This window comes from Thermodesulfobacteriota bacterium, assembly GCA_040753795.1.
Classification (GTDB): domain Bacteria; phylum Desulfobacterota; class Desulfobacteria; order Desulfobacterales; family Desulfosudaceae; genus JBFMDX01.
Genome location: JBFMDX010000025.1, coordinates 1 through 53,595, shown reverse-complemented (window position 1 = coordinate 53,595; position 53,595 = coordinate 1). Strand labels below are relative to the sequence as shown.

General features: G+C 57.4%; 51 protein-coding genes, 1 pseudogene and 1 riboswitch. Of the genes and pseudogenes, 30 read left to right on the top strand and 22 right to left on the bottom strand.

Annotated elements, in window-relative coordinates; all coding sequences use genetic code 11:
* Positions 1-144: 144 nt before the first annotated feature.
* A complete protein-coding gene (locus tag AB1724_18935; GenBank protein MEW6079890.1) occupies positions 145-1,533 on the bottom strand; it encodes an acyl-CoA dehydrogenase family protein in 1,389 nt (462 codons plus the stop codon).
* A 339-nt stretch (positions 1,534-1,872) separates the two neighbouring features.
* On the opposite strand from AB1724_18935, the gene AB1724_18930 reads away from it, so the two are divergent.
* On the top strand, positions 1,873-2,874 hold the full coding sequence (locus AB1724_18930) for a potassium channel protein (GenBank protein MEW6079889.1): 1,002 nt from the start codon (positions 1,873-1,875) through the stop codon (positions 2,872-2,874).
* Between the two features lie 42 nt (positions 2,875-2,916).
* Here the strand turns inward: AB1724_18930 and AB1724_18925 are convergent, their stop codons facing one another.
* The gene (locus AB1724_18925; GenBank protein MEW6079888.1) at positions 2,917-3,510 is read right to left on the bottom strand and encodes a DUF2284 domain-containing protein; all 594 of its coding nucleotides are present in this window, start codon (positions 3,508-3,510) and stop codon (positions 2,917-2,919) included.
* A 771-nt stretch (positions 3,511-4,281) separates the two neighbouring features.
* Here AB1724_18925 and mscL point away from each other — a divergent pair.
* From mscL to typA, 3 genes are all read left to right on the top strand, one after another.
* Entirely contained in the window at positions 4,282-4,695 is a 414-nt protein-coding gene (mscL, locus tag AB1724_18920; protein MEW6079887.1) for a large-conductance mechanosensitive channel protein MscL, read from the top strand.
* A gap of 66 nt (positions 4,696-4,761) precedes the next feature.
* Entirely contained in the window at positions 4,762-6,468 is a 1,707-nt protein-coding gene (locus AB1724_18915) for an acyl-CoA dehydrogenase family protein (GenBank protein MEW6079886.1), read from the top strand.
* 248 nt (positions 6,469-6,716) lie between these two features.
* Positions 6,717-8,555, top strand: coding sequence for a translational GTPase TypA (gene typA / locus AB1724_18910; protein MEW6079885.1), 1,839 nt, complete (start codon positions 6,717-6,719; stop codon positions 8,553-8,555).
* A gap of 31 nt (positions 8,556-8,586) precedes the next feature.
* Here typA and AB1724_18905 read toward each other — a convergent pair whose 3' ends face one another.
* Positions 8,587-9,450 (bottom strand): 4Fe-4S dicluster domain-containing protein, encoded by an 864-nt coding sequence (locus AB1724_18905; protein ID MEW6079884.1) that lies wholly within the window; start codon positions 9,448-9,450, stop codon positions 8,587-8,589.
* Positions 9,451-9,665: 215 nt separating this feature from the next.
* On the opposite strand from AB1724_18905, the gene AB1724_18900 reads away from it, so the two are divergent.
* The 5 genes from AB1724_18900 to AB1724_18880 all read left to right on the top strand — a co-directional run bounded on the left by AB1724_18900 (position 9,666) and on the right by AB1724_18880 (position 13,028).
* Positions 9,666-10,400: a DUF502 domain-containing protein gene (locus AB1724_18900; GenBank protein ID MEW6079883.1), complete on the top strand. Its 735-nt coding sequence runs from the start codon at positions 9,666-9,668 to the stop codon at positions 10,398-10,400.
* 77 nt (positions 10,401-10,477) lie between these two features.
* Positions 10,478-10,861 carry a YajD family HNH nuclease gene (locus tag AB1724_18895; GenBank protein MEW6079882.1) on the top strand — a complete coding sequence of 128 codons (384 nt, stop codon included), beginning with the start codon at positions 10,478-10,480 and terminating at the stop codon, positions 10,859-10,861.
* Positions 10,862-10,904: 43 nt separating this feature from the next.
* A complete protein-coding gene (locus AB1724_18890; protein MEW6079881.1) occupies positions 10,905-11,258 on the top strand; it encodes a hypothetical protein in 354 nt (117 codons plus the stop codon).
* Between the two features lie 24 nt (positions 11,259-11,282).
* Positions 11,283-12,098, top strand: a complete 816-nt coding sequence (locus tag AB1724_18885) for an EFR1 family ferrodoxin (GenBank protein MEW6079880.1) — start codon at positions 11,283-11,285, stop codon at positions 12,096-12,098.
* 3 nt (positions 12,099-12,101) lie between these two features.
* Positions 12,102-13,028: an SDR family NAD(P)-dependent oxidoreductase gene (locus AB1724_18880; protein MEW6079879.1), complete on the top strand. Its 927-nt coding sequence runs from the start codon at positions 12,102-12,104 to the stop codon at positions 13,026-13,028.
* 23 nt (positions 13,029-13,051) lie between these two features.
* Here AB1724_18880 and AB1724_18875 read toward each other — a convergent pair whose 3' ends face one another.
* The 11 genes from AB1724_18875 to AB1724_18825 form a co-directional block, all read right to left on the bottom strand.
* Positions 13,052-13,945, bottom strand: a complete 894-nt coding sequence (locus tag AB1724_18875) for an alpha/beta fold hydrolase (GenBank protein MEW6079878.1) — start codon at positions 13,943-13,945, stop codon at positions 13,052-13,054.
* A gap of 139 nt (positions 13,946-14,084) precedes the next feature.
* Positions 14,085-14,225: a hypothetical protein gene (locus AB1724_18870; GenBank protein ID MEW6079877.1), complete on the bottom strand. Its 141-nt coding sequence runs from the start codon at positions 14,223-14,225 to the stop codon at positions 14,085-14,087.
* A gap of 12 nt (positions 14,226-14,237) precedes the next feature.
* Positions 14,238-15,011 (bottom strand): SDR family NAD(P)-dependent oxidoreductase, encoded by a 774-nt coding sequence (locus AB1724_18865; GenBank protein ID MEW6079876.1) that lies wholly within the window; start codon positions 15,009-15,011, stop codon positions 14,238-14,240.
* A gap of 35 nt (positions 15,012-15,046) precedes the next feature.
* Complete coding sequence (locus AB1724_18860; protein MEW6079875.1) at positions 15,047-15,709, bottom strand: TetR/AcrR family transcriptional regulator; 663 nt, start codon at positions 15,707-15,709, stop codon at positions 15,047-15,049.
* A gap of 56 nt (positions 15,710-15,765) precedes the next feature.
* On the bottom strand, positions 15,766-16,707 hold the full coding sequence (locus tag AB1724_18855) for a DUF2284 domain-containing protein (GenBank protein ID MEW6079874.1): 942 nt from the start codon (positions 16,705-16,707) through the stop codon (positions 15,766-15,768).
* A gap of 26 nt (positions 16,708-16,733) precedes the next feature.
* Positions 16,734-17,315 carry a DUF2284 domain-containing protein gene (locus AB1724_18850; protein MEW6079873.1) on the bottom strand — a complete coding sequence of 194 codons (582 nt, stop codon included), beginning with the start codon at positions 17,313-17,315 and terminating at the stop codon, positions 16,734-16,736.
* Positions 17,316-17,333: 18 nt separating this feature from the next.
* Entirely contained in the window at positions 17,334-17,996 is a 663-nt protein-coding gene (locus AB1724_18845; protein MEW6079872.1) for a hypothetical protein, read from the bottom strand.
* Between the two features lie 316 nt (positions 17,997-18,312).
* Positions 18,313-18,738 carry a hypothetical protein gene (locus tag AB1724_18840; protein ID MEW6079871.1) on the bottom strand — a complete coding sequence of 142 codons (426 nt, stop codon included), beginning with the start codon at positions 18,736-18,738 and terminating at the stop codon, positions 18,313-18,315.
* Between the two features lie 10 nt (positions 18,739-18,748).
* Positions 18,749-19,312: a hypothetical protein gene (locus AB1724_18835; protein ID MEW6079870.1), complete on the bottom strand. Its 564-nt coding sequence runs from the start codon at positions 19,310-19,312 to the stop codon at positions 18,749-18,751.
* A gap of 77 nt (positions 19,313-19,389) precedes the next feature.
* Entirely contained in the window at positions 19,390-20,910 is a 1,521-nt protein-coding gene (locus AB1724_18830; protein ID MEW6079869.1) for a hypothetical protein, read from the bottom strand.
* Between the two features lie 134 nt (positions 20,911-21,044).
* A complete protein-coding gene (locus AB1724_18825; GenBank protein ID MEW6079868.1) occupies positions 21,045-22,748 on the bottom strand; it encodes an alkaline phosphatase family protein in 1,704 nt (567 codons plus the stop codon).
* Positions 22,749-23,037: 289 nt separating this feature from the next.
* Between AB1724_18825 and AB1724_18820 the strand changes: the two genes are divergently transcribed.
* The 6 genes from AB1724_18820 (at position 23,038) to AB1724_18795 (ending at position 30,208) form a co-directional block, all read left to right on the top strand.
* Complete coding sequence (locus AB1724_18820; GenBank protein ID MEW6079867.1) at positions 23,038-24,078, top strand: AraC family transcriptional regulator; 1,041 nt, start codon at positions 23,038-23,040, stop codon at positions 24,076-24,078.
* A gap of 47 nt (positions 24,079-24,125) precedes the next feature.
* Positions 24,126-24,827: a helix-turn-helix domain-containing protein gene (locus AB1724_18815; protein ID MEW6079866.1), complete on the top strand. Its 702-nt coding sequence runs from the start codon at positions 24,126-24,128 to the stop codon at positions 24,825-24,827.
* Between the two features lie 27 nt (positions 24,828-24,854).
* Positions 24,855-27,560 (top strand): hypothetical protein, encoded by a 2,706-nt coding sequence (locus AB1724_18810; protein MEW6079865.1) that lies wholly within the window; start codon positions 24,855-24,857, stop codon positions 27,558-27,560.
* Between the two features lie 269 nt (positions 27,561-27,829).
* Positions 27,830-28,030, top strand: a complete 201-nt coding sequence (locus tag AB1724_18805) for a cold-shock protein (protein ID MEW6079864.1) — start codon at positions 27,830-27,832, stop codon at positions 28,028-28,030.
* A gap of 149 nt (positions 28,031-28,179) precedes the next feature.
* A complete protein-coding gene (locus tag AB1724_18800; GenBank protein MEW6079863.1) occupies positions 28,180-29,361 on the top strand; it encodes a (Fe-S)-binding protein in 1,182 nt (393 codons plus the stop codon).
* A 79-nt stretch (positions 29,362-29,440) separates the two neighbouring features.
* Positions 29,441-30,208 (top strand): crotonase/enoyl-CoA hydratase family protein, encoded by a 768-nt coding sequence (locus AB1724_18795; protein ID MEW6079862.1) that lies wholly within the window; start codon positions 29,441-29,443, stop codon positions 30,206-30,208.
* Here the strand turns inward: AB1724_18795 and AB1724_18790 are convergent.
* The gene (locus AB1724_18790) at positions 30,205-31,596 is read right to left on the bottom strand and encodes a TetR/AcrR family transcriptional regulator (GenBank protein ID MEW6079861.1); all 1,392 of its coding nucleotides are present in this window, start codon (positions 31,594-31,596) and stop codon (positions 30,205-30,207) included. The genes AB1724_18795 and AB1724_18790 overlap by 4 nt on opposite strands.
* A 787-nt stretch (positions 31,597-32,383) precedes the next feature.
* Positions 32,384-32,728, bottom strand: a pseudogene (locus AB1724_18785) (NINE protein).
* A 402-nt stretch (positions 32,729-33,130) separates the two neighbouring features.
* Between AB1724_18785 and trkA the strand changes: the two are divergent.
* From trkA to AB1724_18735, 10 genes are all read left to right on the top strand, one after another.
* The gene (gene trkA, locus AB1724_18780; GenBank protein MEW6079860.1) at positions 33,131-34,495 is read left to right on the top strand and encodes a Trk system potassium transporter TrkA; all 1,365 of its coding nucleotides are present in this window, start codon (positions 33,131-33,133) and stop codon (positions 34,493-34,495) included.
* A gap of 12 nt (positions 34,496-34,507) precedes the next feature.
* A complete protein-coding gene (locus AB1724_18775) occupies positions 34,508-35,956 on the top strand; it encodes a potassium transporter TrkG (protein ID MEW6079859.1) in 1,449 nt (482 codons plus the stop codon).
* A gap of 243 nt (positions 35,957-36,199) precedes the next feature.
* A complete protein-coding gene (locus tag AB1724_18770) occupies positions 36,200-36,613 on the top strand; it encodes a hypothetical protein (GenBank protein ID MEW6079858.1) in 414 nt (137 codons plus the stop codon).
* A 19-nt stretch (positions 36,614-36,632) separates the two neighbouring features.
* Positions 36,633-38,294, top strand: coding sequence for an arginine--tRNA ligase (gene argS / locus AB1724_18765; protein ID MEW6079857.1), 1,662 nt, complete (start codon positions 36,633-36,635; stop codon positions 38,292-38,294).
* Between the two features lie 9 nt (positions 38,295-38,303).
* Positions 38,304-39,038, top strand: coding sequence for an SPOR domain-containing protein (locus tag AB1724_18760; GenBank protein MEW6079856.1), 735 nt, complete (start codon positions 38,304-38,306; stop codon positions 39,036-39,038).
* An 11-nt stretch (positions 39,039-39,049) separates the two neighbouring features.
* Positions 39,050-39,337, top strand: coding sequence for an Asp-tRNA(Asn)/Glu-tRNA(Gln) amidotransferase subunit GatC (gene gatC / locus AB1724_18755; protein ID MEW6079855.1), 288 nt, complete (start codon positions 39,050-39,052; stop codon positions 39,335-39,337).
* A 20-nt stretch (positions 39,338-39,357) separates the two neighbouring features.
* Positions 39,358-40,824, top strand: coding sequence for an Asp-tRNA(Asn)/Glu-tRNA(Gln) amidotransferase subunit GatA (gene gatA / locus AB1724_18750; protein MEW6079854.1), 1,467 nt, complete (start codon positions 39,358-39,360; stop codon positions 40,822-40,824).
* A 17-nt stretch (positions 40,825-40,841) separates the two neighbouring features.
* A complete protein-coding gene (locus tag AB1724_18745) occupies positions 40,842-41,027 on the top strand; it encodes a hypothetical protein (protein MEW6079853.1) in 186 nt (61 codons plus the stop codon).
* 6 nt (positions 41,028-41,033) lie between these two features.
* A complete protein-coding gene (gene mutL / locus AB1724_18740) occupies positions 41,034-42,845 on the top strand; it encodes a DNA mismatch repair endonuclease MutL (GenBank protein MEW6079852.1) in 1,812 nt (603 codons plus the stop codon).
* Positions 42,846-42,864: 19 nt separating this feature from the next.
* Complete coding sequence (locus AB1724_18735) at positions 42,865-44,322, top strand: transglutaminase family protein (GenBank protein MEW6079851.1); 1,458 nt, start codon at positions 42,865-42,867, stop codon at positions 44,320-44,322.
* 12 nt (positions 44,323-44,334) lie between these two features.
* Here AB1724_18735 and rbr read toward each other — a convergent pair whose 3' ends face one another.
* The 3 genes from rbr to AB1724_18720 all read right to left on the bottom strand — a co-directional run bounded on the left by rbr (position 44,335) and on the right by AB1724_18720 (position 45,680).
* A complete protein-coding gene (gene rbr, locus AB1724_18730) occupies positions 44,335-44,910 on the bottom strand; it encodes a rubrerythrin (GenBank protein ID MEW6079850.1) in 576 nt (191 codons plus the stop codon).
* A gap of 95 nt (positions 44,911-45,005) precedes the next feature.
* Entirely contained in the window at positions 45,006-45,197 is a 192-nt protein-coding gene (locus AB1724_18725) for a ferredoxin (protein MEW6079849.1), read from the bottom strand.
* 153 nt (positions 45,198-45,350) lie between these two features.
* The gene (locus tag AB1724_18720; protein ID MEW6079848.1) at positions 45,351-45,680 is read right to left on the bottom strand and encodes a hypothetical protein; all 330 of its coding nucleotides are present in this window, start codon (positions 45,678-45,680) and stop codon (positions 45,351-45,353) included.
* A 488-nt stretch (positions 45,681-46,168) separates the two neighbouring features.
* Here AB1724_18720 and AB1724_18715 point away from each other — a divergent pair, with 488 nt between their 5' ends.
* The 3 genes from AB1724_18715 (at position 46,169) to nadA (ending at position 48,182) form a co-directional block, all read left to right on the top strand.
* Entirely contained in the window at positions 46,169-46,561 is a 393-nt protein-coding gene (locus AB1724_18715; GenBank protein ID MEW6079847.1) for a PilZ domain-containing protein, read from the top strand.
* 62 nt (positions 46,562-46,623) lie between these two features.
* Positions 46,624-47,301: an outer membrane lipoprotein chaperone LolA gene (gene lolA / locus AB1724_18710; GenBank protein MEW6079846.1), complete on the top strand. Its 678-nt coding sequence runs from the start codon at positions 46,624-46,626 to the stop codon at positions 47,299-47,301.
* Positions 47,298-48,182, top strand: a complete 885-nt coding sequence (nadA, locus tag AB1724_18705; protein MEW6079845.1) for a quinolinate synthase NadA — start codon at positions 47,298-47,300, stop codon at positions 48,180-48,182. Before lolA ends, nadA begins: the two co-directional genes overlap by 4 nt.
* An 8-nt stretch (positions 48,183-48,190) precedes the next feature.
* Here the strand turns inward: nadA and AB1724_18700 are convergent, their stop codons facing one another.
* From AB1724_18700 to radA, 3 genes are read right to left on the bottom strand one after another with little or no spacing between them, the layout of a single operon-like run.
* Positions 48,191-48,928: a YebC/PmpR family DNA-binding transcriptional regulator gene (locus AB1724_18700; protein MEW6079844.1), complete on the bottom strand. Its 738-nt coding sequence runs from the start codon at positions 48,926-48,928 to the stop codon at positions 48,191-48,193.
* Positions 48,915-49,538, bottom strand: a complete 624-nt coding sequence (locus tag AB1724_18695) for an RlmE family RNA methyltransferase (GenBank protein MEW6079843.1) — start codon at positions 49,536-49,538, stop codon at positions 48,915-48,917. Before AB1724_18695 ends, AB1724_18700 begins: the two co-directional genes overlap by 14 nt.
* 22 nt (positions 49,539-49,560) lie before the next feature.
* On the bottom strand, positions 49,561-50,925 hold the full coding sequence (gene radA, locus AB1724_18690; GenBank protein ID MEW6079842.1) for a DNA repair protein RadA: 1,365 nt from the start codon (positions 50,923-50,925) through the stop codon (positions 49,561-49,563).
* 133 nt (positions 50,926-51,058) lie between these two features.
* A riboswitch (cobalamin riboswitch) is annotated at positions 51,059-51,245 on the top strand.
* Positions 51,246-51,386: 141 nt separating this feature from the next.
* Here radA and AB1724_18685 point away from each other — a divergent pair.
* Together AB1724_18685 and AB1724_18680 are read left to right on the top strand one after the other, a co-directional pair.
* Positions 51,387-52,178 (top strand): DUF3450 domain-containing protein, encoded by a 792-nt coding sequence (locus AB1724_18685; GenBank protein ID MEW6079841.1) that lies wholly within the window; start codon positions 51,387-51,389, stop codon positions 52,176-52,178.
* Positions 52,171-53,595, top strand: a 1,425-nt coding sequence (locus tag AB1724_18680) for a DUF3450 family protein (GenBank protein ID MEW6079840.1), incomplete at its 3' end; no start/stop codon positions are given. The genes AB1724_18685 and AB1724_18680, both read left to right, overlap by 8 nt.

The following is a 53,595-nucleotide window of genomic DNA, read 5'->3' as shown; positions in this document are numbered from 1 at the left end:
AAAATATAACGTATTTTCAATAAAATCAAGCATATAATTTGATTTTTGACTGGTTTTTAAAGAAAAAAAATTGTAATTTTTAACCATAAAAACGGGGGCTCAAACGACAGGCTGTTGGACAGCCTGTGAAGCCTTCCGCTACATTTATAAGCATTCATAGGTCGCCATGGCCAGGGCGTCGTTGACGCCGTCCTCGATCATGGAGGCCCGGGCGTCGCGCAGCATCTTCTCGATAGGGTGATCCGGAGAAAACGCCTCCTCGCCGAATATTTTCAGGGCCTCGCCGGCCACCTCATAGGCCGTTTCCGTGGCCGTGATTTTGGACGCCACTCCGTACTTGCCCCACTCGGACAGCTGGTGAGGCTTCTCCGGATTGTTGAACCTGGCCGCCAGGTCCCTGACAAAGGCGTATCGGGCATAGGCCTTCTGGTAGGCGTCAAAGGCATGGCCGGCCGTCCAGTAGGTGCCCTTAAACCGGGTCGCCAGCGAACCGAGCGGACCGGCGGACTTGGCCAGGAAGTAGTCGGCGGCCCGGCGCGCGAACAGCCGGGCGGACTCCACCCGGGCGAACATGCGGAAGAGCCGGATGCGGATGTCCTTGCGATCGGCCAGGAGCACGCCGTCGCGGGTATTCGTGCGGGCGAAATTCAGGGTTTCGTCCAGCACGGCCCGGCCCAGGCCGGCAAAGGTGGCGCCCATGGTGCTGTTGGCCGTGCCCAGAAAGGCGTGGCCGAAGACATTGGGCCCGAACACGCCCGGAATGTGGATCAGCATGTATTTTTCAGGCAGACAAACATCGTCGAAAATGATTTCGCCCTGGTTTAAGGCCCGCTGACCGATTTTGTTCAAGGGCATGCCCCTGGAAATGCCGGGCAGGTTCAGCGGGCACAGGGCGATGCCGGAACCGTGAACGCCCTGGGAGGAGTCCAGCCCCACGTGCAGCACGGCATGGGTAGCGATGGTGCCGTTGCTGACCCAGGCGGCTTTCCAGCCGTTTAAAATATATTCGTTTCCTTTCTTAACGGCGGTCAGTCCCGGCGCCAGGCGCGGGTCCCCGCCGCACTTGCTCAGGCCCATGATCCAGTCGGTGCCGTGGTCGGGCTCGGTAATGGCCCAGCAGCCGACGATGTCCCCTTTCAGGTCGTCGGCATAGGCGCCGGCCCAGTTCCTGATTTCGGCATGGGGCGACAGGAGGGCGAAGGCGAAAGGCATTCCGGAAGCCAGCAGGCTGATGGCCAGGCCGCCGTCGGCGTAGCCCAGTTCTTCAGCCAGCAGGACGGTGGCCATGGAGGGCAGTTTGCCCATGGTGCCGCCGTAAGCCGCGGGAATCATCAGCCGGTGCAGGCCGCGTTCCCGGAATCCCCGGATCACGTCCCAGAGAACGGATTTGCCGGCGATTACATCCACCGGATCGGCCAGACGGTCCAGGGTCAGGCCGGCCGGCCGGATTACATGCCGGCCGAACTCACGGACCGTCTCCTGAAAGGCGGTCAGGCGCCGCCCCATTTTGATGTCAAGGTCAAGATATCCCATGAAAAGCCTCCCTGAATGACGGACCATAGTAAAGAAACGGCCGATAGTCGCCATTGACGTGTGACATGAAATGGCCCCCGTTACGGAATGACAGTATTGACAGTAAATTTACACTTACCTTCTTTTAAAAGTAAAGGGTATCTCAAAAAATCTCATTTTAGAGATGCCCTAAATAAAAAGTAATCCGGAAAACCCGTCCGCAAAGCTTATTGACACCACGGGAAATCCCTGTTAAGAGTATCGGCCATAAAAACGGTTTGTTAGCTAGCGGTGGGTGGTAAGGAAGATGTTGCGCGTCATCGGACACGCCGCTGATTTTCTGGCTGGACGGATACGACATTGATCAGCACAAAAAAACTGCTTGGCCTGATTCTTTTTTTCTTCGCCATTCTCGCTATGGGCACGGCGGGATATATCGTCATTGAGGGCTGGGATTTCCTGGACGCGTTTTACATGACCATCATCACCGTGACCACCGTGGGCTATGGAGAAATTCACACCCTCAGCCGGTCCGGGAGAATTTTTACCATTGCAGTCATCTTCATGGGGTACGGTCTCTTTATTTATGTCGCCGGATCGGTGATCCAGTTCATGGTGGACGGAAAAATCCGGGCGATTCTGGGGAGGAGAAAAGTGGACTCAAAAATCAAGCGGCTGCGGAACCATCATATCGTCTGCGGTTACGGCCGTATCGGCCGGGTACTGACCGCGCACCTGCTGGAAACCCCCCTGGACCTGGTCGTCATCGACGAAAACCCTGATCTGGTCCCGGTAATGGAGGCGGACAAGGTCCTCCATATCTGCGCCAGCGCCACCCAGGAGGAGACCCTGATCAAGGCCGGCATTGAACACGCCCGGGTGCTGATCGCGGCTTTGGCTACGGACACGGACAACGTCTTCCTGGTGCTCACCGCCCGGCAGCTCAACCCCAAACTGTTTATCATGGCCCGGGCCAGCCAGGAGTCGGCCAAATCCAAGCTGCGCGCCGCCGGGGCCGACAAGGTGGAATCCCCCTACGATACGGGCGCCCACAACATGGCCATGCGCGTGCTGCGGCCGAACGTAACCAATTTTCTGGAACTGGCCCTGGCCAGGAAGAACCGGCACATTCAGATGGAGGAGATACCGATTAATCCCGAATCCCGGTTCTGCGGCAAGACCCTGAGCGATTCGCGCATCCGCCAGGAGTTTGACCTCATCGTCATCGCCATCAAGAAATCAGATGCCGCCATGATATTCAATCCCTCTTTTGACGCCGAGATCCGGGCCAACGACACCGTCATCGTGGTGGGCAGCAGCGACAACCTGGAAAAATTCGGGAAAGCCGCCATGGCGGCCTGATAAAAAAAGAGAGTTGTGCGGGAAAGATACCCCCGCCAGGGATCAATCGATCAGCACCAGGCCACAGATGTTGGCCATTTTCTTTTCAGCGGCATCGGCTTTAGGATCGGCCACGGTCAGGGTCCATCCGGCGGTCTCAAAGAGCCGGGCCACATCGATGCCGAACCCGGACATGGACGGCCGGGCCTGCCGCGGGAAACGGCATTCTCCGTTGGCCGCAAGCGCCGAACAGTCCGGCTGGTCCTGGCAGAAAAGTTCCCGGCAGGAGCCGCCGGCGTAGGCCCTGGCCCGCGGAAAACCCGTCTTATGCGCCTCCTGCTCAATGGCGGCCGCGGTCTTGTGGAGCCGCTGAAAAACTTCGATGCGTTTTTCGGAAAAAAGATCCGCCGTGGGAACGTCGATCCGGAAGACAAGGGCCTGATGAAAGGTTTTCAGCAGGGCCTGAAGCCCGGCGGGACCGGTCACGTGGGGCGGGCAGTTTTTTGACGATCCGTAATTCGGGCAGCCCGGCTCCCGGCACTTGCCGGCCAGGACGGCATCAACAACAATATCCCCGGCCGCAACAATGGCGGCCCGGTCGGCCCCCGCGTCGAGGGCGTATTGAATCAATGGACTGGACTTCCCGTCCTGACTCATTATTCGGCCTTTATCAATTTGGTGTGCTTCAGTGATTTCATTCTATTCCTGTTGACCGAATATGGTTGTTAAGCAAACCGCCTGTTCCTATCCTTGTGGGCACCTCTAAAAATTGCCTTTTAGCTCGATCTCGGCGTTGCGCTCAAATTTTAATCCTTGAAATACTTCAGTGTATTCCTCCGGTTAAAATTTTCGCGTGCTTTGACCTCGAATCCAAATTCTAATTTTTAGAGATACCCTTATGACATTTTGTCACAATTTCCTTTAAAACCAAATGATTTTGCTGCAACCCGTGACGCGCTCGGAAAAAGTCTTTTGTGAGCGACTTGCGATCATTTTGGGGATAAAGGTCTCAAGGTTCCTGGCGTGAAGAATTTCTCACTGTCTGAGGGCGTCAGCCCGAGTTCGAGAAATTCAGCCAGGGCCGCTGAGACCGCCCGAAATGATCGCGGAGCGAACAAAACGGACTTTTCCGAGCCTGTCATTTTTATCCCCTTTTGTTTTTCCGGTTCGTTACGCCAGGAAGGCGTCTTCAGCCATTCAAGTGAAATTCTACAGGTAAATTATTTTCTTTCAAGCATTTATTTTCATTAAAAAAACCAGGGTAAAAAGCAAAGACCGCTTGCTCTTCTCCGGCAGTTCGGATAAAACAGCATTGATTACAAAGAAAAGAGGCTCACAAGACGGTCGGAAGGAGACGAGGCAACTGACTTGAGGCCTTTGACGTGGTATTGATATAACCACTCACAGCAAAGGAGATAAACCATGGGAATGATTAAAGAGTTCAAAGATTTTGCCATGCGCGGCAATGTCGTTGACATGGCCGTGGGTATTATCATCGGCGGCGCTTTCGGCAAGATCGTCAGTTCGCTGGTCAAGGACGTCATCATGCCGCCCATCGGGTTGCTGCTGGGAAACGTGGATTTCTCGGCCCTGGCGGTTACGCTCCGGGAAAAAACCGAGGCGGCCGAGGCCGTGACCATCAACTATGGCCTGTTCATCAACACGGTTCTGGATTTTGTCATTGTCGCTTTTGCCATTTTCATGGTCATCAAGCAGATGAACCGATTCAAAAAGCCGGCGCCGGCGGCCGAGTCCACGACAAAGGACTGCCCATTTTGCTTTTCCGCCGTCCCCGTCAAGGCGACCCGCTGCCCCCATTGCACCTCGGAACTGAAGGTTTAGGCACAACAACGATAACGATCTCATTTCCGTGAGATTTTTTATTTTTAACCAAAGGAGAGAAAGCTCATGATTCTGTTGAACCCGAAAAAGTACCAGGACCGTCATTATCCGGATCAGCGATCCAGGGACATCATGATCAAGACCATCGAATGGTTTGAAAACAAAGGCATGAAAAAGATGAAGGAGGATTTCCGTTCCCGGGAGTTCACCTACGACTTTGCCGAATTCGTCAAAAAAGAGCGCATTTTTGAAACCCTGTTCCTGCCCAAAGGATATGGCGATCCGGATCAGTACTACAGCACCTACCGCATGTTCGAGTATTCCGAAATCCTCGGGTTTTACGGAACCGCCTACTGGTATATGTACCATGTCTCCACCCTGGGCCTTGACCCGGTCTTCCTGGGCGACAACGAAGAATTCAAGAAGAAGGCGGTTCTAAAATTGCGGGAAAATCCCCTGTGCGCCTTCGGCCTGTCTGAAAAAGATCACGGGGCCGACATCTATTCCTCGGCCATGAAGCTTTACCCCCAGAAAGACGGCACCTACCTGGCCAGGGGGAGCAAGTACTATATCGGCAACGGCAACGAAGCCGGCATCATAACGGTCTTCGGAAAAATCGACGGCACGGACGAATACGTCTTCTTCGCCGTGAATTCCAAGCATGAAAAATACGAGTGCGTCCAGAATGTCATCTGGGCCCAGAACTTCGTGGCTGAATTCAACCTTCATGACTACCCCATCACCGAGGCGGAGATCCTGTCCCGCGGCCCCAAGGCCTGGGATGACATGCTCAACACCATCAACATCTGCAAGTTCAACATCGGCTCCGGTTCCATCGGCATCGTCACCCATTCCTTTTATGAAGCCCTGAATCACGCCGCCCACCGCAACCTCTACGGCAAATACGTGACCGAGTTCGCCCATGTCAAACGCCTGTTCGTGGACGCCTTCTGCCGACTGGCGGCCATGAAGCTGTTCGGTCTGCGGGCCACGGATTATATGCGGGCCGCCTCTCCGGAAGACAAACGCTACCTGCTGTACAACCCCATCATGAAGATGAAGGTGTCCATTCAGGGCGAGGAAGTTCACGAACTGCTCTGGGACATCATTGCCGCCAGGGGTTTTGAAAAAGACATGTATTTTGAACAGGCGGTGGTGGAGCTGCGCGGGTATCCCAAGCTGGAAGGGACCCGGCATGTCAACATGGCCCTGATCGCCAAGATCATTCCCAGCTATTTTTTCAACCCGAAACCATACCCGGAAATCCCCAAAATGAACGGGGCGCAGAACGACGACTTCATGTTCCAGCAGGGCCCCACCCGGGGATACGGCAAGATCCAGTTTCACGATTACCACCTTGCCTACAACTCCAAAAGCCTGCCGAATATCGAGGTGTTCAAGGAGCAGATCAAGGCCTACGAAGAGTTCCTGGTGGTTTCCGGAATGGAATTAAAAGACCAGATGATGAACGACTTTGACTACCTGCTCTGTGTCGGCGAACTGTTCACCCTGGTGGCCTATGGCCAGCTGATCATCGAAAGCGCGGCCATTGAAAAAATCGATGATGACATTCTCGACCTGATCTTTGATTTCATGATCAGGGACTTTGCCCGCTACGGACTGGAGCTGCGGGCCAAACCCGGCAGCACCGAAGCCCAGCAGCAGGCCTGCCTGAAAATGCTCAAGCGGCCGGTTGCGGACGCGGACAAGTTTAAAAGGGTCCTGGATAAACATGTTTATTCACTGGTTGATGCGTATAAAATGAACCCATAGCACAGGAACAGGCGCCAGGGAGGGCGCCCAGTCCTGAAAAAACGAAACGGTCATTGTTCTTTTAGCGATTACGGCCAAGGCGCTCTCCGGCAGGTCCCCGTTAACAGCAGTCCGCCATTCCGCAAAAGACTTCTTCCCCTGACAAAAAGAGTTTTCTTTTTTTATTAAAATAGCGTAATGCTCAGGCGCACATAGACAATCCATACCTGTCCATAGCGGGCAGGCATGAGGTAAAGGCGGTTGCATCAATGCAGAAGACAAATACGATAGCCATAAGAAACATTGCCATCATTGCCCACGTTGACCATGGCAAAACCACCCTGGTGGATGCCATGTTCAGGCAGAGCGGCCTGTTCCGGGAAGGCCAGGTGGTTGACGAACGACTGATGGACAGTATGGACCTGGAGCGGGAGCGGGGCATTACCATTGCCGCCAAAAACTGCGCCATCAACTGGCACGGCACCAAGATCAATATCATCGACACCCCGGGCCACGCCGATTTCGGCGGCGAGGTGGAGCGGGCGCTCTCCATGGCGGACGGCGCCATTCTCCTGGTGGACGCTTCCGAAGGCCCTCTGCCCCAGACCCGGTTTGTGCTGGACAAGGCGCTGAAGAACAATCTTAAAATTATCGTGGTCATCAACAAGATCGACCGGTCCGACGCCCGTCCGGCGGAAGTGCTGGATGAGGTTTACAGCCTGCTGATCGATCTGGGTGCCACGGATAAGCAGATCGAATTTCCCTATCTTTATGCCGTCGGCCGTCAGGGGGTGGCCATGAAATCTCCGGCGGATAAAGGCGAAAATCTGCACCTGCTGCTGGACATGATGGTCGCGGAGATTCCCCCGCCCGCGGCCGACCCGGAGGCGCCTTTTCAGATGCTGGTGTCCGATCTGAGTTACTCGGATTATCTGGGCCGGCTGGCCATCGGCAAAGTGGTGAATGGATCGGCGACATCAAAAAAGAACCTGGTCTGCATTCATGAAGACGGCAACCAGGTCCCGTTGAAGGTTTCCCGGCTTCAGGTGTACAACGGCCCGGGCGTAAAAGACGCCGCCGAAGCCGAGGCCGGCGACATCATCATCCTGTCCGGCATCGAGGACGTTCACATCGGCGATACCATCTGCACCGACGAAAGTCCCAGTGCCCTCCCCCGCATCCGGGTGGATGAGCCCACGGTCTTCATGCGGTTTGCCATCAATACTTCCCCTCTGGCCGGCCGGGAAGGGGCGCTGGTTCAAGCCAGTAAAATCCACGCCCGTCTGATCAAGGAAAGCCTCATGAACGTTTCCATCCGGGTGGAGATCGACGAAAGCAAGGAGAGCTTTATCGTCAAAGGGCGGGGTGAATTTCAGATGGCCATTCTCATTGAAACCATGCGCCGGGAGGGATTTGAACTCTGCGTGGGCCGTCCCCAGGTGATTTACAGATATGAAGGCGGCCGGCGTTTCGAGCCGGTTGAACATCTGTTGATCAACTGTGAAACCGCCTACAGCGGGATCGTGACCGAAAAACTGCTGCAGAGAAAAGGCAGCCTGATGCGCATGGAGCGCCAGGGCGACGACCGGACCCGCCTGGAATTTTCCGTTCCCTCCCGGGCGCTGATCGGTTTCCGGGACGAATTTCTGACCGATACCCGGGGAACCGGCATCATGAACGCCGGTTTTTCCGGTTATGAACCCTTTCGGGGAGATTTTCCCGGCCGCTTCTCCGGCAGCCTGGTGTCGGACCGCCAGGGCAGGGCCGTGGCCTTTGCCCTGTTTAACCTGGAAGCCAGGGGAAAGCTTTTTATCCAGCCCGGGGATGTCGTCTATGAAGGCATGATTGTCGGGGAATACAACCGGGACACGGATTTAAACGTCAACCCCTGCAAAACCAAGCAGCTGAGCAACATGCGGGCCTCCGGCAAGGATGAGGCCATTACCCTGACCACCGTTCCGCCCATGACCCTGGAAAAAGCCATCCAGTTCATCGCTGACGATGAAGTAATCGAAGTGACCCCGAAAAGCATCCGCCTGCGAAAAGCCATTCTTTCCGCCCACGGCCGCAAGACCTTTGAAAGAAGGGGAACGGCCGTTTCCGCCTGATTCCGCCTGCGGGGAAAACCAGGCGCGAAGATCACAGTTCCGGCCGGAACCCTTTAAAATAATCCTGAATCATGGTTCCGCCTTGCGACACGGGCGAAACCTCCAGGGCGCCGGCCGGGCAGGCACTCACACAGAGACCGCATCCCAGGCACGCCCCCGAAATCCTGACGCCGCCATCCGCCATGTGTATGGCCTCAACCGGACAGGCCGCCGGGCAGCGGCCGCAACCGTCGCAGGCACCGGCCAACCGGGCTTGCCAGCCCATGTGCCGAAACCGTCCCCTGACATCGGGCGTCACTTTCCTCAAATTCTGGAGGGCGATGCAGCAGCAGGGGCAACAGAAGCAGATTTCCAGCCATTGGTGATGGTGCTCCTTCTTTATTCCCCAGATGTAATTTTCCGCCTCGATCCACATGCCCATACCGACCAACCCCGAACCAACGGCTTTTTCCAAGTGCGCCAGGGATTCCGCCACGGTGGCCTCCCGGGCCACGCCGTTTTTCACCGTGGCCTCGGCCCCGGGGCCGAGGAAAATACAGCCCAGCCGGCTGTCATAGTCCCGGCATTGCCGGCCGGTCCGGCACAAACACTGGTGCATGATGGCGCGATAGGACGACGCCATGATCGACTGACGGATCACGTCGATGGGCAGGACCACGTTTTCCACCGGCTGGTTGCCGCTCAATGAATAGTTCAGGTCGAAGGTGTAGGCCTGGGTCAGGTTGGTCGGGCGGTCGTCCATGAGAACAATCTTTTTTAAAAGGTCGCCCAGAACCGGCGTTCGCACAAAATTGGCCGCCCGGCCCATGGCCGCGGTAAAGCCCTTGGCGTACCAGCGCCAGTTGGATTGGTTGGCGGCAAATCGTTCCCGCAGGGGTTTTTCTGAAAAAAGCATAATGGCAATTATCTCCTTTCCGCCTGTTTTATGCTTTAAAATAATCTCACCATATTCGTTTTCGACTATGCAGTCAATGAATAACAACTTTTGTCCAGATGGAAATCCTTTGAAAAAACAGAACAATCGGGGCGTAACCCGGATGAATCCAATTGACTTACCGGCCCATCCCGGTATACATGACAGTAGCAATCAGGAGATGAGCGTAAAAAACCATGAAGTCCGTATTAAAAAAATACCTGATAACGGGGCTGCTGATTCTGGTTCCCATTCTGGTGTCCTGGATCGTTCTGCTGCGGCTGGTCCAATGGCTGTATGGTGTTCTGGATTTCGATATTCTACCCCAGAGTGTACCGTCCCAGTGGCTTGACTTCCTGCCGGATATCGCTGTCCAGCCGCTGAACATCCTTCTTTCCGCGGCTGATTTTTTCCTGGCCCTGCTGACGGTCATCGTGGTGCTTCTGTTCACGGGGATGATTGGACAGGCCTGGATCATGCGACGGCTGATCAGCATCAGCGAAGCCATCCTCAACCGGCTGCCACTGGTGGGCATTGTGTATCGCACCAGCAAGCAGTTGATGGAAACGGTCCTCCAGGACGGCACCACCTCTTTCCAGCGGGTGGTCCTGGTGGAATTTCCCCGGGAAGGCCTGTGGTCCATTGGCTTTGTGAGCAATAAATCGTCAGCCCTGTTCGACAGTAAACTGGGCGGGAGAATGATCAATGTTTTTGTGCCCACCACGCCCAACCCGACCACCGGTTTTCTGATGGTGACCGCGGAAGACAAGGTGGTGAACGTGAACATGACCGTCGAGGATGCCTTCAAAATGCTCATGTCCATGGGAGTGGTCCAACCGATGAAGGAGCGTCCCTCAAAGCACACGGGTCTTCCGGCCGATTTGCAGCCCTGTCCAGTGACCGCGGCCGGGGAACCGCCGGGAAAAGAGTGAAAGCTTTTTGAAAATATTGACAGGGAATATCGGCCCTGTTATAGGTTAGCCGGAAATTTTTGGAGGAGCGTCGCCATATGCCCCCCGCGGCAACAATAGCGGACGATGATCGGCTGAATCAGCTCCTGGCCGACGTACGAAGTCGCCGGAAGCAGGCGGAAAAAGGCTACCGGGAACGGGCGCTCAAACTGTTCCCGCCGATCTGCGCCCATTGCGGTCGGGAGTTTTCGGGGAAAAGGCTGCGGGAACTCACCGTACACCACAGGGATCATAATCATGACAACAATCCGCCCGACGGCAGTAACTGGGAGCTGCTCTGCCTTTACTGCCACGAAAATCAGCATGGCCGCCAGGCGGTGGCCGACGCCTACGATACCTCTGATCCGGACATCGGACAGCGGCCCGCATACGACCACAAGCCTTTCGCCGGGCTGGAGGCGCTGCTGAAGGACAAGAAGTAAAGCACATCAAACAAACAAGCCATAACCTCATCAGGAGAGATCAATGAACCTCAAAGCCAAAAAACATGCGGAGGCACGCAAACAGCAAGTGCAGAAAAAACTGACGACCTGTCTCGACCGTCTCAAAGAAAAGGGCCTGGACCCCAAGCAGATCGCCAAGGATCCCCTGGTCCGCCAGTTAAGGGCCGAAATCCGTGAAGCCGGCGCCCGGCTGCGGGCCGTGGCCGCCACTGAAAAGCTCAACAGCGACAAGGTCGTCAAGAAGCAGGAAAAGGAAGCGACCAGAGAAGCCACCAGGAACCAGCCGTCCCAGAAGAAGAAAAAGTCCAAGGCTGTTCCCGAGAAAAAGGAAAAGAAGAGCAAAAAAGGAGAAGCCGCTTCGGCTGAAAAGGAATAGCCGCGGTCACTGAAACGGATTATTATGCAAAAGAACGCCACCCTGTTCTGGTACAGCCAGACCGGACATTCCTACGCCTGCGGCCTGAAAGCTCGGGAAGTACTTGCGGCCGACGGCTGGAACGTCACCACCGTGCCGCTGAAAAAGGCCGGGCCGGAACACTTTGAAGCCCAGGCCCTGGTCTTTGCCTTTCCGGTGCACAACTTCCAGGTTCCCGTTACCGTAAAAAGGCTTATATCCGACATGGCGCCCCTGGCCTCCGCCCGGCCGGCCTTTGCCGTCATCACCTACGCCGGCGCCGCCGCCAACACCGACTGGCTCTTCCGCAAACTGCTGGCCGCAAAAAATATCCGGCTGGCCGGCCATGTCCTGATCCGGTGCCGGGACAGTTACATCCCCTTTGTTAAATGGATGCCGTTCTTAAATGACCGGAACAAGCCCGACGACGCCTCGTTTAAAAAGGTGGAAAACTTCGTCAGGGAAAGGGTCCTGAACCAGCGGCCGGGCAAACGCCCGATCTTCAATCCCATAAACCCCCTGCACTGGATCGGCGCCGCGTCCCCGGCCAACGGCCCCAAGTGGTTTCTGGGTCGGCGGATATACAACCGGGAAGCCTGCGTCCGGTGCGGCCTCTGCGCCGGTCTCTGCCCCAGCGGGGCCATCACCATGGCCGGCGGCGAGATCCACTACGACGACCGGCTCTGCCTGGGCTGCTGCGGATGCCTGAACATCTGCCCCGCCAACGCCTGGATCAGTTCCTGGTTCGATCCTTCCGTTTACAACAAGGGCATGCATGTCCGGGACATGGCCAAAGCCCTGTCCGGAAACAAGGACGCTTAGATTTTGTCCCGGCCGCCGCGAACACTCCTTCTGCGGCTTTTCAAAGCCTTCTGGCAGCCATCCGGTGCCATCACCTTCTGCCCCGACGAACCCCGCTTAGACGGCAAGCGAATACTGGTAACCGGCGGTAATGCCGGGATCGGGCTGGAAACCGCCCTGGGCCTGGCGCGCCGTGGCGCCGAGGTGGTGATTCTGGCCCGGAACCGGTCAAAGGCCGAAGCGGCCATGGCCCGAATCAGCGCCGTGTCCGAAGCAGGCGTTCATTTCATCCCCCTTGACCTCTCAGACCTTGAAAGCGTCGGCCGCGCTGTCGACGAGATCGGCCGGCAATGGCCGGGCCGCCCCGTTGACGCGGTCATTGCCAATGCCGGAATCTGGCCGACGCGCTATTCCGCGTCGGCTCAAGGGTTTGAAACCGCTTTTGCCGTCAATGTCCTGGGGCATCATGTTCTCATCCGGCGGTTGATCAACCATACCCGTTTAGCCGATGATGCGCGGATCGTGATGCTGACCGGCGATATTTACATCCTCGCCAGGGATTGCACCCCGGACTTCCGGTACAAAGGCGCTCTGGGCGGGCAGCTTGCCTACTGCCGAAGCAAACTCGGCAATTTGTGGTGGGTGCGGGAATTTTCCCGGCGTTATGAAAAATGGCCCGCCTTCGCGGTGCATCCGGGGGTTGTCGCCTCGAACCTGGGCGGAGACCTGGGCGGGTTCGTTCACCGGCTGAAAAAAGCGCTGTTCATATCAACCGAAGCCGGCGCTCAGACATCCCTTTTCTGCGCCATCCAACCCGGTCTTACATCCGGCGCCTATTATCACAACATGATGGGCCGCATCGAATTCCACCCCGGCGACCCGGCGGCGGATTCAGGAAAGGCCGCGGCCTTCTGGGAGTTGCTTGAGGGTTTAGCCACGAAATACATTTGAAAAGAAGCTGCTGTATTGTGTTTTCACCGCTGCCCTGTTAACCCCAGTTTTTCCGCCAGAAAATCAGCCTCCATCGCCGATACCTTTTCAAACAACTCGCCGACATAGACTTCAAAGTGGCCCACCGGCAGAACCTCCAGCCGGGCGTTTCTGATTTTGGCCGCGCATTTTCTCACCGCCGCGGCCGGTATCAGCGAATCCTTCTCGGCGCAGACCATCAGCACCGGGCACTGGATCCTGGAAGCATAACTCACCGGCCGGTAACCGGCCAGGGTCAGGGCGATCCGGGCCGGGGCCTTGTTTTCCCAGGCCGTGTCTTTGGGCACCAGCGCCAGAAAACCTGACATGGCATCAGGCGTGTTCATCAGGCCGAAGCGACCGGGATCGGTGACTACCGGCACGTAATGAACTTTTCCGAACAGGGAGATGGCAGCATCCGCCAGGCCGTGGCAGAGGCCGGTCAGGCTCGAAACCGGGCTGAGGCTCATGGCCGTGGCGATGCCGTCCACGAAGGGCACCTGGGACACCACTGCCGAGACGCGGCCGTCTCTGGCCGCGGCGACCAGCACATGACCGCCGGAAAAAGATGTCCCCCACAGGGCCATCCGGGAGCCGTCCGCCTGCTTCAAACCGCGTCCGAATTCAATGGCCGCCAGCCAGTCTTCCACATGGCGTCCGGGGTTGACCAGATTCCGGGGCGCGCCGTCGCTTTTGCCGAAGTTGCGGTAGTCAAAGGTCATGACCGCCAGACCGCGGTCCACGAATTTCTCCGCATAGGCCGGCAGCCGGAAATCCTGCTGGGCGGCAAACCCGTGGCCCATGACCACCAGGGGCGGTTTCTTCTCGCCTTCCGGCAGAAACAGCGTCGCCCCGCAACGGGTGCCTTTACTCTGGAAATTCAGTTCTTCAAGGATCATGGTTGTCCCCTGACAAAATTTATAATGAGGTTTTCCTCCCGGCCTCTGAGCGACAGCAGGCCAGCTCTGCGGGGTCCTCCGCAAACACATCCGACTCCCGGCAGGACAACTTCCGGTTTGTCTGACCCGGCTGGCCCGGCTACAGCCCTGACATAATGCGCGTGAATATTTTGTAACAAAGCTCCACGACAAAAGGGTACAGAGCAACGGCGATTGCGCCAAAAGCAATCGTCAGAATCGCTATTTTCAATTTTGAAGACGGCTTGTTTTCCGTTTCCATGTTACCTCCTGATTAATGCGACTGCCGCGACACAATGGGCCGGACCCTGGCCGCCTGCCAGACGATTTTGGCGAACAGCCCCGGGCAGACATGCAGCCGGTTCTTCCGGATTCCTGTTATCGCCTCCCGGATCACCTTGACCGGATCTTCGGCAAAAATCGACGGCAGCGGCTTAACTGCCGCTGCACCGAACTCCGGAGACCTGAGCAGTTTCGTGTTGACCCAGGACGGGTAGACAATGGTCGCCCGCACCCCCTTGTCCTTCAGTTCGCCGGACAACCCCATGGCAAATCCCCGCAACCCGAACTTGGACGTGGAATACGGCGTTCCCAGGGAGGTGGCGGCAAACCCGGCCACCGAACATATGAATACGACATGGCCGTCGCCACGGGCGATCATGTCCGGCACAAACAACCGGCAAAGCCGCATGGGCGCGGTCAGATTTACTTCCATCAGTTTTTCCCATTTATCAGCCGGAATCTCCCAGAAATAGCCGTAGTTGATCAGACCGGCGTTGTTGATCAGCATATCTACCCGGGGCGCAATCCTCTGGACTTCCTGATGCAGTTGCTCACACCCTTTCGCACCGGAAATATCGGCGCCGATCATGCCCAGGATTTTACCGGAGGCTTGGCGCAGCCCGCCGGATATTTCCGCCAGCGCCTTTTCATCCAGGTCCGTCAGGATCAGATGCGCGCCCAGGGCCAGCAGCTGCCGGGCAAACTCCTGCCCCAATCCGCCGGCCGCGCCGGTGATAAGAATGATATTGTCTTTCAAGGATTTCATTTTGTTGATTACTCGCTCCTTAAATGATTCTCCTGTCAGCCTTTTTCTTTTTCATCCTCGATTATCCTCCGCAGGTAGACAAACAGGTGATCAACGATGCCGTCCTGCAGCGATATCGGATCTTCATGCATGTAAGTCAGCAATTTGTTGTTTATCCCGGCCACGTATCCGTGCAGGGCGCTCCAGAAAAAAATGATATACCCCCGGATCTGTTCTTCCGTGACCGGGCGGATGGTACCCGCCAGTTCTTTGACGGCTTCGATGGTGAAACGGTACACCTTCTGCGACTCATCCAGTTCGTGCCGCGCGGCCGCCTCCATGGGCGTGCCCACGTAATCCTGGTACTTGGGCACGTGCCAGGTGAACATGAGGTTGTAGAAGTTGGCCTGCCGGATGCCGAAGTTCAGGTAGGCCCGCGCCATGGCCCGGAGCCGGGCCTCGGGGGTCTTTTTGGCGTCATAGGCTTTGCGGATATCCTGAAAAAGGAGATCAAACCCCCGGCCCAGGACCGCCAGATAGAGATGGTCCCTGCTTTCATAAAACCGGTACAGCGTCACCACCGAAACGCCCAGGCGACCTGACAACTTGCGCATGGAAAAGCCCTCGAAACCCTCCTCCTGGATCAGGGCCAGCGCCTGTTCGAGAATGTTCTTCCGGACCCGGTCTGTCTCTCTTTCGGTCCTCGGTTTCCTGGGCATCAACCGTTCCTGAAGGCGTTTATGCCATGTCTATTCGTCGCCATCCCCGATACCGGTCACAGGTACTGGACGTTCTTCATCTGTTTCAATGCGCCGGACCAGGATCCTTCCATCCGCCGGAAATTTTTCATTACCCGCAGAAAAGCCCGGCGCCGGGTCCACAGGGCGATGCGCAGCATATTGGGCAGGGAAATGTGCTTCTCACGGTAGACCTTCATTTTGTGCGAAAAGCCCTTGAACGGGGGGTCCGGAAGCGCCGCTACCGTCGGCCGCAGGCCCTGTCCGGTCGGGGACGCCTTCCGGACCGCGTCATTGTCTTCGCCCAGCATGACCAGTCCCATGAGAGCGCCCTGGGGAACGTCCCCGGGCCGGCAGGTGCCGCCGATGGGATAGGTCTCCCATCCGGCCCGGGCGGCCATGGTAAAGACGTCCATGCCGCAGGATTCCATGGACGGCCGGGCCAGATCCGGGTGACGGCAACCCTTCTTCTGGCTGATCAGGGCCATGCAGTGGCTGTGAAAAAAGCAGAGGATGTCCTTGCAGTCCCCGGCCGTGAACCCCGTCGCCCGGAGTCCCAGCTCCGCGGCCTTTTTTTCCAGCAGCACGGCGATCTGGACGACGAGAACGTAGGACAACCCCACCCCCCACAGATCGCTCCGGTCGTCCATCCGGTGTTCGATCAGGGCTTCGGAGATCAGGGGGGAAGCGATGAAGCAACTGTCCACGGGCACCCGAAAGAAAACAGCGTGACTGTATCCGGACAGCCTTTTTTGCGTCTCCTCCATTGAAAAGCCGTGGGGAGGGCAGTGACCGCACTGGCCAGACATGTAGCAGGGCGGGATCAGGCATTTGAGCCTGACCCGGGGATCGAACCGGACATCCCCGGCATCGATCACCTGGGCCTCGCCGGCCCCGCATTCAAGGGCCAGCCCAACCAGCTCCCGGAGGGCCTCTCCGTTTTTCAGATGTCTCTTCTCTGTTGCCTTTTTTGCCGCCATCGGCTGCCGTCCTTTTTTCGGAAAAATCAGTCCACAAAGACCATGCCCACCAGAAAACCTTCTCCCGTCCAGCCCGCCCGGGCGGCGATTTCCCTGACGTCCAGGCCGCAGGCTTCCATGGAGACCCTGGCTCTCAACGGATGACGACAGGGGCTGCCGTTTTTCAGGGCCTGGCATTTTTCTTCCTTCCCGCAGAAGACTTCGCGGCAACTGCCGGCCGCCAGGCCCAGGGCCAAATGGTAGCCGCCGTAAAAACCGGCGGACTCCAGTTTTGACGCGATGGTATAAACCTTCAGGAGGGCTTCACACCGACCCGGATCACCGCCGCCTTTGCCGCTTTCCACCCGGAAGATCACGGCATGCCGGAATTTCTGCAAAGCCAGTTTCAAATCATCTTTGGGATAGACCGGTTCAGGCCAGTGGCGGGACCGCTTCTCCGGCAAAACTTCGGACGGCTTTTCATCCTGATCCGCAAAAGGCAGCGCCTGACAAGAGATTTCCCCGGCGGCATCCGCGCCTTCATTTACGGCCAGTTCGCAGAGTTCTTTCAGAAAAGTCTTTGTCTTTTCCCTGTTCTTCGGGCCGGATTCAATACAAGCGACTTTCATGATTTTCCCGATCCGTATTTACTGTTTCATATCTAATCCAACCCACGGCGCCGGGTAGCCATACAGCAGAAAGGGGGTGGGGTTAAGGGTATCCAGATCCCAGGCCAGGCAGCCCATGCCGATCCACAGCCGGTCATTGATTTTCCTTATCTCATCCCGCATGGAATGGTTGCGCCCGCGGTTGTGCGCGGCATAAACCAGATGAAAGGACGGCTTGCCGTCAAAACGGGACGGGCCGGTAAAGGTATCCATCTTCATGGTCCGGACGATTTGGGCACGATTGTCCTTCTTCGTGGAGAATAGATTGTACCCCCAGCCCTTTTCCTGTTCAAAGGGGAAAAAGGCCTTGCCTTCCCAATGGCCGGGCCCCATGAGGAGATGGGAATAAAGCGCATTAACGGAATAAAGAATGCCGACGGGAACCAGTTCCGCGCGGTACTCACCCTTCATTTGCTGAAAATCGGGGGCTTCCGCTGCGTAAAAGAGCTGCATGACATCGGACTTGGAAAGCGTCACGACATTTAGCGCAGCGGCGTTTTCCGCCGGGACGCCGAGGATTTTATCAACGGAACGGCCGTCCCACGCGCGGGAACCGTTCTGGAGGATATTGATGCCTACGGCAACAGCGTCCAGGAGAACGATAATCACGACGGCGATGACGATTTTTTTTATGATCCGCATATTCATGTTCCGGAATAATTTTTTGGCCGGGCGGTTAGTCAGGTCAGCCTCTCTTCCGGCTGATCGTTTCCGAACCCCGAGGTTTAATTAACATCGTTATTGTAACAGTGTTACAGGAATAAAAACAAAAGTCAATCCGTTTCCTTCCACAAATCTTTTTTTCCCGATCCCGAGTCAAATCGCGGGCTTTTTCTGCACCGTTCAAAAAAAGCGTTCCTCCGCGAGACTCCTTGAACCCGGCGAAGCATACCGACGAGGTTGAACGTTACGAGATTGGCTTACCGCAACGTCTTGAGCGAAGAATCGGAAGGAATGATCAGTGCCTCAGCTTCCGGGCCAAGTTCAGTATCGTCCGGCGCTGGTCCTCGACTAACGGGCAGAAAGGAGAATTCCCATAGGTCGTGTCACGGTTTTCCACGATCAGCACCATGGCGTCCGGGGTCAGGGTGTGGGTATGCCATACCCCCCTTTTTACGTTGTAAACCGTAAGCGGTTTCATGCTCTCGGCGTAAATATCCGTGACCTCGTCATCGCCGTTGCCGACGAACAGAATGCAACCGCCGCGCAGCAGGACAAACACCTCGTCGGTTTCGTTGTGGCGCTGCATGGAGGTGAGGTTTTCCGGCAGCAGCGCATCGCTGAAATTTAAAACCGCCACCCGCCAGGCCTGGTAATCAATCAGGGGCCGGTAGCCTTCATTATTATATTCACGCACTTCGAGCAGATTTTCGGGGATGTTCATTTTTCCGTCCCTACATGATCCGTTTGTCCGTCCGGTCAGGCCGTGCAAAGCGCCGCAACCCGAGCATTCCGGCCAGGCCCCGGCTGGCCTTACCGATGGGGCAATGGGTAAAGGGACAATACCGGCAGCCGAACAATCCCAGGGAGGCAAGAAAGAAACCGAACACAAACAGCCACAGAGCCGTCAGCCAGAACCCGCCCAGGCGCCAGGCATAGGGAACGGGGATGATGGCCAGGACCGCGAAGGAAACAATATCCAGCCATAGTCCGATGGCCAGTGGTTTCCCCGGGCGCTGCTCGAACATCAGCGGTACCAGTAGCCCCATGATAGTGGAGCAGCGCTGACCGTAATAGGGGCAGCAGGCGCAGACCAGGTAGCGCAGCGGAAAGAAAAACAGAATAAACGCCGTCACCCACAGCCCCAGCATGGCCCGGTTGGTATGAAACAGGATATACACGGCCAGGCCCACGATAAACGGCCAGGGAATGAAGGTGATCACGGCCGAATATCCCGGCCAGGGTGGCTCCGGCCGGCCGGCCGCGCAATCATGTTTTTCTTCTTCCGGTTTTTGCATGGTTCCCCTCCCATCTTTTTTGGCAGATACAGGAAACAACAAAACCGCCAATAAATCAAGGGGGGATAAGCTCCGTATTAATAAGTCATGCGCGCCATGCCCATAATCGTGCCGGTATAGAGGGCGCCCTCCACCCCGATTTCCGTGGCGGCATAGGCGCTGTTGAAGGCGGGGGTGGCGCCGTAGACATGGCTGAACACGGACTTGCCGGTGGTCCAGTCCAGGGCTTCGAAAGTCCACGACCCCAGCCAGTCCTGGCCGACGCAGTAGGCGAGATTGGTGGCCTGGCTCATGGACGGGATGCCGTTGGGCAGGCTCACTTCCCGGTTGACCCAGACGCTGTTCATCTTCCGGGTGGCCGGGTTCCATTCGAATTTCTCCGCTCCGTAGGGGGCGATGATATTTACGCCGGACAGGAGGATGCTGATGACCTGGTTGTTCAGCGAAGTTTTCAACTGGTTGTTGACGACCAGTGCGCCGTAGCCCCGGACGCAGACGGACTGCTCCGACAGGGTGTCCGTGGCATACGGATCGCCGAAGGTCACCGGCACCTGGGCGGCGATGCGCCGGGTCTTGGTCCCCGGGATCTGCTGCCAGTCGGCCGGAATTTTGTCCCGCCAGAACAGGACCAGGTTCATGACGTCCTGGCCGTCGGTAATGACCACGAACTTGTCCCCGGTCCCGCTGCCCATTAGCGTCGGCGTGGAGCCCGACCCGGCACCCAGGCGTACGCCGGAGGCCTCGCCGGTTTCATAGCCGGCCGTCCACCCGCCGAGGGCGGGATCCGTGGTCAGCCGGCTGCCTGTCCACTGCACCCGGTACATGTTCAGATTGGTCACCACATAGATGCCGCCGGCCTCGTCGCAGGCAATGGAGTTGGATATCTGCTCGTCCGGCCCGAACCGGTAGTAATAGGCGCGGGTGAAATCCCGGGAAACCGCTCCCACCAGGCCTTGGCTGGTGGCGAATACCAGCATGCCGTCCCAGGTCATGGACAGCCCTACGATTTTTTCTTCCGCGGCGGCCAACTGTCCGGCCGGGATTTCATAGGTCCGCTTGATCACGATGCCCGAATAGCGCTTGCCGGCGGTGGCGTCGCCAAAGGCGAATATTTTGGTGAACCGCGGCATGTAGAAAATATTGTCCTTATCCACCAGTGTGTAGGCGCCCGAAAGCATCTCGTCGGGGGAAAACACCGAGGAAAGCGTCAGGCTCTCCTTTTTCATGGCCTTGATGTAGTTCAACGAGGTGTCGGCCTTGAACACGTCGGTGGAGGAGCTGCCCCAGACCACCCGGCCGCCGTCCGGATATTTGCCGGAGACCGCCAGAGTGATCAGGCCGGGCATGCCCATGGTATAGGAAGTGGTGGTGCCAAGGTCGGACGTTTCCGGGCCGGGGTAGGGGGAGGACGCCTGGCAGTAAGGATGGCAGTGGCTCATGGGCCAGGTAGAGTCCGCGACAAACGGGTTCCGGGGCGGTTCATGGGTGAAATCCGGCGGCGGCGGAAGCGACCCCATGCCCAACGCCTGGCCGGAGAGCACCGCTGTCACCAGCAGCGCCATGATTACCAACGACAAACCTCTGGTCGACTTTTTCATAACCGCCCTCCTCATAATCGATTAAGCGTTACAGCCCGCCCACATTTTTCTACGGATGTAAAGATCAAACCGGCCACAACATCCCTTGCCTAGGAAAACGCCATTTTCATGGAGAAAAGATAAGGAATATCGAATCACCAGTTCAGATCGGTTGACCGGTCTATGCCGACCGTTGTGCTTCTGAGTTCAAGACCGAATATCTCCGCCAGCGTCACGGCGATATCGGCAATACGATAGTTCTTCGCGTATGCCGGATCGGCATTTACCTTGCCGATCTTCATGCCGGGCCCCTGGAAGGCCATGACGATAGACATCGAGTCAATCGAACCATGCCCGCCCAAAAAATAATTCAACGGCGGAAGCCAGGACGGCAGTGAGGCGCCGATATTGTTGGCCAATCCGGCAGTAGCCGGCAGTTGCCATCCGTTTTTCAATAACAGCGTGATATCCGGCCAATGCAACGTTCCCGGCTCATTATTATCGGCAAAATGGGGATGATAAAGTTCACCGGGACCGCAAACACCCGGCACGCCGTTCTTCATGTCGTTGATGTCAAGAACATACCAGGGGCATTCCATGCGGCCAGTCTGCGGATTAAACACCCGGTGATCTACCAGAACGGTTTTTGCGCGTGCAGCGACAGCGCGTCTTTCCGCCAGCGTTGTCCGGTTGAACCAAATTTGGCCAAAGCTGGCGCCGGTTAATGCCTGGTAATTTACATAGGACTTCTCTTCGTCGGAGATGACACCTTTGTCGCGGAGTATATTGTCGACGTTTGTGCTGAAAACAACATTAGAGGCGGCTGTGTAATTATGTGTCAGGTGTCCGTGGTCGCTATAGAGTACGATGACGGCGTCTTGGTATTCCGGCATGGAACGTATTCCGGCTATAAGTTTTCCGAACTGGATATCCACATCCTTCATCCCATTAATAATCGGCTTCCGATACACATACGCATTGTTTTTAGCGATATCAGTGATGAGACTAAAATCTTTTGGATTACGGGCAGAACCGAGACCATGTTGTAAATCATCACATTCCGCCAGGAGCATGAAGACGAAATCCGGCTTCTCCCGGTTCATTATTTTCAGTGATGAATCCACCATCCAGTAATCGCTGGGGAATTTTTCCGGGCTTGATCCATATAAATATTCACAGAAAATCACCTGCCAAAGCGATGGCGCAACGGGAATCATCCCCGGCGGGTTGTAAAAACTGCGCTTTTCCGGGGCTGATATGTAATCGGGATAATTTGCGCCGGAGAGGAACAAGTCTATGCCGGAATCGGCTGTATTAAATTCATTCTCAATCCATTCTTTGCCGGAAGCAAACATGATTGTTGATTCGGGATAGACTCTCTTCCATGCCTTGAACAGTGTGTCCACCGGTCTGCCCTGGTCGTCCCGTGTCCAGTCAAGGCTGGAGAAAACGTTATTCGGCGTTCCGTCGTCATTCCAATCGAACAATTGATTCGTGACCATGAGTATACCGTGCTGGCCGCTGTTGGTGCCGGCCAGAGCGTTCAGATGGTTCATGTCCGTGGCTGACGGCAGGTAATCCCGCGTGTGCTCAAACCAGACACCGCCATCTATAAAAGCGCGGACATTCGGCATGAGCCAGTTACCGGGGCGGCCGCCGGCATTGCCCCTGGCATCAAGATACAAATAACCAGGATCAAGGGAATCAATCGCTATGACAACGAGTTTTGATGAGGCTTGAGCAGATGCCTGTACGGAAAAAACGATCAGAAGAAAAAATATCAACAGCAGCGGAAAAACACCGGAAAGTCTTTGCCGCGCCATGATCACCAGCAGCAACCCCCTAGTCGGTTTTTTCATAACAGCCCCTCCTCATAACCAGTTAAAAGTTATTGCCCGCCCACATTTTTCTACGGACGTGGAAATCATACCGGCCACAATGCTCCTTGTCAAGAAGAACTCCACTTTCGTGGAGAAAATGATATGGAATTGAGTTTCATCCATTCTTGTGTTATGGCTCATCTCGATAATTTCGTTTGACGCTACCTGATGCCGGTATCATTTACAATTGCCGTAGGGGATCAAAATATTGTCTTTTTGGATCAGCTGCCCGGTAAAGCATAGTATCGGTTAACCTATGAGACTTTATTTGAAATCAAAGCCTGTAATCGCGCCCTATCGCTCTGCGCATCACTTGCGCGTTGTCATCCAATGGGCGGAAGAGAATGGTATTGATACGGCGCCGATACTCTCAAGCAAAGGGCTGGAGAAAGCGGATTTTGACAACCCGGACAGATTGATAAGCTTTGAACAGCAATATGAGATCACTCAACAGTTATTCGACGTTATTTCCTATCCGGCGTTAGGGCTGCACATTGGAGAACGCATCAATATCGGTCAGCTGGGAAAATGGATAATGGCGATCAACAGCTGTGCCACTGCCATTGACGCCTTTAAAATGGCTTTTGATTTTGCCGATCTCTTATCGTTGCCTTTCCAAATTATCCTTGATGTTCAGGGCGATATGGCCAAACTTGGTTTTGTTGATCTCATCGATATGGGTTGCAGCCGTCGCTACCGCTACGAAATGCATATGGTCGGCGCCTATAATATCTGCTGTGAAATCCTGCGGGAACGGGTGCGATTGATAAAAATCCGTCTTGCCTATCCCAAACCGGAATACGCGGAGGAATATAAAAAAATCTTTGACTGCCCCATTGTCTTTGATGCCGAAGAGACGCAAATCCTGTTCGATAGCAGCTACCTGACCAGACCATTGCCATGCGCCAATACGCTGACCAAAAAGATTTATGAAACCGATTGCCGTCACACCCTTGAGCAGCTCACCATGCTGACAACCACAACGGAGCTGGCCAAGTCGACCCTTCAGCGCAAAGACAAGGGCATTCTCTCCAGGTCGCAGCTGGCCCAACTCCTGAACATGAGCGATCAGACGCTCAAGCGCCGATTGGCGGCCGAGGGCGTGAGTTATAAATCACTGGCGCAAGGCATTCGCAGGAAAAAAGCCTGCGATCTTTTGCAGTCAACTGAACTCTCCATTGAAGAAATCGCCGGCATTGTCGGCTATAGTGATGTGGCTAATTTTTATCGCGCCTTTAAATCGTGGACAGGCAAGACGCCGCTTCATTACCGCAGGAAAAAGAGAACATCAAAGGAAAAAACGATGTGATCATACCCGGTTTGACAGGAGACGGTGATTATTTTAGGGTTGACGGTATGAAAAATGAAACAGCGGGCAGGAAAAAAAAATCCCCGCCGGCTCCAGCCGGAACCGGGGCGACACCCAAAAGCGAGGCCACCCGGCAGAGAATCATCGCCGCCGCCCGCCGGGTCTTCACCCGGCACCCCTATCACGCCGCCAGCATCCGCATGATCGGCGAAGAGGGTGGGTTCGACTTTTCCATCATCCATCATTATTTTACCAAGGCCGAGTTGTTCCGGGCCGTGTGCGAACAGCTTTACGGGGAACTGATCACCGCTTACCTGGAATGGATAGACGGTTTGGAACGCCTGCCTTCCCGCGAGGGCCTGAAGATTTATTTTGACCGGGCCATGGATTATCTGTTTGAAAACCCTGATGTCATGGAAGTGCTCACCCGGAACACGGGTCACATGAAGATCGATCCCGAGCTGCCTGGGTTTGATTACTTCACCCGTTTCTTCCGGGAAATCGAGGCAATCTTTCTGAAAAAAAACAACGTCCTGACCATGCGGGCGGAAGTGTCCATGTGGAGCTATACCATGATGGCCCTGCAGACGGGCTTTGTCGGCGCGGCCGCTTATCATGGCAAGGCCCTGGGGATGGAACCGCGATCAAAGGAATACAGAAGCTGGGTCAAGCAAGCGCTTCTTTATATTTTTGCCCCGCCCCTGGAAAAGCTCATTCAGCAGGCCATCGAAAAACGACGGTCGTTGTGACGCCCTTTTCATAAAAAGGTCGTATCCATGAATATCTATATCGTTTGCCTTGCCTGCCGTGAAGCCTTGGCCCTGGAATGGGACCCTGTCTTTTACGCGGCCGATGATCCCCTGGCCGGCGGAGATATTACGGATTTTGAAGCCGTGGAGGGCGCCATCACCTTCGGTCTCTGGCCGACAGGCGAGGCGCCATGCCCGCTGGCCGCCGGGGCATGGGCTACCCTGGCCGCGCGGTCACTGGCCTTTTTCCGCCGCCACACCCGCCATCCCGACCAACTGGACATTTTTATTACCCGAGAACTGCCGGAAGGCGTCACCCTGGTTTCGGAAGAGCCGTTCATTTTTCCCGCGCCGTCGCCGGACGCCGAACCACCAGTCGCCATCGGACCCTCCTGGGTGCGGAGCTGGCCGGTCGAGCAGCGACTTTCCACGGCCGCCGTTATCGGCGAAACGGGCCTGTGGGAAAAGGCTGAAGGACCGGAAGACCAGGTTCCCGATGCCCTGCTCCTGATGGGCTGGCTGCCGCCCGACGAACAAATCGACAAGCGCCTGCTGGCCCTGGTGATGGATATTGAACGCGGTCCGGCGGCCGAGGAGGCCCTGGCCCTGCGTCTTGTCCTCAACATTGTCGATGTCGAGCTTCGCCGCAAACGCCTGTTGGAAATAGCCGTGAACGCCTATGCCCGCCGGTTCCGGTTTTCGGCCGGGGTGCGCCCGACGCCTTATGACCATATGGCCCGACTGGACCTGATTCAGGCCGCGGCGGTCAGGCGTCTGGTCGTGGCCGGTCTGATCGACCAGGCCTGCGATCTCGCTCTGCAATGCCGATTGGCCGGAGACCGTATGGATTTGCTGCGCAAGGCCTTAAGCGATCGTATTCTCGACCGCGCCCTGCCGGCTGAAACGCGCCTTCGCCATGTCTGGAATAGCCAGAGAATTTTTCCCGGTCTGGTCGGCGAGTTGCGCCGCGAGCGGGGCCTAGCCGTCGATCCGCTGCCGTCTCCGCTGAAATGGCCCGGTGTGCTTGACCAGGACAGATCCCTGGCCTCCTTGACCGTCGCCCCCTCCGCCATCCGCGTCGGACTAATCTCGACCGACGTCACCGAAGTGATAACCGCCCTGGAGGTGATCCGTATCCTTGCCTTTGTGGCGCCGGAAGAGGCCGCGGCCTTTGCCGCGGACGTGCTGCCCCTGTGCCGGGACAAGCGCACCGAGCCGCCGCCGGTGGCGACCCGGCTGTGCGCCCGGGCGCGTGACGTCCACTCCCTTCTGTTTGCCGTGCCCGGCACCGGCTCGTGGGAGGACCTGACCGAAGTAATCGAGGCCATGCTCTCGGCCGGCCTGGGTGTTTCCCTGGGGATGCATTTCCGTTCCCTGGCCGCCAACGAGATTCCGGTGGAGCGGGTGGGTGACCTGCTCGTTACCGGAGTAGCCGATCGCTCCCGCCCCGTGAAAGAACGCCTTCAGGCCCGGGAAGCCCTGTCAAAGCTGGCCACGGACGCGGCCGCTGCCAGTCACAACCAGCCTCGCCCTTCGCCCGAGGGGCAGGCCGCGGCCCGTCGGGCCGATGACCTGCTCATCGCCGCGCTCAACGATCCGGCTGAACCGGAAGAATTCAAGACCGCCATCCGGGACGCCCTGACCCGCTGGATGCCGGATCGCCTGGCCGAGCTGCGAAGCACGGTGGTCCAGCGTGCTTCCGTGCCCTCCATTACCGATCTGGTGCCCGGCCAGTCAATTGCCGGCATTGAAAAAGAAGAGGTCCTGGCCCTGTTGCGGGATCCCGACGCTGACCTCGGCCGCGTGCTTTCGGCCATTGCCCTGTCCGAGTCATTTATCCGTATGAAACCGGATTTGGCCGTGGCGTTCGAGCCCCTGTTGAGGGAAAAAATAGCCGATATTCGCCGGTATAACGACCGCGCCCGGAACCTGACCGTGGCCTGGGAAGCCAGTTCCGCCCATCGTGCCGTCTGGCAGCAGATGAAGCCGGACCAGCGACCGGCCGCCACGGATCTGCTCGTTTCCTTGAATCGGATCGCGGCCGCCCAGGCGGAACCCGCCTGGCCGGGTGAAGACACTTACGCCGCCAAGCTGGCCGAGACCATCCGGGGATATCTTTCGCCGGAAGACGAGGCAGCCATCGGCGCCGGCCTGGAAAAGATCATCGCCGGCCGCCGGATCCGTGCCTGGACCCGGCTCCACGCTTATCACGCCATGATCATGCTGATCAACCAGGGCGACCGGGCCCGCCGGGCGCTTTTTGCCGCCCTGGCCGATCCCGGCGAAGATCCGGTGCTGCGTTCCGAGGCCCACGCCCTGCTGGCCCCCCGCCTGCCGCAGCCGGTCTTCGAGCTTCAGGCAAAAGGCATACTGCCCCGGCCGGCCATCCCGCCGGTGGAGTCGCTGTTCCACAACCTGCCCATGTACGACCGCGACACCGAGGGCGAATGGCTGCTTACGCCCGCGGCCATCCGGCTGGCCGGCCTGGTCTATCCCGACGACCTGACCGCCGCCCTGTCCGCTGCCGGGCAGGATCCCTCCCGGGCTTGCGCCGCGGCGGCCCTGGCATCCCCGGTCGGCGAGCGATTACCGGCCGCGGCCCAACAATTCGCAGCCCTTTTGCGAGGCCTTCTGGAAAGTAAAGTGGAAATTCATGCGGTCATCGCCGGACGGCAGAAGTCATTCCGTCTGGCCGCCCTTTCCGCTGCCGCCCTGTCCGCGCTTAAAATGTAAGAGCGACCAGGTCAGGACGCCGGGTACCACAGGCGCACTGGTCCTTCCCGTTGACACCCCGCGGGGCGCGAACATGTCCGGATCCCTATCAATTAAGAAATCGCTTGCTTTCCTGAAACACCATGGTATTGTATTTAATAGTAATAAAGTCCTGCCTGAAATCGGCGGGGGGATTTTTTTCTGGAGGACCACGGGACCATGTTATATAACCCTGTTACATCCTCCAGTTTAAAATCGGGAAAAATCAATTAAGAAAGAAAGGTATTAAAATGGCCACAGGAACAGTCAAATGGTTTAACGACAAAAAAGGGTTCGGTTTCATTACGCAGGATGATGGCCCCGATGTCTTCGTGCACCATTCAGCAATCAGCGCCAGCGGGTTTAGAAGTTTGAAGGAAGGCGAACGGGTTTCCTTTGAGGTCGAGCAGGGACAGAAAGGTCCCTCCGCGACTAATGTCAAGGTGATTTAACGCAATCTGACTTTTTTAAAATAAGGGGCACGGCTTCAGAACGAGGTCGCGCCCCTTGTATTTTAGGCGGTTTTCCACCATCACGGAAATACTTGTCAGGGCAAAAATGGATATGTCCGTGATATGACATTTGCCAAAAGGCAGTCCTTATGGCAACGTTCACACGCGGCTTCCGGGCCGATCACTGCAATCAATGCGGCCAATGCCTGTCCGGATGCCATTACGGCGTCTTTACGCCGAAACAGGCTCGGGAAGTCATGCTGAAAATAACGTCCGAGGCGCAATGGGTTCCGGAGTTGGCCGATTGCATCCGCTGCGGCAAGTGCGACCACCGCTGCCCGGAAGAGGCCCGGCCCGGCAGCCTGATGCGGGAATGCCTTGAATACAGGCGCCGCGCTCAGGAGAAAGTTCCCTTTTCCATGGCCTACGCCATCAATGGCATGGGCGCCGAAGGGTGGCGCGCGAATTTCTTCAGGGATGTTTATCGGGGCCTTGGCGCGGCTGACAAAAAAATTCTGCGCGATTGGGCCCAGCCCAAGAAAAGCAAAGACCTCCTTTTTATCGGCTGTACCGACCGCATGATGCCGGCCGCGGTAGAGGGCTCTTCCGCTCTCCGCAACTCGACTAAGTTCGGCGGTCCGGATGACTGCTGCGGCGTCTGGGCCATTCAGGCCGGCCTGTTTGAGGAAGGCTATCGGATCGCGGAACGGCTCCTCAACCGCATCCAGGAAAACCGTTTCGATCGTTTAGTCGTGGGCTGCGGGCATTGCCAGAAAGTCCTGACCCGGATTCTGCCGGAAACCTTCGGCCTGACGCCGCCGTTTCCCGTCATCAGCATCTATGAATATTTTCTGGAGATGATCGAAGCCGGGTCCGCGCGCGTCACCCGCCCCATAAAAGCCGACGCAGCCATATCCGACCCCTGTTTCGGATATGAGAACGGAACCGTCTACCTGGAAGCGATCCGTCGCCTTGCCGCTGCCATCGGTCTGACCGTTTCCGAATTGCCGCACAACCGGGACGACGCCCTCTGCTGCGGCTACGGCGGTTTGTTCAATGACGGTAAAATCGCTCAGGTCGTTAAGACCGCTTCGGTCAAACGCAAAGACCTGATCGCGGCCGGCAAAAAGCATGTGGTCAGCTATTGCCCGGGGTGTCATCTTCTGATTCACTATTTTCAGCCCGGATATAAATCCCATTACCTTCTGGAAGACGTCCTTACGGCTTTGGGCGATCCGGTAACCGCGCCGTTTTCCATTTTTTACCGGCGCCTGGCCCGGCCGCGGATGGCCTGGAACCTCTTGAAGGTTTCTCCGAGCGCCCTCCTGTAAAACGGTATCGCGTTCAAGCCATGCGCTTTCCGGGGATGCTACTATAAAACGGTTGTCTTTGCCGAAACAAGGAGAGGCCATGCTGGTACTGACGGAAACAGATGGGCCGGTGACCATTATCACCATCAACCGGCCCGAGGTGAGGAACGCGGTCAACCGGCCCACGGCCGAAGCCCTGGCCGTTGCCTTCCGGCGATTTGAGGCGGACCCGGCGGCAAAAGCGGCGGTTCTGACCGGGGCCGGCGGTCATTTCTGCGCCGGCGCGGATTTGAAGAGTATTGCCGGGGCCGCTGATACGGTCAACCGTTTCGCCCCGGACGGAGACGGTCCCATGGGGCCGACCCGGATGGTTTTTGCCAAGCCGGTCATCGCCGCCGTGGCTGGATATGCCGTGGCCGGGGGCTTGGAGCTGGCCCTGATGTGCGACTTGCGGGTCATGGAGGAAGAAGCGGTTTTCGGCGTCTTCTGCCGCCGCTGGGGCGTTCCCCTGATCGACGGCGGCACGGTGCGGCTGCCCCGGCTGATCGGCCTGTCCCGCGCCCTGGACATGATTCTTACCGGTCGGCCGGTGGGGGCGGTTGAGGCCCTGTCCATGGGCCTGGCCAACCGGGTCGTTCCGGCCGGGAGGGCGGTGGCCGAGGCGGTGGTCCTGGCCAGAACCATAACCACTTTCCCGCAGAACTGTCTGCGTTCCGATCGGCGATCGGCCTATGAGCAGGCCGGAATGGATTTTGTCGGCGCCATGGAAAACGAATTTAGACTCGGGCTGGCCACCATCCAGAGCGGGGAAACGGTGACCGGCGCCGGTCGGTTCGCCGAAGGCGACGGCCGTCACGGAAAGTTTTAAGGGGAAGTCGTCACCAGCTTCTTCAGGCCGGGATAGAACAGAAAGATCAGGGCGTCGGCGATCCACCGGCGGTATTCGTCTTTCCGGGGGGAGAGACCGATGATCCGGGCCGGATAGTCCGGCGCGCCGACGCAATTGGAAATCAGGACCACCAGACAGTACTGCCACATGCGGATTTCCTCCTCCGGCGCCCGGATGGACAGCAGAACTTTGAGCCGGGTGGAAATGTCCGTATAAAAGCGCAGGGACAGATTGAAGGCCGGCAGAATCTGCTGAGGATTCGGTTGGGCGATATTTTGCATCATGATGGCCGGACCGTGATGGCAGTCGAACAGGTAGCCCAGCAGGCTGTTGATATAGACGGACAACCCGTCCGAAAGAGGGACCCGGCCGCTGGCGCCTTTTTGCGCCAGTGACACCCAGAATAGAGCGGACTGCCGGAAGAAATCGTCATAACACCGGTTGCCAACGGCCTCGGCCAGATCCTTTTTCGTGGGGAAGTAATGGTGGATAATCGTAAAGTCAAAACCGCCCTCCTGGCCGATTTTCCGGATGCTGGCCGTGCTGTATGGCCGCCGGGTAAAAATCGACAGGGCGGCATCCAGGATTTTTTGCCGGGTAAGGTCCCCCTTGGTTCGTTTTCCGGCCGATTTTTCCCTGCTGGCCGGCGGTTCGGGAAGAACCGATTCAATCTCCCGGGGAATGGTGATCTCGGGATCAATCCCCGGGCCGTGCAGAAACCGGTCCAGAACCGGCTCGAAAATGGCCAGCAACGCCTTCTTTACCCACTGCCGGTATTGACGGCTTTCCGGATTCAGGCCCAGGGCGGCGGCATGAAATGACCGGGCGCCGATGAAGTTAGCCGCCAGAATAGTGAAGACAAACACCCACATGGCGATTTTCCTCTCGTCGGCCGCAAAGGGAATGGAGGCGGTAAATATTTCCGTGACCTCGGCAACATACCGGCGCATGGCGGAAAGCCCCAGCAGGGTGTCGTCGAACAACTGGGCCTGACCGATGTTGAGCATGATGGTGGCCGGACCGTCCGGGTGATCAAATCCGAAATCAAACAGCCCGTCCACGAACCGCTTCAGGGCTGTTTTTGGATCGGTGTTCCGAAGGGTGTCCCTGATCAGGGGCAGAAGATAACGGCTGTATTCATTCACCAGTTCCTGGGAAACCGCTTCAAACAGGCCTTTTTTGGAGCCGAAGTAATAACGGATCAGGGCATAGTTGAATTCCCCCGCGCCTTCGATTTTTCTTACGCCGGCGGCGCCGTAAGGGTAGCGGGAAAAAACGGATCTGGCAGCGGACAGAATCCGTTCCCGGGACCGGTCGGCCCGGCTTTTAGTATCCTTTCGCTGGTGTTTTCCTGGTTTTTCAGCCACCGCTCTATGACCCGTTCCGACCTGTTTTCTGTTTCGATTTATCTCTTTACTGGTTCGTGACCTTGGCAATAAATGTCCCCGCCAGGCGCGTTTCCCGGTCACCGGGTATGCTCAAATCTATTTTGCCGTCAAGAGATTGCCCGCTCATCCTTCCGAACTCCAGATACAGATCGTAGCCTTTTGAAATGACTTCCGACTGGGGCGTGTCGTCTTCTTCGGATTTCCATCGCAGATGGATGTGCGGATCGGAGGTGCTGCCCCGGTCCGCTGAAACCCTGATCTGCTGGCCGGACGGGTCGCTGCCTTTGAGCAGCATGAAAATAACCACTTCCCGGTCGGCGAACAAGCCCCGGCCCTGTTTCAGATGAAGCACGCCGTTTTGAACCGAGGCGTGTTCGACAAAAAAATCCAATCCTTTGATTTTTCCGTAGCAGCCGCCGTGGTGTTCGCCGGGGGGCAGAGCGGGGGCAGCTGGCGGCTCCACCGGTGCGGCCGGCACGGGATCGGGGGGGGCCGACTCCTCAAAGTACATGGAGCCGGAATTCGGCTGCCGCATGGGCGCGGTCTCGGTCGTCCCGGGCGCCGCGGCCGGCAACCGGGACATCATCTCCCTGATCGGAGCGGTGATGCCCCCCTGGTGGGACGCGATCACCAGGGGCACGACAATCAGGGTGATGACGGCAACCATGGCAATGAGAAAAAAAGGTCCGAAAACCGCCATCATAATTACTAAAGGAGTGGAACCGGCCCGGTATCTTCTTTGCAGGTTTTCTTCGCCGCAAACCGCATATATGATAAATTCAATCAAAGAAATCAATCCGGGAATACCGGTCCAGCAGAACAGAAGATAGATTGTCCCCTGGATATATCTGGCCAGGTAGAATTTGTGGACACCGAAGCCGCCGAGGAAAAAGGTGAGCAGCAGCAGCGTGTTTTTGCTGACACCGTCAGCCGGCGGTGCTGTCTCCCTGATGCCGGTACCGTCTTCGGACCGGTCCTCGAAGGTGGCGGCCCCTCCGTCCGTAAAGTTGATGAAAATGCCGTCCGGGTCCGGGGCGGGCGGGGCAGACGGCTGAATCTTCTCCGTCACCTGGGGAACTACAGCAGCCACCGCTCCGGCGGCCTCAAACATTTTTTTGGTTTTCTCACACACCTCGCGGGCGGCGTTTTTTTTGACCACTTTTTTGCCGCCGGAGAACAGGGGCTCGATTCTCTTCCGGTCTATTTTAAAGGCCCTGGACAGATTCTCTTTCACCTCTTCAGGATCAGCGCCGGGTAACAACTCGCCGTAGAAAAGAACCTGGTATTTCCTGTCCTCCATATCCATGTGCCCCCGCTCGTCAGATAGAGATTATCTTTTTAATTATCTCAGAACCATTTCCAATATCAAGCGGTATTTCCCCGCCGGACCGGATGTCCGGCAAGACGCCGGCCATCTGGCGTCGGCCGATGGCGGCGGAGTTGCGTTTGGCGATAGATGGGGATATGATGCGTAAACACAAAATCGTCAGGTCTGGTTTGAAAGGAGAAATGGTTGAAAATTCTGATTGTCGGCGCCGGAGAGGTGGGATTTCACATCGCCAGCCGGCTGTCCATAGAGAATAAGGACGTGGTGGTCATCGATCGTGACGCCCAGTCCCTGCGTCGTGTGGCGGACCATACGGATGTCCAGACGGTGATCGGTTCCGGCAGCAGCCCGGTGGTCCTCCAGGAAGCAGGCATTCAGGAAGCGGAAATCGTGCTGGCCGTCACGGACAGCGATGAAACCAATCTGGTGGCCTGCATGATGACCAATATCCTTTCCCCCACCACCCGGAAGCTGGCCCGTGTCCGGAATGCCGATTTTGACGGTTATCACGGCCTGTTCAAGGAGCAGCCTCCTTTTATCGACACCATCATCAATCCTGAGATTGAGGTGGTCAACACCATTGAACGGCTGATCAATGTTCCCGGCGCTATTGAAGTGGCCGACCTGGCCGAGGGAAAGCTCAAGCTGGTCGGAATAAGGTTGAGCGAAGCCTCTCCCTATGCCCGGCAGAAGCTCTCTGATCTTTCGGAAAAGTTCGGCGGGAGACTTTTCCTGGTGGCTGCGGTTGTCCGTCATGAGAAAATGATTGTTCCCAAGGGCAACACCCGTTTGATGCCGAATGATATTGTTTATTTTGTCAGCGAACTGGAAACGCTGGGACGATCTCTTAAAATCTTCGGCAAGTCCGCTCAGCCGGTTAAAAGGGCCATGATTGTTGGCGGAGGCCGCCTGGGGCTGCGGCTGGCCAAACGGTTTGAGGCGTCCGACATCAAGACCAAGATTATCGATTCAGATCCGGCCCGGTGCGCCCGGCTGGCGGAAGAGGTGCATAAGACCGTGGTGCTGCAGGGCGATGGGTCCGACCAGGAACTCCTGGTTGAGGAGCATATTGAAAATATGGATGTGGTGGTCAGCCTGACCAGCGACGAACAGACCAATATCCTGATTTCGCTTCTGGCCAGGCGAATGGGCGCGGCCAACACCGTCACCAAGATTTCGAAATTCAACTATATCCCGCTGATGTCTACTATCGGAGTGGAACAGGTGGTCAGCCCCCGGCTGTCGGCCATCAACAGTATTTTGCAGCATATCCGCAAGGGCAAAGTGCTTTCCGCCATATCCCTGAAAGAGGAACAGGCGGAAATCCTTGAGGCTGTAGCCCTGTCAACCTCCGATCTGGTGGGGAAACCACTGAAGAAACTCGAAATGCCCAAGGACACACTGGTCCTTGCCATTATCAGGGGCAAAGAAATCATCATTCCCGCCGGTGATTCAATAATTAACCCGGAAGACCGGGTCATTATTTTCGCCCACAAGCACGCCATTCCCAAGGTGGAAAAACTGCTTTCCGTTAAACTCGAATTCTTCTAAGCCGGACATGGCATGAACTGGAAGGTCATTTTACATTTTAACGGATATCTCCTGATTTTCCTGGGCGTGAGCCTGATTTTTCCCCTGGCGGCCGGCCTTTATTACCATGATGACAGCTTCCGGCCGCTGCTTTACGCCATGGCCACTGTCATCGCTTCCGGCGCCGGCCTGGTTGTTTTCAACCGGCCCCGGTCCGGTGAGGCGATCAACAGGCGGGAAGGGATGGTGGCCGTGGCCCTGGGATGGACGGCGGCCGGAGTGGCGGGCGCGCTGCCTTTTTATTTTGGCGGCGTACTGCCGTCATTTACCGATGCCCTGTTCGAGTCCGTTTCCGGTTTTACCACCACCGGCGCTTCGGTGCTGACCAATATCGAAGGCGTGAGCAAGGGCTATCTTTTCTGGCGCAGTTTTATCCACTGGTTGGGGGGCATGGGCATCATCGTTCTGTCCCTGGCGATCCTTCCCCTGATCGGCGTTGGCGGTATGGAGCTTTATAAGGCGGAGGTGCCCGGGCCAATGCCGGACAAACTTCAGCCGAGAATCAAGGAAACCGCTAAAACCCTCTGGAAGGTCTACATTGTTTTTACACTGTGCCAGATTTTCCTGCTGAAGGCCGGCGGCATGAGCCTGTTTGATTGCCTATGCCACACATTCGCTACCATGGCCACCGGCGGATTTTCGACCCGCAATCTTTCCATCGGATCATTTAACAGTGCCTATATCGACGGGGTCATCATTCTGTTCATGATGCTGGCGGGAATCAATTTTACCCTTCATTACCGGATGCTAAAAGGCGAGGGCCTGGCGTTCTGGAAGGACGCCGAATGCCGTTTTTTCCTGGTGCTGGTGGCGGCGATGACCCTGATCGTCACCTGGAACATTTACGGGCCGGTGTATGCAACCATTGGCATCGCGCTGCGGCATGGCGCCTTCCAGGTGGTTTCCATCATCACCACCACCGGTTTTGCCACCGCGGATTTTGAGGTCTGGCCGGGTTTGTCCCAATTGATTCTTTTTTTATGCATGTTTATCGGCGCCTCGGCCGGATCAACCACCGGAGCGATCAAGTGCATTCGCGTCCTGCTTTGTCTGAAATACTGCTACCGGGAATTGTTTTCCCTGATCCATCCCAAGGCCGTCTCCTACGTCAAAATCGTCGATAAAACCGTGCCTGATGACATCATGCGGAGCGTCATGGGTTTTTTGAGCCTTTACATGCTGATCTTCATCGTCTGTTCTCTGCTTCTCGGTGCCATGGGGATTGATGCCGTGACTTCGGCCACCGCTGTGGCAACGACCCTGGGAAACGTCGGGCCCGGTTTCGGGACGGTCGGCCCTCTGGACAATTTTTTTCACCTGCCGGCAGCGGGAAAATGGGTCCTGACCTGGTGTATGCTGCTCGGCCGGCTGGAAATTTATACCTTAATAATTCTTCTGGTGCCCGAATTCTGGAGAAAATAGCCGCCGTTTTTCCAATACCTGACTGTTTTGTCTTGATTTTTTTCCCATACCCATTTACGTAATGCCATCCGGATTTCATCGGGCCTGTCAACCCGGATAAGATTAAGGCTTTTAATCAGGATAACAACCTGTTAAAATATAATTTTGGATAGAAGAGGGCGACATCGCCGACTATCCGCCGAAACCGGTCCTTGTTATTAACGGAATTCGAAACCAATGTAACGCCATCAGGGAGAGAGGCAGATGAAACAGAAATATCTTGTTGTAAAACCCGATAAAAACGCTGATGTCATGATCAGTGAATTTGTCGAACTGGCATCCAATGAGTTTTCGATGCTGTCCGAACAGAGTTATAAATTCAGCGACATCAATAAGGCCTGGAAAGCCGGGACCGATTCCTTGATCAAGGTTCTCCGGTCCCCGAATTTTTTTCCGCCTCACAGCACCATTGAAAAACTGGTTGGGGCCATTGATGAGTTAATGAAGGATCCCTCCAAAAATTCCCTGGAGGTGGTTGTAGACGATGTGCGGGTCATGAATGAACTCGACGTCGTCGTTGATGAAATTGACGACGAAACCGACATTGAGGATCTGGACGAAATTCTTACGGATGACGACCAGGAAGAAGAAGACCTGGCCCCTGAAGACGACGAGTAGCCCGGACATTTTCATGCCCATGAAAGAAAAGATCAGAGCGATTATCGCCGATGCCGCCGGACGGGCCTTTCAAAACGGTCGGCTGCCGTCGGCCGTTTTGCCCGGGTACGAGGTCGAAGAGCCCAAAATAAAGGCTCATGGCGATTATGCCACCAATTTCGCCATGACCGCCGCGGCCGTTTACCGGATGCCCCCCCGGGCCATCGCGGAGGTCATTATCAGCCATCTTGACCATTCCGGCCAGTTTATCTCCAGGACGGAGATCGCCGGCCCCGGCTTCATTAATTTTTTTGTGAACCCCGCGTCCTGGCTGCCGACCCTGGAAACGATTCATACCGATCCGGCCTACGGCGCCTGCGACCTCGGCCGGGGTCGCAGCATCATGGTCGAATTCGTCAGCGCCAACCCTACCGGGCCGCTACATGTGGGGCACGGACGGGGGGCGGCCGTGGGCGACAGCCTGGCCAACATCCTGTCCTTCTGCGGCTGGAAGGTCCAGCGGGAGTATTATGTCAATGATGCCGGCAATCAGATCATGACCCTGGGGCGGTCCGTTTACTTGCGCTGGCGGGAAACATGCGGAGAGAAGATCCCGTTTCCCGAGGACTGCTATCAGGGGGATTATATCGTGGACCTGGCCCGGGAAATGGCCGAAAAGAATCTCCTGGATTCGACGGGCATGGACGAGCCAACCGTCGTCAAAAACTGCGCGGAATATGCCGCCGGCCGGATTATGGACGGAATCCGCCGGGACCTGGCCGATTTTCGTATCCATTTTGACAACTGGTTTTCGGAAAAGTCCCTGTTCGCGGGTAATGCCGTGGCCGACACCCTGGAGTCCCTCCGGGCCGGGCAGTTCGCCTACGAGGCCGACGGCGCCCTGTGGTTCAAGTCAACGGCTTTCGGGGATGAAAAGGACCGGGTGGTGATTCGGAACAACGGCGAGGCAACCTATTTCGCGTCCGACATCGCCTACCATAAAAACAAATTTGACCGGGGGTTCGACCGCCTCGTCGATATCTGGGGGGCGGATCATCACGGTTATATCCCCCGGGTCAAGGGCGCGGTTCAGGCCCTGGGCCGGAGCGGGGACGATATCGACGTGATCCTGGTCCAGCTGGTGAACCTGCTGCGGAACAATGCCCCGGTGTCCATGTCCACCCGGTCGGGAACCTTTGTCACGCTCCGGGAGGTCTTTGACGAGGTCGGCGTGGACGCTGCCCGCTTCATTTTTCTTTCCCGCCACTACGACAGCCCGCTGGATTTCGATCTGGAACTGGCCAAGAAAAAAAGCAACGATAACCCCGTTTATTATGTCCAGTATGTTCATGCCCGGATTGCCAGTATGCTGCGCAAAGCCGACGAGATGGGTATAGGGCGGATTTCCGCTGATACCCCGGTTGTGTCCAGGCTGGACCAGGCGGAGGAAATCGATCTGATCAAGGCGGCGGCACGCTATCCGGACGCGGTCCGGACGGCGGCCCGGTTCATGGAACCCCATCGGGTAACGTTCTACCTGATGGATCTGGCGGCCTGTTTCCACGCTTATTACAACCGGCACAAGGTACTCGGCGACGATCCCGAGCTGAGTGCGGCCAGGCTGTACCTGGTTTGCGCGGTGAAGAAAATCATTCAAAACGGCCTGGCGCTGCTGGGGGTTTTCGCGCCGGAATCCATGTGATCATAAAGCATGGAAAAAAACACAACCACAGCGGCTGAAAAAAAAAATCGATTCGTGATGGAGCTGTCCACGTCCGAAGCAGTGGGCTGGGCGGCTCTGGTCATTTTTGTCTGTGGCTGGTTTTTCATCCTGGGCATCTTTGTCGGCCGGGGCCTGGTACCGGTTCCCGGCGAGAAAGAGCCGGCCAGGCTGTATTTCGCAAAAGGGGAAACACCGTTCCCGGAGCCGGCCCCGGCCCCGGGGCCGGAGACAATAACGGCCGAAGGCAGGTCATCCGGCCCGGACGGAGAGCAGGGATCGCCCAAACCGGTTTTGCCGACGGTATCCGAAGAGGCGGTCAAGGCCATTCCGGAAAAGGATCCGCCGGCTGCGCCGGTTGAAGAGAAATCGCCGTCAAGGGATAAGGCGCCTCCTCCGGCGGACTCCCCATCTGAAGTGACTCCGGCCGGGACAGCCGTGACCGCCCCGGCCGTCGATAAAGCTTCCGGTAATAAACCGGCTGAAACGGGCGGTAAGATTTTTACCTTACAAGTGGCTGCGGTCCGGGACCGCCGGGCGGCCGACCAGTGTTATGAAAAACTGAAGAAAAACAAGTACGCGCCGGACACCGTTCAGACGATTCAATCGGGCGGCGTCACCTGGTACCGGCTGAGATGCGGCCAGTTTGCCAGTCACGATGAAGCGGCCCCGGTAATCGAGCGGTTGCGCAAGGATGGCTTCAGCCCCATCCTGGTCCGGAGATAAGAAGGAATCAAATGAAGCTGACCCTTGAAGATGTCCGTCATGTCGCCCATCTGGCAAGACTGGAAATTGCCGACGCCGATCTGGAGCCGCTTGCCGCCCAGCTCAGCGACATACTGGCCTACGTTGATAAGCTGAACGCCGTGGCCACCCAAGACGTTCAGCCCATGGCCCAGGCCATATCCGTGGTAAACGCCTTTCGTGAGGATGTCCCCAAAGCATCCTGCCCCCTGGACCAAACCCTGGCCAATGCCCCGGCCACTGCTGATGACATGTTTGAAGTACCCAAAATTATTGAATAGAAGGTTGGAAAACAGAACCGATGCCGCAAAAATTAAATGAATTGACCATTGCCGAAGCCCGCCGGCGGTTACAAAGCGGGGAGATTTCCTCCGTCCAGCTGACCCGGGCGGTGCTGGACCGCATCCGGGAGGTGGATGACCGTGTCGGCGCTTACATTACGGTCGCGGCCGAATCGGCGCTGGAGCAGGCCCGCGCGGCGGACGAGCGGATCGCCCGCGGGGACGCGTCCCCCCTGACCGGTATTCCCCTGTCCATCAAGGATATCATCTGCACCCGGGGATTGCGGACCACCTGCGCCTCCCGGATGTTGAGCGAATTTGTTCCCCAGTATGACGCCACCGTTATGGAAAAACTCAAGGGGGCGGGCGCGGTCATCGTCGGTAAAACCAATATGGACGAATTCGGCATGGGCTCATCCACCGAGCATTCGGCCTTCCGGATCACCCGTAATCCCTGGGACCTGTCCCGGATTCCCGGCGGCTCCAGCGGCGGATCCGCGGCGGCCGTGGCCGCGGACATGTGCCTGGGTTCCCTGGGATCGGATACCGGCGGGTCTATCCGTCAGCCTGCCTCCCATTGCGGGGTAGTGGGGCTGAAACCGACCTACGGCCGGATTTCCCGTTTCGGACTGGTGGCCTTTGCCTCCTCGCTTGATCAGATCGGTATTCTGACCAAAAGCGTGCCGGACTGCGGCCTGCTGCTGCAGTCCATCGCCGGTCACGATCCCGGCGATTCCACCTCGGCCCCGGCTCCGGTTCCGGACTACGGCGCCGCCTTTGTCGAGGGCCTGGAAGGGGTCACCATCGGCCTCTGCCGGGAATATCTTTCCACCGAAGGAGTCGATCCGGACGTGACCGCCGCCGTGACCGCCGCCGTCCGGCAACTGGAGTCCCTGGGGGCGCGCTGCGTGGAGGTGTCCCTGCCCCACGTCGAGTACGCCATAGCCGCCTATTATGTGCTCTCCCCGGCTGAGGCCAGTTCCAATCTGGCCCGGTATGACGGCGTCAAATACGGCTTTCGGGAGAAATCGGCCGACAATCTGCTGCAGATGTATAAAACCACCCGGTCCCGGGGATTCGGCCGGGAGGTCCAGCGGCGGATTCTCATCGGCACCTACTGCCTGTCGGCGGGATATTACGACGCATATTACAAGAAGGCCTGCCAGGTGCGCTCCCTGATCGCCGATGATTTTAAAAAAGCCTTTAGCCGCTGCGACGTCATGGTTTCGCCCGTTGCCCCGACCCCGGCGTTTTCCATCGGCTCCAAAACGGATGATCCTCTGACCATGTATCTGTCGGATGTTTTTACCCTGTCAACGAACCTGGCCGGCGTGCCGGGCATGTCCGTTCCCTGCGGGTTCTCACGCCAGGGTCTGCCCATCGGTCTGCAGTTGACGGGCGGTTATTTTGCCGAGGGTACGCTCATGCGAGTTGCCTGGAATTTTGAGCGAGCGGCGGGAATCCGCGACAGAAAACCCGAAATTTAACCTATGGAGAAGGCCAAATGACAACCATCATGCCGGAAGGCGAAGCGATCAGAAGAGCGGTGGCCTGGATCACCGAGGAACGCCAGGCCCGTCCGGACAGGAGCCCTCTGAAAATTGCCGACGAAGCGGTCCTGAAATTCGACCTGTCTCCCACGGAAGCCGAGTTTCTGGCGAAATTTGTCTCCGGCAAAGCCGGATGCTGATTGACCATGTCCGTCATCAGGGTACTGCCGGAAAGCATTTCCAATAAAATCGCCGCCGGAGAGGTGGTGGAGCGGCCGGCGTCGGTCATCAAGGAACTGGTCGAAAACGCCATTGACGCCGGCGGCACGCATATCTCCGTGCAGGTGGAACGGGGGGGGCTGTCCCTCATCCGGGTATCGGATAACGGCACCGGCATGTCCCGGGACGATGCGCTATTATGCCTGGAGCGTCACGCCACCAGCAAGCTGACGGACGAAACGGATCTGTTTTCCATCGGCACCCTGGGGTTTCGCGGCGAGGCCATCCCCAGCATTGCCTCCGTGTCCAACTTTCTTCTGGTCACGCGGGACGCTGCTTCGGAAGCGGCCACGGAAATCACCATTTCCGGGGGAAACCTCAGAAATGTCAGGGACGTGGGCGCGCCGGTGGGCACCATGGTGGAGGTCCGGCAGCTGTTCTTCAACGTCCCCGCGCGCCGCAAGTTCGTGAAATCGGCCGAAACCGAGATGGGGCATATCGCCGATATGATGACCACCTTCGCTCTGTGTCGCCACGATATCCACTTTCGGCTTTCCCATAATGAAAAATCCTTAAAAAACTGGCCGGCCACCGCCCGCCCTCTGGACAGAATCGCGGACGCCCTGGGACGGGACACCCGGGACAGCCTTTATGCGTTGAATTTCTCAAGCGGCGCGATCACCGTTTCCGGATGGATCGCCGCACCCCACATCACCCGGCGTTCGGCCCAGCGAATCTATCTGTTTGTAAACGGCCGGATGGTCAGGGACCGCGGACTGCAATACGCTCTGTTTGAGGGGTACCGGGGACGTCTGGTCAAAGGAACCTATCCGGTGGCTGTAATTTCCATCACTATTCCCTTTGACCGCGTTGACGTCAATGTTCATCCGACCAAAAGTGAAGTGCGCTTCGCGGACCCCAAACGGGTTTACGAAAGCTTGAAAACCGCCGTTGAACAGGTGTGGCGGGCGGAACCGGTCCTGCCCTGGGAAAAAGGCGCCGATGATGCCTTTTCTCCCCGAGAGACCGAACCACCGATTGTCGCGGAACGCCCGCAGGTCTATTCCGTATCCGGCCGGCCTTTTCCTGAAGACCGGCCCCGACCGGCCCAGGGGACCTTACCGCTTCCGGAGGCAAATCACCGGGACCGGACGCCCGTTCAGGTCCGGGCGCCGGTGGTTCCGGACCGGACCGGCGAAGCCGGCCGGGCGCTCTTTTTTTCCGGGCTGACGGTTCTGGGGCAGTTCCGGCAGACCTACCTGGTGTGCGAATCGGAAGGCGAATTTTTTCTGATTGATCAGCATGCCGCCCATGAACGGGTGGTGTTCGAAAAACTCAAAAAACGCGCCGAAGCCCGCCAGCCGGTAAGCCAGGGGCTGCTGGTGCCGGAAACGGTGGAACTGACCCACCGGGAGGCGGCCGTCATGGAATCCATGCTGCCCGCCTGCGAGGCTTTCGGTCTGGTGCTGGAACGGTTCGGGCAGAACACTTTTGTCGTCAAGGCAATTCCCGAACCCATCGCCGACACCGACGCTGTTCAACTGGTGCAGGAGCTGGCCGGGAAAATGGCCGAGCTGGGCCTGGCGCCGGAGTTGCAAGTTGCCCGGGATGAGGTTCTGGCGGTAATGGCCTGCCACGGCGCTGTCCGGGCCGGCCGGCGGATGAATGAGCAGGAGATGCGCGCCCTCCTGAACCAGATGGATGCCTGTGACAACCCCTGGCACTGCCCCCACGGCCGGCCGACCATTATCGGCTGGTCGGTGCGGGAGATAGAAAAACTTTTCAAGCGGATTGTCTGATATGGCGGATAAACGATCAATGCGGGGTTTGTGGGCCGCCGCGGTGGTATGCCTGGCGCTGTTTCTGGGGCTTTTCGGTTTTCGCCTGGGGTTGTTTTCCGGAATGGTTAACCGGAAACCCGTGACTGTAACCGGCCAGACGCTTCCGGACCGGGAAACATGGATGAAAATCCTGCAGAATGACAGCAAAATCGGTTATTCCCACTCCATTTTCAGCAATCGGGAAGATCACTATAGCCTCGCCGAGACCTTGTTTTTGCAGGTCGGGATCATGGGACTGACGCACCGGGTCAATCTTCACACGGAGGCCATTCTCAACCGGGATTTGACCCTGCGCTCTTTTGACAGCCGGCTGCGATCCGGGCCGTTTGAATTTTCAGCCACGGGCCGGGTCGAGGATAAGACGCTGGTGGTGACGGCCGTGGCGGAAGGGAAGCCCAGTGAAATCCGCCTGCCGCTGTCGTCCGCTCCCTATCTGTCCGCCGGACTGGCCTACGCCGTCTGCAATTCGGGCATGGCCCCGAAAGACACCCTGTCGGTGCCTCTCTTCGATCCTTCCAGCATGGCGGTTGTGCCCATCCGGGTAACGGTTGAGGAAAAGGAAGATATCGTCATTATGGGCATGAAGCAGGCGGCCACCCGCCTGCTGATTGAGTTCAAGGGAGCCCGGCAGCAGGTCTGGATCAGTGAAAACGGTGAGGTGCTGCGGGAGAGCGGATTGATGGGGCTGGTTCTGGAAAAGACCGACAAGCATCTGGCCCTGGAAAGAATTGAAGGCGGCCGGGGCGACCTGACGGAGATGCTGGCCATCACATCCAATGTCACCTTTGACGCGCCGGAAAAACTGGAAATGCTGAAGGTGAAAATTGAAGGCATCGATACCGCCTCCCTGGCCCTGGCCGGGGGCCGGCAAGCCCTGTCCGGTCAGGAGTTGACCGTTACCAGCGAGGACCTTGTGGAACAGGTCCGGGCGGAAGAGCCGGAAAAGAATCTGGAAGATTTCCTTCAGCCCGACGCGCTGATTCAGTCCGACGATCCCGCCATCCGTCAACTGGCTGCTGAAATTGTAGCTCCGGGTGGGTCGCCCCGGGAGCAGGCGGAGCGACTGATGCGGTGGGTATACGAAAATATCGACAAGAAACCGGTCGTATCCATGCCCAATGCCCTGTCGACGTTAACGCACCGGCAGGGGGACTGCAATGAGCACGCCATGCTGCTGGCGGCCCTGGCCCGAGCCGCGGGGATACCCGCCCAGGTGGAAACCGGTCTGGTGTACCTGAAGGGAAAATTCTTTTATCACGCCTGGAATCGCCTTTACGCCGGACGGTGGATAACCGCCGACGCCACCTTCGGCCAGATGCCGGCGGACGTGACCCATATCCGGCTGGCCGGCGGCCGGCTGGACCAGCAACTTGACCTGATTCCCGTGATCGGTAATATCCGGCTGACGGTTATCGACTACAAGCCGACGCGATAGCGAAAATCCATTCTACCAGTTTTCAGCCAGCAGTTCAAAATAACCGCGGGGCATGACGCAAGCGGGGCATTTGTCCGGGGGCCGGGTACCGGTGTGCAGGTAACCACAGTTCCGGCAGCGCCACACCGTTTCCCTCTCCCGGGCAAACGTCTTTCCCGCCAAAAGGTTGGCCGCCAGTTCCCGGTATCGCTTTTCATGCTGCCGCTCGGAAACGATGATGGCCTCCCATGTTTCGGCCGCCCGCTCAAACCCTTCGTCCCGGGCCGTCTGTGCAAAATCAGGATAAAGACGGGTGTGTTCAAAGCGCTCGCCGTCGGCGGCGGCGGTCAGATTCGCGTAAGTGTCCGCGATCACGCCACTGGGGAAACTGCCGGTGATTTCCATCTCCCCGCCGTTGAAAAACTTGAAAAAGCGCAGGGCATGTTCGCACTCCTGGTCGGCCGTTTCCCGGAAAATGTCGGCGATCTGCACATAACCTTCCTCCAGGGCCCGGCGGGAGAAATACGTGTAGCGGTTGCGGGCCTGGGATTCGCCGGCAAAGGATAGCATTAGATTGCGGGCGGTCCGGCTGTCACGGAATTTTCCCATAGATAATCCTCAAGGCCACCTTTTAACAGATATATTTTTTAAAAGGTGGCCTTAAACCGGATGCGGGCATAGCCCTTACCGGGTAAGGTGATCGGTTATTCTTCGATTTCGATGGCCTGAGCCCCGCATTCACTGGCCGCCTGGCGAACCAGGTCTTCATATTTTTCAGGGATGACACCGAATTGAACCACGGACAGAAGCTGGTCCTCATCATACTGAAAAACTTCCGGGCACAACTTGTTGCAGTTACGGTCTCCCATGCATTGGCTGGTGATGCGTGCTTTCATTGTTTTCTCCTTTTTTATGATGTTTCAAAAAAAGAACACGGAAGGGCTTGCTCCGGAACCGGGCACGGATGACCCTGGTCCCGTTTAAGGTTCAGCGTAAGGGAAGAGGCAGGGCCTCTCCCCTTATTAAGCAGATTACAATAAGTCCGGGCATCAGTCCAGCACTTCCATCAGCTTGCCGCAGCATGGCGGAATGCGGTCCCCTTTCTTAAGCTCGACATACTTGTTGCAGGTCTGACAGTAACAGCGGCAGTCTGCCTCCACATGCACTTCCGGGTACTCGGTGGTCTTGCCGCCGGCCATGCCTTCAATCACAAAACTGGCCTTGTTCTTTTTCTGCGGGACATATTCACCCATGGGAACCAGTTTCTTGTTGAAGCGGACGCAATCCACCATCAGCCGCCAGAGGGCCTCGAGCTTGGACTGTTCATCGGCATTCTCGGGGGTAAAATCGACGACATTTTTTACGATTTCAATCTTCATGGTTTTGTTCTCCTTATTTTGTTTTTGTTTCGGCTGCCACCGGGCTTGGCGTTTTCCGATCCGACCCCGCCGGCATTTTTTAATAAAAAAACCGGTTGATAATTTTGTCAGTGATTAGCAAGGCTCATGCCACTTGAAGGATTCACAGCCATGTTTTTAAAAACCATTTGAAAACAAGAATGTTTTTTTTCCCATGGCAGGTCCTCTCCGGCCGCCTTCACTTGAATCTGATTCGGGAGAGCGTTTTTGTGGTGATGCAGTGAAACAAATGTGTACCGAAAAAACGTATCGGTTTTGCCTGTTGGCCCGTAGCGCTAATCATGTGCCCGGCATGTTTGCGTTCCTGTTCAAACCCATCGGCGCCAGGGAATCGTTTCTTGACTTGAAAGTCGGTGTCTGATATCTTGATTTTATTAAGGGTGCAGTCGTGTGGCTGCAGCCGTGAGCGTGGCAACCAAAATATCCGGGTTAAGCGGCGCCGGTCGTTCATGCTGCTCAAACGTGTTTGTCGTCGGGAACCGGGCTTGCCGGTTCCGGAAAAGATGTATAGTCAGATGGAAAAAGAATTGCAGCGGCGGGCGCATCCCAGGTTTTCATGCGCGGTACCCATTGTTGTCGTCAGGGACAGTCCCCGGAGACTCTCGTCCGCCCTGATGCTCAATTACAGCGAGGGCGGGGTGTATTTTGAATTGTCATCACCCCTGGACACCGGATCGTATGTCATGGTGAAAACCGATGATGATCCGTTGTTAGACTCAGGCGGTTTCGGCCCTGCCAGACAGTGCCGGGCGGAAGTCCGCTGGTGCCTGGAAATAGAAATCGGCGGAGCCAGACGATACGGCTGCGGTGTACAGTTTATCAATCACCAGAGCCAATCCTGAAGGTCTGCGTCATGATTGAACACGGCGCCATCCCCGGAGATGATTTTTAGTCTGGAGACCCATTGAAAAAAGTCGCGGTTACCTGTTTCTGGCTGTCAGTCTGCCTGACGGCCGTCTGGTCCTGGGCCGACCCGGCCCCTTCGACGCCGGCTTCGGCCGCGGATCTGCTGAAGCAGATTCAGTCTACCTATGCCAGCGGCAGTTTTTCCGCCCGTTTCGAACAGGTGTCCACGCTCAAGGCAATGGACATAACCGACACGGCTGCCGGCAAGGCCTTTTTCAAGGATCCGGGAATGATGCGCTGGGAGTATATCACCCCCGACCCCCAGCAGATCATTACCGACGGGAAAAAGCTCTGGATCTACAAGCCGCTTGAAAATCAGGTCATGACCGGTGATACTCCGGCCCTGTTCGACGATGGTCAGGGCGTCAATTTTCTGGCGGCGTTGAACACCATCAGCGAAAAAAATCAGGTGACCATCGACTCGAACCGGACCAACGAAGGCTTTTATGCCTTGAAGCTGGTGCCCAACAAGAAAACAGGTGACCTGGCGGCGATTTACTTCTATGTTTCCCGGCAGAGCGGTCTGGTCGAGGAAATAGAAACCATGAATACTTATGAAGACACCACCCGGATTATTTTTTCAGACATCCGCCTGGGAGAACCCCTGGGAAACGCCCTGTTTATCTTTGAACCCCCGGCCAACGCCGATGTCCTGCTGCTGGATCCGAAGAATTGATCGAAGCGCTCAAAAAAAAACGCAACGCCATCATTCTGGCGCATAACTACCAGCCGCCGGAAATTCAGGACCTGGCCGATCTGTGCGGCGACTCGCTGGAGCTGTCCATTCGGGCTTCGGCCACCGATGCCGAGGTGATTGTCTTCTGCGGCGTACATTTCATGGCCGAAACCGCCTCCATTGTCTGCCCGGACAAGACCATCCTCTTCCCGGCGCCGGACGCGGGCTGCCCCATGGCCGACATGGTCACGGTTCCGGCCCTGCGGGCGAAAATAAAGGAACTGGGGGACATGCCGGTAGTGACCTACGTGAACTCGTCGGCCGCGGTCAAGGCCATGTCCACCGTCTGCTGCACCTCGGCCAATGTCGTCAAGGTGGTCAACAGCCTGGACGAGGCGGAACTGCTGATGACGCCGGATCGGAACCTGGCGTCTTACGCCGCCTCCCTGACCGACAAGACAATTCATCTCTGGGACGGCTGTTGCCCCATCCATGATGCCCTGCGGGCAACGGATGTCCTCTCGGCCAAAAAGCGGCACCCGGACGCGGTGGTCATGGCCCATCCGGAATGCCGCGGCGAGGTGCTGGACCTGGCCGACGCGGTGCTGAGCACCTCCGGCATGCTGCGATATGCTCAAGACTCGGAAGCCGATCAGTTTCTGGTGGCCACCGAAAACGGCCTGATGCACGCCCTGCGGAAAGCCTGCCCGGAAAAGACGTTTTATCCGGTTTCGGAAAAAATGATCTGCCCGGACATGAAGCGCATCACCCCGCAAATGATCGTCGACTGCCTTGAAAACATGGGCCCTGAAGTCAAGGTGCCGGCCGACATCCAGGAGCGGGCCCTTGACGCGGTCCAGCGGATGCTGGCGTTGCGGTAGGCAAGAATTTAGGCGCCGGCGCTTTCATCCAGGTTAGCGTTGGTATAAACCTTCTGAACGTCGTCGCAGTCGTCCAGCGCTTCCAGGAGCTTTAACATCTGCTCCGACTCCTTCTCGCCCAGGTCGATGGTATTCTGCGGCAGCATGGTGATTTCGGCCAGAGAGCAGGTGATGCCCGCGTCGGTCAGGGCCTGCTTCACGGCTTCAAAATCAGCCACCGCCGTAATGACCTCAAAACTGCCTTCCGCCTCCCGGACATCCTCGGCGCCGGCTTCAATGGCCGTTTCCATCACTTTGTCTTCATCGGCCGTGGCCTTGTCGATTTCACAATACCCCTTTTTCTTGAACAGATAGGCAACACTGCCGTTCTCCGCCAGCCGGCCGGCATGGCGGCTGAAAATATGGCGGATATCGCTGACCGTCCGGTTCTTATTGTCCGTCAGGGATTCTAAAAAGATGGCCGCCCCGCCTGGGCCATAGCCTTCATAAGTGAGTTCTTCGTAATTCACGCCGTCCAGCTCGCCGGTTCCCTTTTTGATGGCCCGGTCCATATTGTCCTTGGGCATGTTTTCCATTTTAGCGGCCGCGATGGCGCTGCGCAGCCTGGCGTTGGCGTTGATGTCTCCGCCGCCCGCCCGGGCGGCCGCGGTAATTTCCTTGATCAGCTTGGTGAACGCCTGTCCCCGTTTCGCGTCCGCCGCCTGTTTTTTGTGTTTGATGGACGACCATTTATTATGACCTGACATTGCCCGGCTCCTTTTTCCCTAATCCGATAATGTAAGTTTCCCGGCTGTCTTTCCGGCAACTGGCCGGTTTGAAGATCGCAGACCGGTTGAATTGTTTTTTTACCATATCCGTAAATATTTTAAAATCTTCTCCCTGAAAAAGTTTACAGACGAAATTCCCCCCTGGCCTGAGAATCTCCCCGGCCAGGGTCAGGGCGGCCATGGCCAGATCCTGGGACCGGGCCGCGTCGGTGCCGGTATGACCAGTGGTGGACGGCGCCATGTCGCTTAACACCACGTCCGCCTTTTTGCCCGAGAAAAGCGGGTCGTCCGACCGCAGCTCGAACATGTCCATGACATGAGCGGATGCCCGCGGTGGCAGACCGATGGTGACGGCCGTCAGGTCCATACCGGTCACCGTTCCCTGGTCCCCGACCACTTCGGCCGCGTACAGCAGCCAGGAACCCGGGGCGCAGCCCAGATCGACCACTTTGTCCCCCTTGCGGAGCAACTTGTATTTTTTTTGTATTTCCATCAACTTGTATACCGAGCGGGCCGGATAATGATCTTTTTTCGCCTGACGGGCGTAAAAGTCGGGGCGGCTCCAGGGATTGTTGTTGTTGCGGCTCATAAGACGTGTTTCCCCCGGCGGATCAGAACAGGGCCTCGATGGCGTCCGATATGGTTTTTACCCCGGTGATGGTGATTTGCTTTTCATTGTGCATGCGTTTGACATTGCTGTAGGGCAGCAGGCAGCTGTTAAATCCCATCTTTTTGACTTCAGCCACCCGGGTTTCAATATGGTTGATGGCCCGTACTTCGCCGGTCAGGCCCACTTCCCCCAGCACCACGGTTCCGGGCTTGATGGGCCGGTCAAGGAAGCTCGAGGCCACCGCCGCGATAATGCCCAGGTCAACGGCCGGTTCGCTGATTTTCACGCCGCCGGCCACGTTCATGAACACGTCGTAGCCCATCAGTTCCATGCCCAGCTTTTTCTCCATGACCGCCACCAGCAGGGCGACCCGGTTCTGGTCCAGCCCCAGGATGGTCCGTCGGGGCATGCCCAGGCCGGAGCGGCTGGCCAGGGCCTGGAGTTCCACCAGGATGGGCCGGGTGCCTTCCATGCTGGCGGAGACCACCGATCCCGGGGAGTTTTCCGGCTTTTCGGAAAGGAAGACGGCCGAGGGGTTGGCTACCTCATCCAGGCCGGCGGTTTTCATCTCAAAGACGCCAATTTCATTGGTCGAGCCGAAGCGGTTTTTGACGGCCCGCAGAATCCGGAAGACCTGGTTCTTGTCGCCTTCAAAATAGAGGACCGTGTCCACCATGTGTTCCATGGTGCGGGGGCCGGCAATGGAGCCGTCCTTGGTGACATGGCCGATGAGGAAAACGGGAACGCCGGTCTGCTTGGCCATGACCATGAGGCGCATGGTCGCTTCCCGAACCTGGCCGACGCTGCCCGGGGCCGAGGAAAAATCCGGGCTGGCCATGGTCTGGATGGAATCGATGATCAGTGCGTCCGGCCGCAACGCATCGGCCGTGGCCACCACCGTCTCGATGCTGGTCTCCGCCACCGCCAGGATGTCGGCGGCGCGGCTGCCGCCCAGCCGTTCGCTCCTCATTTTCAGCTGTTTTAACGACTCCTCGCCGGAGACGTACAGCACCTTGTGACCGGCTTCCACCAGCCGTTGGGCCGCCTGGAGCATGAGGGTGGATTTGCCGATGCCGGGGTCGCCGCCGATCAGGATCAGCGAGCCGGCTACGATGCCGCCGCCCAGGGCCCGGTCAAATTCGCTGATGCCCGTTTTCCGCCGCTGCTCGTCGCCGATGGTCACCTCTCCCAGGGGCACCGGTTTGGCGGCCCGTCCGGCCATGACCGGCGCGGTTTTCCCGACGGAGATCCCCACCGCTTCTTCCACGAAGGTGCCCCAGCTTTCGCACTCCGGGCACCGCCCCAGCCATTTGGGCGACTGGTGCCCGCAGTTTTGACAGCAGAAGACGGTCTTTGTATTTTTCATTATGGATGTCCGCGGCAAAGGGGAGTATATGAAAAAATTTTCTTCATCTTTTATATCAGGGCCTGTTTCGACGTCAACTGTTTTCATTCGGTCCCGGAAACAAACCCCTTGATATTCGAGCGAATTGTCGATAGGATACGGGAAAAAATCAGGCGCCGTTGGCTTAATAGGGAATCCCGTGAAAATCGGGAGCGGACCCGCCGCTGTAATCGAGGACGAACGCCGCACGTATGTCACTGTTGCATTGATGCAAAATGGGAAGGCGCGGCCGGTAGGATGATTCGAGAGTCAGAAGACCTGCCTGATTGACAGGCCGGGTTCTCCGCCGGGCGGCGGAGGCGGCCGGATCTTGCGGATAAAACAGGGGCATCCCCGGATCGAAGGTTTCGGTCCGGGGTTTTTTGTTTAGAAGGTACAAGGTTCAGGGCTCAAGGTTAAGGGTATAAGGTTAGGGAGCTTTTATGATACTGAAAAGAATGATTGCGGCAGGTATCATCGGCCTTGTTATATGCTGCTGGTCGCCGGAAGGGATGGCCGAGGATTTTGCCGCCCGGCTTCAGGCGCCCATCGACCAGGCCATCGATACCCGCATCAGCACCCAGAAGGAGATGGATCTGTGGGAGCAGGAGCGGATCCGGCTGACCGAAAGATACGACCAGCTGCAACGGGAGCAGGCGGATCTGACCGACCGACTGACGCAGTTGCAAAAGGAAATCGCCGACCGCCAGTCCCTGGCCCTGTCCCTGGAAACGCAGATTAACGAAGCCAGGGCCATGGCCGCCGAGATCGAACCGTTTCTGGCCTCCGTTTATCCCCGCATCCGGCAGGAGGTGGAAGCCGATCTGCCGTTTCTGTCGGCGGAAAGAAAGGATCGCCTGGATCATCTCAAACAGGTGCTGGATGATCCGGAGGTGAGCGTCAGCGAAAAATTCCGGAAAACAATGGAGACCCTTCTGGTGGAAGCCGCTTACGGCAACACCTCCGACGTTTACCAGGAGCAGCTCCGGCTGGAGGGCGATGAGCGCATGTTCTCCGTGCTGCGGGTCGGGCGGGTGGCGCTGTTCTGCCTCTCGCCGGACCAGAACCTGGCCGGTTATTACAGTGTCGCCGAAGGGACGTGGCGGCCCCTGCCGGGCCGCTGGTGCCGGGACCTGCAAGCCGCCATCGACATGGCGGAAAAACGCCGGCCCGCGGATCTGGTCAAACTCCCCCTGGGGAAACTGGCCGGACGGGAGGGCAACCCGCATGAATAAGTTCTATGTTCTGTTGTGTTTCATTCTTGTCTGCGTCCGGCCGGTGGCCGCCGGGGACATGCGCCTGGATTACGAACAGATGCGGGAGAAGAAGGATGCTGCCCTGCGCCAGGCCGAAGCGTCGGCCCGTCAGGCGCAGTTGGAGGCGGAAGAAAGCCGCCGGAAGATCCTGGCCGATAAAAGCGCTTTGCAGCAGGCCGTGGCTGAACTGGAGAAGCAGAATGATGCCCTGAAACCGCAGGTCGCCGGGGCTGAAAAACAGGTGGAACAGCTGACGGCTCAAACGCTGTCGCTTCAGAAATCATTGTCAGAACTGTCAGGTTTGGTCAGGGAAATCGCCGGCTTTGTCCGCGGCTTTGCCCGGGACATGGAAGAGATTTACCGGCACAGTCCCCAGAGCGCGCTGACGGATGACCGTCAGGGCCGGATGGCCGGGCTGGCCGGAACCGACCGGCTGCCCTCCATGGCGGTGGTCCGTGACATGACGGATATGCTGCTGCAGGAAATCAACTGGTCGGGACAGGTCCGCCGGGTGACGGGAACGGTGATCGACCGCGGCGGCCAGGAGTCTCCCGCCGACATTCTGCTGATCGGCAATCTGACCGCGGCCTATCAGACCGGACAGGAAACCGGTTTCGCGCTGTATTCCGACGCCAGCCGGGGCCTGTTCGCCCTGTCCGAAAAACCGCCTTTTTTAACGGTCCGATCGATCCGGAAGTACCTGTCCGGTAAAACCGATTCCGTCTGGCTGGATATCTCCGGCGGCGCCGCCCTGCGGCAAATGACCCATCAACTGAGCCTGATGGCGCAGATTCCCAAGGGCGGTCCCATTGTCTGGCCGACGGTGCTGATTTTTTTTCTCGGCCTGGGCATTATCGCCGAGAGGGTCCGTTATCTGCGCCGGGGCAGTTGCGACGCCGAGGCGTTCATGGCCCGGGTTTCGGCCTGCATCCGGCAGGAGGACTGGGACTCCTGCTGCCGGCTGTGCGACGGAGAAAAGGGAAAGTCCGTGCCCAGGGTGATCCGGACTGCCCTGGATTTTCGGCAGATGAGCCGGGAGGATATGGAAAACGCCCTGCAGGAAGCGATTTTAAACGAAGTGCCGCGCCTGGAGCGGTTTCTGTCCACCCTGGGCATGCTGGCCACCATCGCGCCCCTGCTGGGCCTGCTGGGAACGGTCACCGGCATGATCAACACCTTTCACGTCATCACTTATTACGGGACCGGGGATCCCCGGATGATGTCGAGCGGCATCTCCGAGGCCCTGGTCACCACCATGGTGGGCCTGGGCGTGGCCATCCCCCTGATGCTGGCCCACACCCTGATCAGCCGCCGGGTGGAACACACCATCGCCCAGATGGAGGAAAAGGCCGTCTCTTTTGTCAACCAGGTGTTTAAAACCAGGGGCCGGGGGGTC

Bases quoted from the DNA above. Each gene is read 5' to 3' on its own strand.
- rbr (MEW6079850.1), bottom strand. From the start codon at position 44,910: ATGGGAAAATTCCGTGACAGCCGGACCGCCCGCAATCTAATGCTATCC.
- AB1724_18795 (MEW6079862.1), top strand. From the start codon at position 29,441: ATGCTGGTACTGACGGAAACAGATGGGCCGGTGACCATTATCACCATC.
- AB1724_18905 (MEW6079884.1), bottom strand. From the start codon at position 9,450: ATGCTTTTTTCAGAAAAACCCCTGCGGGAACGATTTGCCGCCAACCAA.
- AB1724_18745 (MEW6079853.1), top strand. From the start codon at position 40,842: ATGACAACCATCATGCCGGAAGGCGAAGCGATCAGAAGAGCGGTGGCC.
- mutL (MEW6079852.1), top strand. From the start codon at position 41,034: ATGTCCGTCATCAGGGTACTGCCGGAAAGCATTTCCAATAAAATCGCC.
- AB1724_18850 (MEW6079873.1), bottom strand. From the start codon at position 17,315: ATGAAAGTCGCTTGTATTGAATCCGGCCCGAAGAACAGGGAAAAGACA.
- AB1724_18735 (MEW6079851.1), top strand. From the start codon at position 42,865: ATGCGGGGTTTGTGGGCCGCCGCGGTGGTATGCCTGGCGCTGTTTCTG.
- AB1724_18835 (MEW6079870.1), bottom strand. From the start codon at position 19,312: ATGCAAAAACCGGAAGAAGAAAAACATGATTGCGCGGCCGGCCGGCCG.
- AB1724_18800 (MEW6079863.1), top strand. From the start codon at position 28,180: ATGGCAACGTTCACACGCGGCTTCCGGGCCGATCACTGCAATCAATGC.
- AB1724_18890 (MEW6079881.1), top strand. From the start codon at position 10,905: ATGAACCTCAAAGCCAAAAAACATGCGGAGGCACGCAAACAGCAAGTG.
- AB1724_18840 (MEW6079871.1), bottom strand. From the start codon at position 18,738: ATGAACATCCCCGAAAATCTGCTCGAAGTGCGTGAATATAATAATGAA.
- gatC (MEW6079855.1), top strand. From the start codon at position 39,050: ATGAAGCTGACCCTTGAAGATGTCCGTCATGTCGCCCATCTGGCAAGA.
- AB1724_18895 (MEW6079882.1), top strand. From the start codon at position 10,478: ATGCCCCCCGCGGCAACAATAGCGGACGATGATCGGCTGAATCAGCTC.
- argS (MEW6079857.1), top strand. From the start codon at position 36,633: ATGAAAGAAAAGATCAGAGCGATTATCGCCGATGCCGCCGGACGGGCC.
- mscL (MEW6079887.1), top strand. From the start codon at position 4,282: ATGATTAAAGAGTTCAAAGATTTTGCCATGCGCGGCAATGTCGTTGAC.
- AB1724_18725 (MEW6079849.1), bottom strand. From the start codon at position 45,197: ATGAAAGCACGCATCACCAGCCAATGCATGGGAGACCGTAACTGCAAC.
- typA (MEW6079885.1), top strand. From the start codon at position 6,717: ATGCAGAAGACAAATACGATAGCCATAAGAAACATTGCCATCATTGCC.
- AB1724_18860 (MEW6079875.1), bottom strand. From the start codon at position 15,709: ATGCCCAGGAAACCGAGGACCGAAAGAGAGACAGACCGGGTCCGGAAG.
- AB1724_18865 (MEW6079876.1), bottom strand. From the start codon at position 15,011: ATGAAATCCTTGAAAGACAATATCATTCTTATCACCGGCGCGGCCGGC.
- AB1724_18825 (MEW6079868.1), bottom strand. From the start codon at position 22,748: ATGAAAAAACCGACTAGGGGGTTGCTGCTGGTGATCATGGCGCGGCAA.
- AB1724_18870 (MEW6079877.1), bottom strand. From the start codon at position 14,225: ATGGAAACGGAAAACAAGCCGTCTTCAAAATTGAAAATAGCGATTCTG.
- AB1724_18875 (MEW6079878.1), bottom strand. From the start codon at position 13,945: ATGATCCTTGAAGAACTGAATTTCCAGAGTAAAGGCACCCGTTGCGGG.
- AB1724_18775 (MEW6079859.1), top strand. From the start codon at position 34,508: ATGAACTGGAAGGTCATTTTACATTTTAACGGATATCTCCTGATTTTC.
- AB1724_18815 (MEW6079866.1), top strand. From the start codon at position 24,126: ATGAAAAATGAAACAGCGGGCAGGAAAAAAAAATCCCCGCCGGCTCCA.
- AB1724_18925 (MEW6079888.1), bottom strand. From the start codon at position 3,510: ATGAGTCAGGACGGGAAGTCCAGTCCATTGATTCAATACGCCCTCGAC.
- AB1724_18810 (MEW6079865.1), top strand. From the start codon at position 24,855: ATGAATATCTATATCGTTTGCCTTGCCTGCCGTGAAGCCTTGGCCCTG.
- AB1724_18685 (MEW6079841.1), top strand. From the start codon at position 51,387: ATGATACTGAAAAGAATGATTGCGGCAGGTATCATCGGCCTTGTTATA.
- gatA (MEW6079854.1), top strand. From the start codon at position 39,358: ATGCCGCAAAAATTAAATGAATTGACCATTGCCGAAGCCCGCCGGCGG.
- AB1724_18695 (MEW6079843.1), bottom strand. From the start codon at position 49,538: ATGAGCCGCAACAACAACAATCCCTGGAGCCGCCCCGACTTTTACGCC.
- AB1724_18855 (MEW6079874.1), bottom strand. From the start codon at position 16,707: ATGGCGGCAAAAAAGGCAACAGAGAAGAGACATCTGAAAAACGGAGAG.
- radA (MEW6079842.1), bottom strand. From the start codon at position 50,925: ATGAAAAATACAAAGACCGTCTTCTGCTGTCAAAACTGCGGGCACCAG.
- AB1724_18805 (MEW6079864.1), top strand. From the start codon at position 27,830: ATGGCCACAGGAACAGTCAAATGGTTTAACGACAAAAAAGGGTTCGGT.
- AB1724_18915 (MEW6079886.1), top strand. From the start codon at position 4,762: ATGATTCTGTTGAACCCGAAAAAGTACCAGGACCGTCATTATCCGGAT.
- AB1724_18935 (MEW6079890.1), bottom strand. From the start codon at position 1,533: ATGGGATATCTTGACCTTGACATCAAAATGGGGCGGCGCCTGACCGCC.
- AB1724_18700 (MEW6079844.1), bottom strand. From the start codon at position 48,928: ATGTCAGGTCATAATAAATGGTCGTCCATCAAACACAAAAAACAGGCG.
- AB1724_18715 (MEW6079847.1), top strand. From the start codon at position 46,169: ATGCTGCTCAAACGTGTTTGTCGTCGGGAACCGGGCTTGCCGGTTCCG.
- AB1724_18885 (MEW6079880.1), top strand. From the start codon at position 11,283: ATGCAAAAGAACGCCACCCTGTTCTGGTACAGCCAGACCGGACATTCC.
- AB1724_18830 (MEW6079869.1), bottom strand. From the start codon at position 20,910: ATGAAAAAGTCGACCAGAGGTTTGTCGTTGGTAATCATGGCGCTGCTG.
- AB1724_18770 (MEW6079858.1), top strand. From the start codon at position 36,200: ATGAAACAGAAATATCTTGTTGTAAAACCCGATAAAAACGCTGATGTC.
- AB1724_18845 (MEW6079872.1), bottom strand. From the start codon at position 17,996: ATGCGGATCATAAAAAAAATCGTCATCGCCGTCGTGATTATCGTTCTC.
- AB1724_18720 (MEW6079848.1), bottom strand. From the start codon at position 45,680: ATGAAGATTGAAATCGTAAAAAATGTCGTCGATTTTACCCCCGAGAAT.
- AB1724_18900 (MEW6079883.1), top strand. From the start codon at position 9,666: ATGAAGTCCGTATTAAAAAAATACCTGATAACGGGGCTGCTGATTCTG.
- AB1724_18760 (MEW6079856.1), top strand. From the start codon at position 38,304: ATGGAAAAAAACACAACCACAGCGGCTGAAAAAAAAAATCGATTCGTG.